Here is a 57,671-nt window from a genome sequence, read left to right as displayed (position 1 = left end):
ATTAACGGATATAACAAAGACCCTAAAGAGTTAGCAGAGATAATAGAGGAACATATGGTTAACTTAGCCAGAAGAAAGGAGATGGCGTTCAATGTCTAATATATTTATATATGCAGGAAGACCGTCATCTTCCTTTTTTACTTTTGTGTCAGATAGTGATGGCTGGAATTCATCGGCAAGGCGATTAGATGCAATCACAGTCCCGGGTAGAAACGGGACATTAACACCGCTCAATAGCAATACGTTTGATAATGTACAAGTGACGTACAAATGTTATATTTCTAAAGAGATGAGCATTAAGTTAGACGAGTTGAGAGCGTATTTAAACGCTTTTAACGGTTATCAAAGATTGGAAGATACAATCAACTCAACCTACTATAGAATGGCACGTTATAATGGTTCTTTTGAGGTGGAGAGCAAAGATAAACTGGCCGCAACATTCGATATTACCTTTGATTGTATGCCTCAAAAATTTTTAAAGAGTGGCGAAGTAGTTACAACACTAACTACATCTGGAACTATTACCAATCCAACTAATTATGTAGCAAAGCCAATTCTAAAAATTTATGGTGTCGGCACTATAAAGATTGGTCAATCCGCAATTAAAATACTGAAATCCGGCAATAAATATATTGAAGTGGATTGTGACTTATTAAATGCGTATGAAGGGGCAGACAATCGCAATAGTTTTGTTGAAATGATTGGTGAACCTGTTCTTAACGCAAACACTGTTAATAGTGTTATCTTTGATGCTGGAATTACTAAAGTTGAACTTATTCCAAGGTGGTATACGATATGAAACCTATTCTCTATGAAACAACAGAAATGCAGTTTAATACTAATGGCATTGGCACTTTGGCTGATGCCATTTCTTGTATTGTTGAAGAAGAGAGAAATGGATTGTATGAATTGGAAATGGAATACCCACTTGGTGGCATTCATTATAATGAAATTCAAAACAATAAAATTATTATGGCTTTGCCAAGTGATGGAAAACGATTACAGCCATTCAGGATTTACAAAGTATCACGCCCTGTTAGTGGCATTGTGACGATATATGCCCAGCATATTAGCTATGATTTAGCAGGAATACCCGTTGCTCCTTTTAAAGCTAGCGATTGCGCTTCCGCTCTGATTGGATTAAAAAACAACTCCATGATTCTTAATCCTTTTGAAGTTTGGACGGATATTAGCGGTACGGGTAAATACAATCAAAAAGTACCAGCAACTTTTAGAAGTCGATTAGCTGGAGTTGAAGGGTCTATCTTGGATTCTTTTGGAAAAGGTGCAGAACTGGAATTCGATAGATTTACAGTTAAAGTTCATCAAAACCGTGGAACTGATAACGGTGTTACAATCCGCTATGGCAAGAATTTGATTGATTTAAAACAAGAAGAATCAATTGATGCAGTTTATACAGGTGTGTTGGCGTATTGGTCTAAAGAAGAAAATGACAAGCACGAAATAGTGATTGGAGACATTCAATACCTGGATAATCATGCTGATTATCTAAAAGAGCGTATCTATGTTTTGGAATGTTCGTCTGACTTTGAAAAAAAGCCAACAAAAGAACAGGTAAACAATAAGTCAAAGCAGTACCTAAAGAATAATAAGCTAGGTGTACCAAAGGTAACACTGGATGTGTCTTTTATTCAGCTTTGGCAGACAGAGGAATACAAAAACATTGTATCTCTTGAAAGAGTGAATTTATGTGATACCGTCCATGTTATCTTTGATAAATTAGGTGTGAATGCAACAGCTAAGGTCATTAAAACGGAATATGATGTTTTAAGTGAACGCTACACGAAAGTTACGCTAGGTGATGCTAAGAGTTCATTTGCGCAGACGGTCAAAGAATCCACTAAGTCATCCATTCAGCCTTTGATTAAATCGGCGGTAGATGTGGCTGTAAATAACGCTACTTCAAATATTACTAATTTAAGTGGCTATGTGACGAAGATCACGGATGCCGATGGAAATTGGACAGAATTGGTGATTTCAGATCACCCTGATTATAAGCAAGCCAAAAATATATGGCGATGGACTCAAGGTGGATTGGGATTTAGCTCTAATGGTTATGCCGGACCGTATGAAACAGCGATTACGGCGGATGGTCAAATCAATGCTAATGCGATTACTACAGGAACATTAGATGCCTCTTTAATTCGAATTGGGAATAAGACTTTTACCGAAACACTGACAGAATTAAGAAGTAATGACTCAGATTTAAAAACTCAATTAGAACAAACAGCTGAGGCAATTAGCCAAACAGTCACTAAAAAAGAGTTTGATGGGACGATGTCTTCCATCACTAATAAATTTGATGATAAAGGTCTCCATATTAAGCGAAAAATCAATGGTGAAGACTCCAAAAAAGAAGCCCTTTTGAACGATGATGAGCTTCGTTTCACTCGTGCCGATGGAACAGACGCAATCCGAATTAACGAACATGAAAGTTATTTTGGCAAATGGGTCACGATTGCTAACCACCGTTTCGAAACCCACCCCATCCACGAGTGGGATATTGAAAGTGTTGGTGGTGTCAATAAAGATAGCCAGACAATCAGCGGCACCGGGCTTTTCTACTCAGGAGATAGTGAGGGTAATTAATTATGACGTATATAACCAGTTCATGGGCTGAAATAGTCAGAAAAGAAACTAGCACCTCATCAAAAGTGATTTGGATAGTTAAAGCTAGACTTTTGAACCAAGATAAGGTTAAAAATCAATCAAGATTCGAAATACAGCTAGGCAGTCAATCCACTTATGGAAATGCAAGGGCAAGCAGTGCTAAAATCAGCGGAGATTTAACAGCCAATCTAGGCTATATCAACATTCCAACGGAATATAAGGTGTGGACGAGTGGTAGTTTTACCATCAACCACGATAGCTTAGGAAACGCTGCTAAGACGGTAGATGTTATCGTCAGCACCACTTATGCACCACTTAACGCTAGTATGCGAGGTAATATCACCTTTCCAACAATTCCTAGAGAAAATGTGATTAATGCTAGCGGTACAGAAATCAATGGCACAAATAAATGTTCTATTAAAATATCTAAAAAACATAGTTCATTTAGTTCAACGGTTTGGGTGGAGTTTGGAAGTATTAAAAAGACTTTAGGAACGAAAAGTGCAAATACAGACTTTAGCTTTTCAATTCCAAAAGAGTGGGCTAAGGAGTTCCCGAACGTTCAATCGAAACGAGCTTATGTATACTGCGAAACCTATTCAGGAGATACAAAGATAGGCTCTAAAACAAGCGACTACATGACACTTTCAGTTGGTCAAGAGTTTGCACCAAAACTCACGAATGCTTTGGTTAAAGAGTTGAACCAAGCCGTTTTGGCTAAGGGTGAAAATATAACCCTTGTCGGCAAGTCTAAGAAACAACTATCCGCTATTGTGGAAGCGCAATTATATAGCAGGATTAAAGAAGTCTATGTGATTAGCGATAGTGTGAGATGTTCTACACTACATAACACTACCGGAAATCAGTATATGGACTATACCACTACCAATCGAAGCGGAAATTTTGGCTTTGTGGCAGTGGATAGTCGAGGATTAACTACTAGAGTTTTAGTGGAAACACAAGCTTATTACTATACAGCCCCAAGTTTAAAAGAACTAATTTTTAGACGAAACACACCAACGGGGGATAGTGGCTATATCAAGTCTAACGGTGAGTACTTCAATCAATTGTCTAATATTTTAAAAGTCGAACCTTTAATTTTTAAGGGTTCAGAACAAGTCACTATCCCGATGGACGCTAAAAAGCTTGAAACTAACGGGATTGACTGGACGTTTAACAAGCAGATTTCACATGGTTTGAATTATGATGAAGCTTTCAGCTTAAAGTTGAAGATTTCTGATGATTTTACAACTTTGATTCGACGAATAGACCTACCGCCTAGCATGCCTACACTTTTGGTTGGTAAAAAGACGGTACAGGTCAACGACTATTTGATTGTGGAAAAAGACGGCTCGGTTGGTGGTAAGCGTATATTGACAGCTAATACTTTGGTAGAAAAGACATTGAAGTATTCCGTTACAGAAGCTATCAAGCCTTCTAATGAAATTTACATGACTTGTGAAGTGGATGTTCCGAGTGGCTACAAACTAATAAGTGGTATGCATGCTTACTATAACAACCACGGCTCCATCATCTGTCAAATACGATGGCATGAGGGAAATAAGATATCCGTTAGTTTGCATAACACCCATCCATCATGGACCTGTCCAGCCGATAACAATTTAATTTTAACCGTATTGTTAGCACGAATTTAGAGAAAGGAAATCAAATGAAAATTAATGAGAAAATTGAAATTCAAGGAACGACTATTAAGCGTGATAGCTTAACAGAATTCAAAGATATATTGGATAGCTTAAGTCCTAAAACAGTGGTCGAAACTGACTTAGGCTATCAATACTTAGACCGTATCGAAATTTCAAAAGAAGATAAGCAATATGTGCTTAAATTGGTGCTGTTTGACGCCACAGAAGAACAGGCATTGAAAGCTACTATCGAAAAAGCCAAGCCTTTAGTTCAAGAGACTTTAGAAAAAATGGATGATGATACCAAGCAGAAGTACTCGGCTTTCTATCCGAACTATCGAGAGGATAAGGACGATTACACATACCGGGTAGGGGATTTAAGAAGTCAATATGGTATCTTGTATCGTTGTTTAAAAGCGCATAAAAAAGACTATCAAGCCCTCCCTCAGCTTTTGGGTGAATATTGGGAGCTAGTCAAAAACAAACCGAATAAACCACCATTTTATGAAGCGGATAAAAGCTATAAGGTGGGTGACTATGTTTTGTTTGGCGATAAAGTTTACAAACGCATTAACAAAAACGGCAACGATGGCTCACCATTTAGTGACCCTAAGAATTGGGAAGAGATAGGCAAGTGGGAAGAATAGAAAAGAGGAATAAAAAATGGAAGAAGAATTAGAAGAATTAGAGGAATTGGAATTAACAGCAGAACAGTTAGAAGAATTATCAAACAATAAGGGAGAAGAAGAATGAGTTATAGTGCATTAACCAATAAAGTAATCTTAAGCCCAAATCATAGTGGAAGAAGAAATCAGCCTGTCTCTAAAATCACCATTCATCACATGGCTGGCAATTTATCTATAGAAACATGCGGTAATGTATTTAAACCAAAAAGCAGAAAGGCAAGCTCGAACTATGGCATTGGTTCAGATGGTCGTATCGCTTGTTATGTTGAAGAGGAAAATAGAGCGTGGACTTCATCTAGCCCGTGGAATGACCATAGAGCTATCACCATTGAAGTAGCAAATAATGAAATTGGCGGGAAATGGAATATTTCAGATAAAGCCTATAGCTCATTGATTAAATTATGTTTTGATATCTGTAAACGCTATAATATTAATCCATATTATGACGGAACAAAAAACGCTACATTAACAGAACATAGAATGTTCGCCGCTACAGCTTGTCCGGGAGAAACAATCCATAACTTATTAGCCGGTCATAAGATAGAAAATGATATCAAGAAATCTTTGGTTGTAGAAAAGCCTAAGCCGGCACCAGCTCAGCCGGCTCAAAAATCATTGAATGAAGTTGCTAGAGAAGTAATTCAAGGTAAATGGGGGAATGGGGCAGAACGCAAGGCTAAGCTTGAAAAGGCCGGCTATAACTACAACACCATCCAAAGCCTAGTCAATGAGCTTGTGCGTGGTAATCGTTCAGCTACACCTAGTAAGTCCATCGATCAAATAGCTAGAGAAGTGATTCAAGGCAAATGGGGAAATGGGGCAGAACGCAAAGAGCGTTTGACAAAAGCCGGTTATGACTATAACGCCGTTCAAAGACGAGTGAATCAACTTTTATAAAAAGGAACACAGAGCATATGCAAGGGGTCGAGAACTGGACGGTGGTTGGCTTGCTTGGTTTTGTAGCGCTTCTATACACTGTATATAGAGCTGTCAAAGAAGTGTCAAAGGATTTCAAAGCGCCATTGAGTGAAGCCAATAGCAAAATTGAAAACCACGAACTAAGGCTTAAAAACTTAGAAAGTGGAGCTAAAAATTTGAATGAGGAAATCGAATCACAAAAAGAGATGATACGTTTGATTTTAGTTCAAATTTCAGCACTTGCGAAAGACGATAAAGAAGCCATCAAGAAAGCAAGTGAAAATATTGATAAATATTTACGGAAACAATTTTAGAAAAGGAGAAAAGAGATGTTGATTAAAAATAATAAGGTTTACGATGTTTTAAAAGAAGTGGCGTTGGTAGTACTTCCAGCGTTAAGTGTACTTTATCTAGCTTTAGCCGGTATTTGGAATTTGCCTTATGCCCAGCAAATAAGCGGAACTATTATGGCAATAGATACCTTTTTAGGCGCATTATTACATGTGTCTACTAAAAAGTACAACGAACAACAAAAAGAAGAAGATTTGAAGTAATTTAAAACCCACCAACACGGTGGGTTATTTTTTGTTTATAATTGCAAGTGTAAAAACTTTGTGTACCTGTCGATTTGTTGCCTAAGGTTTATAAAAGTTGACATGTAATACTTGTTACTATTAAAATGAAAATGCACATAGGGAAGCTTAGGGTGTATACTCGTGTAACTGAATTAACGTTTAAGCGTGCTATTTTGTACGTCAGCCACGAGGGAGGGTGCTACTTAATTTGTGGTGCCCTTTTTGTTTATTTAGAGGTGATTTAGTGAACTTATTTATATATTCTGATGAATCTGGCGTATTTGATAAAGCGACTATAAACTTTATAACTCTTTATAACTCTCGAAAGACAATTAAATCATTGAAAAATATCAAAAAAGTGTCTTAAAACTCTTTACATTTCCGTTATCTATGTTATAATAATATCAGAAAGGAGGAAGTAATGAAAAACAAAATAAAAACCAATGAGTTAAAACAACTTGCACGTGATTTCCTCATTGGCGTACTATCTGGAGTTGTTGCTGGAATCATTACTTGGTTAATAACTAAGTAACCAGTTGGGGCGAAAGCCCCCTCCTTTATTGAATTATAAATTGTTTTTCATGAAATATCAAATATGCCTATTTATATTTTGAGTGCTGTGTTGATTGCTAGCGTTGTAACGGTTTTATTGATTAGAAATAGAAAGGATAAATAATATGTCTAAAAAAAGTGATAGTACTTTTGACCAAATGGCATATATAGCTGATTGGAAAAGAAAAAACATGAAAACAATAAATTCATCTTTTAAATCGGATTTTGTGGATGAATTTAGAGAAGCATGTAAATCATTAAATATCAAACAATCCGATGTAATCCGTAAAGCTATGCAAGAAACAATCGAAAAATGGAAGGGTGGTAAGTAAACCACCCTTTTCATCAAATCAAGTATCAGATGTAGATTAGCAGAATTAAAAATGTTAGCAAAAAGTTAGCACTTTTGTAAAAAGAGAAAATATAGACAAGTACAAAACCCTTATTTTAAGCGGTTTTCAATGCTAAGGTATGTGGCAAAAAACACGTTTTTCGTATCTGCCAAGCGGCATAAACACATAAAGACCCCGGTAAAATGGGGTTTTATAGTTCTATGGCATTATTTTATTTATTTTTGCCATAAAATGAAAGCATGAGAATGTCGCAGATTGTGAATTCTTATCCTTTGTAGACTCTATACCGTCAACTCTACGTCGGAATGATTTACTGATATAGAATTTGATGATTAGGCAGTTTTAAGCAAAGCTATATTAGTAAAATAAGTATATGAAAAGGCAACCCAGCTATTTTTTTAGATAATTCAGGGAAAGCATACATATTTAAAAAAAGTGCTCTTTCCGTTTTTTTAATTTTTATAGCTATCTGGAAGATAATCAAGTCCGTATACAAAAGGATAAAATATCAAACGATATGGGTTAGGTTTTTTTGCTTACTCAAGATATATCATTCCTATTTACTAAAGGTATCCATATAACATCTAAATTATAGATAAAAGAAATGGAGGGATATAGAGATGAAATATGGATATATCAGAGTATCAACCAGGGAACAAAATATAGATAGACAATTGACTGCTATTTTGAAAGAGGGGATAGAGGTGAAACAAATCTATGTAGACAAGGCAAGCGGAAAGGACTTTAATCGCAGAAAATATAAAAAGCTCATCAGAAAATTGAAAGAGGGAGATGAATTGTATATCAAGTCCATAGACAGACTGGGTAGAAATTATGATGAAATCATCAAAGAATGGAATGATATTACCAAAGAGAAAAATGCTGAGATTATTGTCTTAGATTTTCCTTTACTTGATACAAGAAATCAAATTAACAATCTGACCGGGAAATTCCTATCGGATATAGTCTTGCAGATATTGTCTTATGTTGCTCAGATAGAAAGAGAAAATACACACCAAAGACAGATGGAGGGTATATGGGAAGCTAAGAAAAGAGGAGTAAAATTTGGAAGAACTAAAAAAGAAATTCCAAAGGAATTTCACGAAGTAGCACATAGATGGAAAAAGAAAGAAATCAGTATAAGGCAAGGAGCAAAAATTTTGGGAATTAGTCATACCTTGCTGGCAAAATGGCTAAAGGAAGAAAAGCATATATCAACAATAAAAGGATGAATATAACATCTTTTTCAAATAAATTTCACCATAAAGTGGCAATAAAGGTAGACTTTTAAATCCACCTAAATTTAATAAATTCCCATTTATAAAAATCCTGTATTAGAGCCTATATATACTTCTATACACTAGATATAGCATAAACGGATTTAAAAGTCTGAATTACGTGCCAACTTCTATTTTTAAACTTAATGCTCTATAACATTTGAATGTACTAAGCGTACATATTTATGATGATACAGCATTAAGGGGAAGGATGATTTTTGGGAGGCTGTTTACTACTTTAGTTAGTATTTACAACTGACTCTGAGGAAGAGATAGTGATGTAATGCTTAAAAATGGTGGTAAAGAAGATTCTAAATATCATCGCAACACAAATTGAGAATTTTGCATTTTGTTCTTTACAAGGGAGGGAGGGTTATTATGCAAAACAACAACAAATCTCGAAAAAAAAGGAAAGGAGAAAAGAAGCATACCCACAGTCTCGTAAATAAGTTTACGAAAGTATTGATTGGCGTATTTATGATGATTTCTACTTTTCTGCATACCAATTATGCTAAGGTAAATGCGGAAACAGTTACCACGACGGCGCCACCAAAAACTTTGGTTGTAAAATATTTTTATAGTGCTTTGGGTAGTTTGGAAGTAAGGGCTGATTGTACATCGCATAGTATATTCCATTTTGCGCCACCTTATCCAAGTGACACAGTAACCAGTAAGGAATACAACATGGATATGAATATCACATCGGTCGATGCAACCGGTAATGTTTCTGCTGTTAGTGCGACACTGGATGGTGCTCCGATTTCTATTTCACAGGCTAATGCATTGATTGCCGCAAATGGATTTATGCAGCCATCATCTTTAGCCAATATTACGCTTACATCGACGAATTCCTATACAGCGTACCCAAGTTCGGGTGATGGAGTGAGTGTCATAGCAAATGTACCTTTGGATTTTGATCTTCAACTTAATGATGGAACAACGGTATCAGCCACTCGCACGGTGGGCTTTAATGTGAGCCATTCACACTACCCTGTATCTTCTTTTCAACCAACAGTGGAGAAGACTATTTCTCATTCGGATGTAGAAGGTCATCCTCAGCATAATCTTGCAAAAGAATTCACCAAAACTTTTACAATTCCTGCAAGTACGGTGGCAACACCATATCCCCCAATTGTCACAGCGCATCCGGATATTGAAAAGACAATGGAAGATAACAGCGCCGTTGATTGGAACGAAGGAATTACTGCGACTTGGGGTAAGACCACTTCCAAGACAATCCCAAGTGATGGAACCATCACAGACGATAGTTTAGTTAGTGGAAATGATACGAAGCTGTCCAGCACAGGTGCCAATTTTGATGTTGTCGGTTATGCTGATCATAACTATACAATCAAAGATAGTACTGGTGATAATACGCAAACAGGGACAAGCCGTCGTATTACAGTTAAAACTTCAACAGCTCCAAACATTGAAGCCTATTATGCCGGAACAAATGATGTTTATGGTGGTGAATGGCTTTCTCAACATGCCGATGCTGATGCTGATAGACGTAAGGGAGTAGACATTAAAGGGACTACAACTGCTCCTGGTACAACGTATGAGACAACGATTTTCAAGAATGGTACAGAAGTAGGCGGTTCTTCCGGTAATGCGCATACGGTTGCTAACTATACAGCTGATTCTACTACTAATACTGGTGATGAATTTGAAGCACAGTTATTAGGTACGGGTGACCATACAGTGAGATTGTCACCAAAATCGGCAAAGAAGGTGGTGAAGATTGACAGCGTGATTCCGACTGCAAACGCTACAACATCAAATAACTGGGCGACGGTTGAGGATGCAAGTACAGATGCTTTATCGGGTGTTAAAACGACTTATGTTCGTTTTGTGAATGCCGGTTTCCCAGCCCCTACATTTGATGCCTCTGATCCGAATTGGCTTGCCATTCCGGCGGGTGGTACGGTAGATACTGGGGTTAATCCCGGAATCTATGATGTCTATTTCTATGCGATTGATCATGCAACAAATAAATCCGGTGTAACGGCAGGTCCTACGCACCAAGTCGTAACCAGTAGTGCAAGTGCATTAATCAGTGCAAAAACGGATGATGGTGAAGCCTATGTAAGCGGAACATGGACAAATAAAGATGTAACCGTAACGGTTAAAGAGCCAACTGGATGGACAACTTCAGTTCCGTGGTTTGGTGCAGCCTATGAAGGTTCAACACAAGTTGCCAAGGCAACAACACCAGACTCGTCTGTTGACCATACTTATACATCTGAAACAGCCGGTACAACTGTAAATGGTTATATCGTAGATGGAACAGATACGAAGTTGTCAGCCGCTTCTGATGATATGAATGTTCGTATTGATAAGACAAAACCAAATGCGAATGTTACATACAATAAAGGAGCACCTAATCATGGTTTTACAGACACTTCAACGGATGGTGCTTCTGGAATCAAGCCAAATACAACAAAAGTAGCAATTGTTAAGAGTGGAGATCCGGCACCATCAGAAAGCGAATACAAGCCGGTTGACACGACTGAGCTGCCAAATGAGGGTCATTATGATGTATATGTCATTACGGAAGATAATGCCGGTAACAAGTCCGTTCCAAATAAAGCATTAGAAAATATTTCCAGAAGTGGTAAAGACCAGATTATAGCAAATGATTTCTCACGTGGCTTAAATGAAGGCGCATTGACAGCTGAGGATGCAAAAGCATTGGCTGTAGCTTCCGGTAAATACTATGGGGCAGGAAATATTCCATTCGCTGATCTTATTGTTGATCCGGCTGACTTAGCCAATATCAACGCCAAGATTACGGCAGGAGAAAAGGGAACTTATGAGCTTAAGATTTCTACTCCAGCAGTAAACCCACATGTACCATTTGCAACAACTGCTGAAAAGACTATTAAGGTAACATTAATGGATCAAGGTCATGGCAATAGTAATGATCCATCTGATCCGACAGACAACACGGATCGTATATATGGAAATGACTTCCTATATGGTATGAATAATGGTCATATTACCGATGATGCAGCAAAGATTTTAGCCTCTGTAAATGGTTATCGTGCCAATAATGTTGTGCTGAATGCAGGTGATATTACTGTTGATGCTGCACAGCTTGCCGCCATCAATACAGCAATTGACAATAAAGATAAATCAACTAGCCCAATGCCACTCACATTTGTTTCACCTGATGGCACTAGTGTTACGGTAAATGTAACCTTATTTGATAATGGTTCTGAAACACCAACAGCACCAAATACACCATCCATTGGGGCAAACAACTTTAACTATGGTATTGATGAACCGGATTTAACGGAAGCAATCGCTAAACAACTATCTAAAGTTACAGCAAAAGACGGTAGCGGTAACCGTGTATCCTCATCTACCGTTACCGTAAATCCTACAGAACTTGCGGCTATTGTTGATGGACAACACAACAAGAAGAATGGTGAATATCCATTAACTTTCGAATATGGTGGTGTGAAAGCAAAAGTTACAGTGAAACTTGTGGATCATGGTAATTTGAGTCCAACATCGACACATATCACAGCCAATGATTTCAGCTATGGTTTCAATGAAACTCCAATTACAGACGTCATTGCTAAGGTACGTTCGACCGTCAGTGCAATGGATGGTAATAACCAACCAATTCCAGCAAGTAGTATTACTGTAGATCCTACTGAATTAAACGTAATTCAGAAAGCACAGACCGACAAACAAAAGGGTACATACCCATTAACATTTACAACTCCTGATGGCACAAGCCTGAAGGTGAAAGTAACAATGTATGACAACGCTGAATCCGGAACGGGTGGACCAACTGTTAGTGCGGCATATATCGGTGCAAATGACTTCGCATATGGTGCAGATGAGCCTGACTTAACAGATAAAATTGCACGTATTTTGAGTAAGGTTAATGCCCATGATACAAATGGTATACCAATTCCAACTGCAAATATTGATGTGAATGCTAAACAACTTGCAACGATTGTTGATAAACAGCATAGCAATACGCCGGGAGTATATCCATTAACATTTACAGCTAATGGTATGACGACAACAGTAAAAGTACAAATTAAGAGTCATGGTGCCGGTGATTCAGCAACACAACAGCGTATTACAGGAAATGATTTCATTTATGGAATTAATGAAGGATCACTAACTGATACTGAAAGTAAGATACGTAGTATGATTAGTGCAACTGATGTTGATGGAACACCAATTGATTCTTCACTCATTAAAGTTGATCCAAAACAGTTAGCAGATATCAATGATAAGATTACAAATAAGAAATCGGGGGATTATCCATTAACATTTACAACTCCTTCCGGAACTAAGGTGACAGTTACAGTCAATCTACGTGATATGGGGGTACAGCCAAATGTTCCGAATGGTATTGGAAATATCGGAGGTAATAGTTTCACACATGATAACGGTAATGGAGAATTAACAGCAGATAAAGCTAAAGAATTGGCTAAGATTATTGGTAAAGATGTCAATGGAAATCCGATTCCGTTAGATTCAATTAAAGTGAATTCATCTGAATTAACAGCCATCAACGATAAGATTAAACAAAATGAAGGTGGTACATATCCATTAACATTTACAACTCCTGATGGTGCAACAATTACTGTAGTTGTTCAACTAAAACAAAAGCCAATATCCGCTGCAGCTCCTAAACAGAAGCAAAAGCCAATATCTGCTACTGGAGTTCCTAGGACGAGTGATGATAATGCACTGATGTTATATGGTGTAATGGGATTGGCTTCTGTTGTGCTACTGTTCTTCTTACGTAGAAAAGAAGTTTGTAGTAAATAAGTCTTATGAATTTATATAGCGAAAAGCAAGCTATATACCAATTATGAACGTCATAGTAGTCTATTAGGCATGACGTTTACAGAATGGCTTTTTAAATAAAGAGCCTTCATAAAAGCGATAAGCGAATAGCAGCTTGATAACTGTTATTTGCTTTTTTGTGTTAGGTGATAATACATATGTGACAAAAAAATAAAGAATAGAAAATCATCGGATAAAATGAGCTTAACTAGCAAACCATAGTAACAAAGAAAGAGAAATTTATATTGATTAGCGGTGAAGAGTGCTTTTTATGTGTCTAACAGAAAGAAAAAGTGATTGAATAAAAGCTGAATTTCTAATTTCATTCCAAATACAAATTTTAAATTGTATCCATCATTCATTCTTTAATAAACAATCCACTAAAATTAAGAATTGATTCTGTTCTTCCGGAAGGCGAAGAAGACCTTTTGATTCTTGTTGATAACGAATTAAACTTTCCAGACTATCGTTATGACAGATACAATTTCTAATTTGAATAATCTTATCTAATTGTTCATAAAATAACTGATCATCACTTTCTTGAATAAAATTTTGACAATGAAGAAATTCTTTTCGACAATGATTTTTTAAAGCAGTATCTAAAGAATACAATAATGATAAACATTCATGCAAAGTTAATTGTCCCAAGAGGAAATAAGGACTGCGATAATCTTGAATTTCATCTCGCATTTTATCAATGATTTTATACATATGTGATTTGATGGAATCTGTATAAGGTGTATGTTGAGCATTAAAACGAAGAGTTTCAGCTAAATCTTGAAATTGTGTATAACTTTTCAATTGATAAGCATTTAATATTTCATAGGACAAAATAGACTTTAAGCAACATTCCAAAGCCATAATATTTTTATAAAGGATGGGATACTGATTTCTTTCCTGTAAATAAGCATCTAAATATTCCTTAAAATCCGTCGAACGATAAACACCGTTATTTTTAAAAAGATGCTTAAAGGGCGTGATTAGATTAACATAGGAATATTGATATAAATAACGCCGGGCTTGTTTCTCACTGATTTGAACATATGTAACGTTTTTGGTTTCACGCAAATAATTCGTCATTTTTGGTAATGTTAAGGGCTCTTTATAGTGAATGTTCATAGAAAAACCTCTCTTCTTATATGATACGTTTCTAAACCGGAAAATAAAAGTTACCAAAGTGCAGTTAGGAAAACAATAGAAGAAGAAGCGAAAGCTTATCCTTTTTTTGATATAATAAAATGGCTGAAAGGGGGCACTCTTTTGTCTATCTTAAGTTTAACAAACGCATTTCAGGGCGCATGGCGCATTATTGGCTCTGTATTAGATATTTTAATCATTTGGCTTGTGATTTATTATTCCTTAAAAGTCATTCGAACCAACACCAGAACCACGCAGATTTTTAAAGGAATTTTCTTTGTGATTTTCATTGATATTATTGCTAAAATTATTGGTTTAAAAACCATTCAATTTATTGCAGATATGTTTATCAACTGGGGATTTTTGGCTATTATCATTATCTTCCAACCGGAAATTCGCTCTTTACTAGAAAAATTAGGAAAGAGTACTTTCTTTTCGCGCTTTTCGGTAATGTCTAATGATGATAAAAGTGAAGTGGTTGAAGCCATTGTGACGGCTGCGACTCTTTTAAGCAAGGATCAAACGGGTGCTTTAATTACTCTTGGTCAATCGGCCAGTTTAGAAAATTACATTAATACTGGAACGAAACTTGAAGCGAAGATATCAGCTGAATTATTAACCTCCATTTTTGTGACAAGTACACCTTTACACGATGGGGCGGTGATTATTCAGGGTGATAGAGTGGTTTGTGCCAGTGCTTACTTTCCACCAACCAACCGAGTGGTTTCTTCCCGTTTTGGTTCAAGACACAGAGCGGCGATTGGTATTAGTGAAGTAACGGATGCTATTACCATCGTTATCTCAGAAGAAACAGGTTCTATTTCTATTGCAAGAGAAGGTAATATTGAAACCGTTAGTCCGGCGGAATTAAGAAGATTATTGAAGTCAATTGTGTTCAATCAAGTAACAAAGGATAACTCTTCAGCAAAATTAAATCCATTTAACTCTAAGATGACAGTGAATAATAGTGGTGCGATGACTGTTGTTGAAATTCATGATGGTCATGAAGAAATCTATGAACAAAGTCAAAAAGATAATCTCGATTGGGTGGCTAAGTCAGCCGGTATGAAGTTACCACATAAGAAAGAAAAAACGAAAGCGAGTTATCCGGAAAGAATAAAACCAACTCTAAGTCAAGAAGAAGTGGAACGCTTAAGAGATAACGCTATTCAAGAATTAGATAAGAACAAAGGAGGCAAAGTAGATGAATAAAGATAAAAAAACAAGATTCCCTTCTTTAACTTCTCGTTTAAAAGAAAAAAGAAAATCTTTATCCAATCATTCCAATACCTACGAAAAAAAGCTGGCGAGTGTTTTATCGGCTATTTCTTCTGGCTTTGATAAGTTTTTGTTCAATAAGAAATACCCTAAATTAGTGGCTTTTCTGTTGGCTGCTCTTTTGTTTAGCCTGGTGAATTTAAGTGATATATCAAAGCTGTACGCTTCTACTTTAAAGACCTCAAGAACGGTGAATGGGGTAAAGGTGGTCGCTAACTATAATCGTGATAATTTTGAATTATCCGGTTTACCAAGCAGTGCAAACGTTATTTTATCGGGAGATGCAACCAGCTTAAGTGGTACTAATGTAGCGAATGGGAATGTGGTTGCTAATTTAAGTGATTTAAGTGAAGGACAACACACCGTTCGATTAACGACCGAAGGTTATGGAGATAATTTGGATGCGGTTGTTGATCCAACCACAGTTGTTGTGACACTTAAGAAAAAAACAACGCAAGCCTTTAATGTTTCCTATGAATTTATCCATACATCCAAAATGGATCCTAAGTTAAGCTTAGGGACACCGGAGTTATCCAAAAACAAAGTGAATGTGCGTGCTTCTCAAGATACCTTGAATTCTATTGCATTTGTGAAGGCTTTTATTGATGTTTCAGGTAAAAGTGAAACCTTTAGCCAAGAAGCGCATTTGGTGGCTTATAACAGCAAAGGACAGCCCGTGGAAGCCGATATTATTCCCCAAACCGTTTCGGTAAAGGTGCCAGTCACAAATAATCATAAGACAGTTCCAATTAAACTTAAAATTAAGGGTGATATTCCTAATAATAAAGCCATCGAAAGTGTTCAATTAGCCCAAGAAACCGTCACGATTTATGGTAGTGAAGAAGTTTTAAAAACAATTGAACAGGTTGAAGTGGGGGTAAATGGTGAAAACCTAACTGAAGATGCGACCCTTCTTCGTCCTTTGGAATTACCGGCCGGGGTTAGTTCAGCTTCATTAGAACAGGTTTCTATGAATATTAAATTAGGAGATATGGTCACTCGTAAAATTGAGAATGTTCCAATCAATTATCGCAATAATACCAATGGTTATAAAGTCACTCAAGCTAACCACAAAACAACCACAACCGTGATTGTTAAGGGAACAGAGAGTAATGTTAATCAAGAAAAGGCAGAGGATATTTACGTTTATATTGACTTAGCGAATGCGAAGCCCGGCTTGCAAGACTTTGCATTAAAGGTAGATGCCCCTAAAAATAAGCTAGTAACCTATCAATTAACAGAGAATAATTACAACCTCAATGTGATTGGTGATAAATAAATAGAACGGAGTACACATGTATGGGTAAGTATTTTGGAACAGATGGAATTCGCGGTAAAGCGAATATTGGTTTGACAGTGGATCGAGCTTTTCAAGTTGGTCGTTATTTAGGCTATTATTTTAGTCAAGAAAAGAAAAGTAAGATTGTGATTGGAAAGGATACGCGTCTTTCTAGTGATATGTTGGAAAGTGCTTTGGCGGCCGGTATTACATCCCAAGGTTGTGATGTATATTTGTTGGGCTATGGTCCAACACCGGTGACCTGTTATATAGCACACAATGAGGATTTCGCTTGTGGAGCCATGATCAGTGCTTCTCATAATCCTTTCTATGATAATGGAATTAAGATTTTCTCAACGGAAGGTATTAAAATTCCGGCTGATTTGGAAGATAAAATTGAAGCTTTCATTGATGGAGAAGTCGAACTTGAATATGCAACAGATGAAAAAATTGGTAAAGTCTACAACTATAGTGAGGGCTTGGAACATTATAAAAAATGGATTGCCAATCGTTTCTCTTTGGATTTAACAGGCTTGCGTATTGCTATTGATACAGCTAATGGAGCTGCTTCTTATACGGCTAAAGAAGTTTTAGAGGATTTAGGAGCCAAGGTAGATGCTATCCATATGGAACCAAATGGTGTGAACATCAATACCCATTGTGGTTCGACACATCCTGAAGATATGCAAGAAATGATGAAGAAGGGTGACTATGCTATTGGTCTAACTTTTGATGGTGATGCCGACCGACAAATCATTGTGGATAAGAATGGTCATTTGGTCAATGGTGATTTTGTTTTGTATTTATTTGGCAAGTTCTTAAGAGATCAAGCCAAGCTGGTGGATAATACCGTTGTTACGACGGTTATGGCAAACCTCGGTTTACTCAAAGCCTTTGAAAAAGAAGGGATTCAAATGGTTAAGACACAAGTTGGGGATAAATATGTTTATGAAGAAATGTGTAAATATAATTACCAAGTTGGTGGGGAACAATCCGGTCATATTATTTTCAAGGAATATGCGACAACCGGAGATGGTCTATTAACAGCTTTAGCTGTTCTTTATGTGATGCAAGAAACTAAGAAGTCTTTATTAGAATTGGAAGAAGGTTTGATTATTTATCCACAAGTTCTAAAGAATGTGCGTGTGGAAAATAAGGAAACGGTTTTAGAAAGTGCTTCCTTACGCAAAGCCATTCAAGAAAGTGAAAAACGCTTAGCGGGTAATGGTCGTGTTTTAGTTCGTCCTTCGGGAACAGAACCATTATTACGAGTGATGGTGGAAGCTGCTACTTTAGAAATTTGTGAACAAGAGGTTGAAGCTATTATTTCAGCTTTAGATATATAAAGACTTGGATCGTTGTGCCAAAGGATAAAGAGTGTTTAAAAGAAAGCTATTTAGTATAGATGGAATAGTTTTTATAACATTTTAAAGATGAGACATCGCAATAAAGCGGTGTTTTTTATTAGAAAGATACCTTATAAACAAACCATGAAGCATCCTTTTTGTTTATAATAGAAGTATGAAAAAAATAATCGCTGTTGTAGAAGATGAAAAAGATTTAAACGAACTTGTTTCTCGTTATTTAGAGAAAGAAGGTTTTCAAGTTGTTTCGTTCTTGGATTATGACCATGCTTATCAATACCTAGAAAATCATACGGTTCATCTATGGGTATTGGATATTATGTTGAAAGATAAATCAGGCTTTGACTTGATGGATGAAATTCGTAATCGTGATAATAAAACACCGGTCATTTTTATGTCTGCTCGTGATCAAGAGTTTGACCGTATCTTAGGTTTGGAAAAAGGAAGTGATGATTATATTACAAAACCTTTTTCACCAAAAGAATTGGTTTTACGTGTATTGAATGTGATGAAACGCTCTTATCCGGATAGTAAGAGTATTGAAGTGGATGGCTATCAGATTGATGGAGAAAAACGCATTGTTAAGCGTGGTGATGAAGAAATCGAATTAACAACTAAAGAATTTGAATTGTTAATTTTATTTGTGGAACACAAAGGGATTGCGTTCTCGCGTGAACAAATCCTAGCGCAAGTTTGGGATGATAATTACTTTGGTTCGGATCGAGTGGTGGATGATACCTTAAGAAGATTGCGTAAAAAGTGTCCTGATTTAAGTATTCACACCATCTATGGCTATGGGTATCGTCTAGGATGAAACGCTTTCGTCTATGGGCAAAGTATTTTTCTTTAACCCAACAATTTATTTCTCTTTTATTTATATTGAGTTTGATTTTAGTGATTGGCTTAGCAACTTTAGTTTGGCCCAACATCCATTTTAGTGCATCTCATGATTTGCAAAAAACCTTTGCGACAATAGAAGAAGCCATTCAGGAAGCGAAAGTAGACCATCAAAGTACTTTGTATTTACCATGGGGTAGTTATGTCTATGAAAAAGAAGGGACAATGTGGAAAGCGTATTCAAAGAATGAGCCAAATCTCTATCAGCCTGAGCAATATCATCAAAAGTCAGTTCGCATAGATGGTCAAGAATATCGTATTTACATTGATAAAGAAGCTATTCCAGATGTTGAAAAACGAGTGGGGGAGTCTCTCAATATTATCAATATGCTGGTATTGGGGCTTTTCATGATGGCTATGTTGATATGGTTATCTTCTCTTATTTATCGTTTGTATCGCATTCGTGTGCATATTCGCCATGTGAAATTGAATGAGCCATCACCATTAAAAATAACCCACCACGATGAAATAGGTGCCATTTCTCAAGCTTTAGTGGAAATGGAAGAAACCTTATCCAAACAATCACGTGAAAAAGAGGAAATGATTCAAAATATTTCTCATGATTTAAAGACGCCAATTGCGACGATTAAATCTTATGCGGAAGCGATTCAAGATGGTGTATATCCTTATGGAACCTTAGAAGAATCGGTAGCGGTTATTCAAGACCATGCGAACCGTTTGGAAAAGAAAGTGAAGAGTTTGTTATTATTAAATCGATATGGTTATTTGGCAGAGAAAGAAACAGAAGCAATAACGGATTTGGAACCTTTAATTGATAGTGTTGTGATTTCTCTAAAAGCCATCCGTTCGGATATTGAATTTATTGTAGATAGTGAAAATGTAAGCTTCAAAGGAGAGGAAGAACCTTGGCGAAATGTGATTTCTAATCTTTTGGATAATGCTTTACGCTATGCGAAAAGTGAGATTCGTATTTATTTAAGAAAGAATGAACTACGAATTGAAAATGATGGTCCAACTATTCCAAAAGAAAAATTAAGTGATCTTTTTAATCCTTATGTAAAAGGCAAAGATGGTCAATTTGGCTTGGGTCTAGCAATTGTGGATCGCGTCAGTCAAGGCTATGGCTATCATGCTAGGGCATATAATACTTCCAATGGGGTTGGCTTTGAAATAAAAGGAAAAGAAATTAGAACTAGGGTATAATGAGCGTATGGAAAAAATGATTGAGATACAAAACTTACAAGCTCGCTACATAGATGAAGGTCAAGGAGAGGCGATGGTTCTATTACATGGTTGGGGTCAAAACATTGAGATGATGGCTGAAATTCGTAAAGAATTTTGTCGGAAATATCGTGTAATTTCTTTTGATTTCCCTGGTTTTGCGCAAAGTGAGGCACCAAAGGTAGCTTGGTCAACTCAAGACTATGAAAATTGGTTATTGGAATTATTGGATAAACTTGGGGTACGGAAAGCTATTTTCGTTGCTCACTCTTTTGGTGGTCGTGTTGCGATTCGTTTGGCAGGTGATTACCCGGAGAGAGTCGAAAAAATGGTTTTGACAGGAGCGGCCGGTATTCGCCCGAAGGTTAGCTGGAAGGTTAGGCTTCGCACTTGTATGTATAAACTAGGGAAGTGGTATTTGACCAAATCTAATCAATGGGACAAATTGGAGCGCTATCAAAATTCCCGTGGTTCAGCTGATTATCGAGCGGCGAAAGGTATTATGCGTCCAACATTAGTGAAAGTAGTCAACGAAGATTTATCACCCTTATTGAATAAAGTTAATTGTGAAACTTTATTGGTTTGGGGTGAATTTGATACAGCCGCCCCTTTATGGATGGGAGAAAAAATGGAAAAGGAAATGACGAATGCGACTTTAGTCGTGTTTGATAAACAAGACCATTTTGCGTATTGGAATGAAGCTAATCGATTTAATCAAGTATTGTGGGCATTTTTAGGAGGGAAAACAGAATGATTTGGAGATGTATAGAAGCTGTTTTATTCTTTCTTGGTTTTTATGTGGAATTTTTATATGTATTACACATGTTCCAACAAAATCGCTATGAGATAGGCCGCTTTTACCATTGGATGAAAGATCATATATCTGAGATTTATCATGAATTATACTTTCCTTTTGGACTTGTCTTTTTGTCTATCATATGGTCTTTCATACCAGTTACAGCTGTAAAGTGGCCAGGAATGATAGGGATGAGTCTTTTGTTGTCAGTTATGTATCGTTTCCAAAATCAATTTCATATCACTATCAAGCCTTTGGTATTGACATCGAGAGTGAAAAGGCAACTGTTCATTTCTTTTCTGTTAGTAGGGCTAACCATCTTTAGTTTTATTTATTTCCGTTTGGATTTTTTATGGTTGCTTTGTTTGACTTTAAGTCCTTGGCTTTATATGTACCTAGTGGGTTGGTTGACTTATCCATTTGAAAAGGCAATTCAACAGTATTATATTCATTTAGGCAAGAAACGCTTATACGCTCAAACAGATTTAATTAAAATTGGAATTACAGGTAGTTATGGTAAAACCAGTACAAAAAACATTATTCATTCCATCGTTCGGGAAGAATACAATGCTTTAATGACGCCGGCTTCCTATAACACACCAATGGGTATTACGATGACCATTCGTCATTATTTAAAACCAATTCATCAGGTTTTCATTTGCGAAATGGGTGCCGACCATAGGGGAGAAATTAAGCGTTTGATGAAATACGTTCAACCACAAATTGGGGTTGTGACTTCAATTGGTCCCCAGCATTTATTGACCTTTGGTTCTTTAGAAAATATCATTGCTGAAAAAATGCAGATGATAGAATGCTTACCAAAAGAAAATGGCTTAGGGGTTATTAATTTAGATAATCCTTATATTCGTCAATATAAAGTGAAGAATAAGGTTCCTTTAATTAGTTTTGGTATTCAATCGAAGGATGCGGATTATCGCGCTGTGAAAATCAATTATACGGCAACGGGATCCTATTTCACTGTCATTCATGCACAAGAAGAAGTTCGGTTTCATACAAAGCTATTAGGTGAGTTGAATATCATGAATATCTTAAGTGGTATTGTGGTGTCTCGCCATTTAGGTGTTTCTTGGAAATCCTTGCAAAGAGCAGTGGCTAATATGGAACAAGTGGAGCATCGCTTAGAATTAAAAAAGATGAATGGCTATCGGTTTATTGATGATGCCTTTAATGCAAATCCGATTGGTGCGAAGATATCCTTGGAAGTATTATCAATGATGCCGGGGAAGCGTTATATTATCACTCCTGGTATGATTGACTTAGGTAAGAAGCAAGATGAATACAATCGTGAATTTGGCAAACAAATGAAGCATTTTGTGGATGAGGTTATTTTGGTTGGTCCAAAACAAACAAAGGCTATTCAAGAGGGTTTAGCAGAAATGAATTTTGATTCTGAACATATTCATGTGTATCAAACAGTGAAAGAAGCGTTTTCGTATGTATATGAACATGCGAATGAACATGATACGATTTTACTGGAGAATGATTTACCGGAAGCCTTTAGTCGTTAATTTGAAAAGTTTTTTAAAAATATATTGCAATCATTTAGCTGTCATGGTAATATTACAAGGCACTGAATAAAACAGGTATGCACTTGGCAGCTCGTGAGGAAATACTCAAGAGGCCGAAGAGGTGCCCCTGCTAAGGGCATAGGTCGAGAAATCGGCGCGAGGGTTCGAATCCCTCTTTCCTCGCCATGATTGGTTCTGTGGAGTAGTGGCTTATCTCGTCTCCCTGTCACGGAGAAGATCGCGAGTTCGAATCTCGTCAGAACCGCCATTGCGAGTGTAGTTCAATGGTAGAACACCACCTTGCCAAGGTGGATACGGCGGTTCGATCCCGCTCACTCGCTTTTAACTAAAAAACCCCAGTAAAATGGGGCTTTTTTAATAATTGGACGGATTATGGACGGGTTTTTATTTCGTTTTTGCTAATTCATTGATTGTTTCCATCATCTTTTCATCTGTCTTTTGTAATAAATGAGTATATACCCTTAGGGTTGTATTAATGTCGGAGTGTCCTAGTCGTTTGGATACAGCTACAATATTTACCCCATTATTGATTAAAATAGTAGCGTGGCTATGCCTTAAATCATGCAATCTTATTTCTTTTACACCTGACTTTTTAATAGCTTTCTTAAACTGCTTTTGTACTACTGTTATAGATAAAGAACTATTACCGCCAAATAAAAAACCTTTCTTATATTTGCCTTTTAGCTCTTTCAAAATATCTATTGTATTAGTATCTATCTTTATAGTTCTCTTCGAATTAGCATTCTTTAACGGAATAAAGCCGTTTTTGAAGTGTTTTATGCTTTTATTGATATCTAACTCATTCTTTCTAAAATCATCGCACTGTAAGGCTAATATCTCTCCACGACGTGCACCTGTCCAAAATAAAGTATGGAAAAAAGCACGATACAAAGGATTATCAATCGCATTTTCAAATTGTTCAAATTCTTGTATCGTCCAAGTTTCCATTTCTTTTATGTCGTTAGAAGTTTTCTTTTTTAATGTCATTATGCTGGATATGTCTTTAATGTCATATATTTTATCGGCATATCCAAATACAGAACAAACAGAACCTATAATTCTATTTATTGTTAATCTGGACAGTGAACTAGATTTTAGGTTATTTGCCCATTCCATCAAGCTAGCTTTTGTGATTTTTGAAATGGGGGTATCATAGAATTTTTTACAATGATTTATATATACCTTTCTTTTTGTATCCTTAGTGGATTGCAAACCCTCTATTGATTCGATGTATAAATCCACCATTTTTCCGAAAGTATAATCAGTGGACTTGTTATTGGCTACATTATTTATTAGTTCTGTTTCATACTGTTTTGCTTCACGCTTCAAAGCAAACCCACGTTTTTTTCCGGTCTTTCTTTTTCCTGAAACGGGGTCTTTAGTTTCTATTTGAACATAATATGTTTTTCTCTTTTCATCATATCTAATCATCAAAAACCGCCTTTCTAATTATCTATTAACGCTTTTTACCTGTCATCTATGGATGGCTTTTTTTCGTTACGTGTTAATCAAGTTGGTTGCTTGTGTGTTGAATTTTCTAAACATCTGTGTTATAAAATATACGTAACTTCGTTAATCCACATTAGGTGGTATATTTGGAGGACTTCAGAAAGGCGCTACTGTTTATTGGTGGCGCTTTTCTGCGTTTTCTCGCCTTTGACATAATATCTATGTATAAGACTTTTAACTTTGTGCATTTGATATTCGTTGATAAACAAAGGCGTACCGTCCCTTTTGATAAAAGAGCCTTTAATTCGCTTGATACTTATCCGCTGCATGTCATTGATTTTAATGTAGTTATTCTTGCCATCAACTTTTATCCGATAGTTAGACCAATATTTGTTTGCGGAATCCTGCGAGGTAAACGGTATAACTGTGTAGCTCGATAGGTTTGGGTTAGAGGTTGATACATTCTTTCTCAATACCAAAACAGGTCGTAACTTTTCCAACTCTGAACCTAGGTTCCGCCCTAGTTCCGCCCAATATACACCACGTACCATGATACTTGGTTGTTTTTTTAAGTTTATTTGAAATTGCAATTTTGTCTTAAAGTCAAACCAAGATAGATACTTATAGTAATCTTCGGTTAGTATGTAATTCTCTTTCTCAATACTATTGAAACGTAAGTGCGACAGCTTGTTATACGTGTCCGCTGTTTTGTGAAACAACTTTGTCAGAACATACTCGGATATTAGCAGATATTGTGTATAAGGGACTTGCACATTCGCTCCGTGTAATTTTAATGGTTCTTTAATTGCGGAACGGTCAATCTCTTCAAAATCATCCAAAAATACAACCTTTCGCAATGTGTTAATTTTGATTGTGTTTGACTTTCCGTCATCCTCGTCAAGCGGAACAAAACATACTCTATTTTTTAAGTTCGTGTCACACAGATACATACCGATGTCTGCCTCGTTATAGATATATATGTTTCCGTGAAAGAGTTGAACTCGTCTATTCATATCTGTTCACTCCTTTCTCCTTTGTTTTTTAGTAACACTTATCCGCTATATCCTCCGGGTTCATGTGCCAGATGACTTTTCCGATAATAATTAATTGCTGTTCTTGAGTAATAAGGATGGGCATATGGCTTTTATCGGAGCTATCCGGCATGAGCATTATTTGATTTCCACTTGAATATAAACGTTTAACGGTTGCTGTGCCGTCCATGAAGGCGATAATGATTGTTCCGTCGGAATATCGCATAGTGTTGTTGTGCGTGTCTTCTATGACCACAATAGAGCCATCCGGGATAACATTGTTCATGGATGTATCATTTACCTTAAAAGCATGTAAATGTTTTTTACGCCCTTGAAAGATGATAGGAACATAAACTACGCTATCCGGTTCAGCTTCCAGAAGCTCCTCAAAGCTACCGGCAGAAAGCCCCGAATAATAGCGGAGAGGGAAGTAATCATCAAAAACAATATTAGACATTGGTATTTCGGTGAGATAATCTTCTGAATTATAATTTATTAAATCAAGAGGTGATAATTGAAGAATTTCAGATAATTTTGAAATCTGATTCCTTTTCATATTTTTTATAATACCAACTTCCCATTTTCTAACTGTCGATTTTCCAACTCCACAATAATCTCCAACTTCCTCTAAAGTTAGCCCCAATTCCGTTCGTCTTTTCTTTAACATGCTATCCATAAGAGCATTCCCTCCATCAATGATTAAATTATATTAACTAGTAGCAAAAAAGACAATTAAACCATTGAAAAATATTAAAAAAGTGTCTTAAAAGACTTTACAAAGATAGAAAAGCTTGTTATTATAATAGTGTCCTAAAAGACACGAAAGGAGGAAAGATGGAAATAATAAAAGAAACGATTGAACTTATAACCGCCTTGCTAACGCTAATAAGCTCAATCGTAACATTAACCATTGCTCTTAAAAAGAGCAGAGGGAAGAAGTGAAAACTTCTTTCCTTAATGGTTGTTTCCATTATAACACATATGTTTGAAATAATTATTTTGCTTACAAACACATTATTGCTATTTTACTTATGCAGAAAGGAGGATTAAATGAATACTCAAGTGTTAAAAGGATTATTAGTGGTAAAGGGATATACCTATTCAGATATTTCAAATAAGTTAGGTATTTCATTAACAGCGTTCACAAGAAAAATGAATGGCGTAACCCAATTTAAACAGGATGAAATCAAGAATATATCATCTATCTTAAATTTAAGTGATTCTCAAATCATCCTTGTTTTTTTTCAATAATAGTGTCTTAAACGACACTATTTAGAAAGGATTAACAATGAAAACAGAGGTATGGAATGGTCATCAAATAAGGTTTGTTGAGGTAAGCGGTGAATGGTATGCGGTAGCAGTAGACATTTGTAAAGCACTTGGATTGAAACAAATTACTAGAGCTTTATCAACGGTAGACGGGGTTACTAAAAGTAAGGTAGGGGTAGTTACAGGAACAAAAGGAGATGGAACACCAATTACCCAGACAGTAGAAACAAATGTAATTCCAGAATTTGGTATTTACCAGCTTGTATTTAAGTCAAGAAAAGAAGAGGCAACAGATTTTGATTTTGCGCTTGTTCTTCCGTCACGAAGAATACTAGATGCCTTTGAAGCAACTTTAGCAGAAGTAGTTTTACTATTTTTAGCCATTATTATTCACCTCCTTTCCGCTCCGCCATCAGTATATAGCGGAAAAAGGAGAACACAGAAAGGATAGAACATGAAACAATCACTTAAAAACATCTATGAATTTTTAATAGTAACACTCACCATCACTTTTCCAATTTGGGGATTTATTTGGTGGGCACTAACTGAATAGAAAGGAGAAAGGAATTACTATGCAAAGTACCACACACCACATTATGCATTTCCAAGTCAAATTTAGAGAAATAGAAGAATTGGAAGAAAAAATCAATGAATTAAACAAAGCATTAGAAAAGGCTAATTCGATTATTGATGAATTAGCCGCAAAATATAAGGAAATAAATATTGAAGTTAAAGTTTAAAAAACAAGTGATGTGTTTAAAACATCATACAAATTTTAACAAAAAACAGTTCTTTGACAATGAAATAAGAGGTGCTTAGGTATTAAATTATTGAAGATTTAGTTTTTCTTTTAAGGCATCCTGGAGTACTTGTGAAAAGTTAATGCCATGCTTATTTGCTTCATTATTTAGCCATTCCGGGATAGAAAGTGTTTTCTTAACAGGACGTGACTTAGTGTGCTTTGCATAAACAATGGAGTCAAAATCAACGAGCATAACAGTTTCACTTGGATATTCTTTGGCAATATCTTCAAATGAACTAGGTTGTTTGAAATCTTGAGTATAAATATCTTCAGAGGTATCAAGGTAAGTGCCTAAAGCGTCTTTAGCGAAGGAATAAGCCTCTTCTAAAGTAGAACCTTGAGTAAAACAACCTGGTAAATCGGGAAATTCAACCCAATAGCTAGAATTTTCATGATGGAAAACAGCAGGATAAGAAACGTTTAACATGGTGTATACCTCCTAAAGTTAAATGAAATAGGGACAGGCTATTTTTTAAGCCCTGCTTGCTTGAGAATTGCTTGCTCAAGCCCTTTCCCTAAATCTTTACTGTGATAAGGAACGGTTATTGTTTTCTTAGAAACAGGATTTTGAAATTTGCGGTGAGAACCATTCCCACATTTAATTTCTATAAATCCATTCTTTAGAAGAAGTTTAACCATTTCCTTAGACGTCATTGGCATATGGTTACCTCCTTACCACGTCTATATTATATTACGTATTATTACGTATTGCAATAGGAAAATAAATTATTTATTTCTAAAAAGGTATTGACTTAGCACAATACAAAAGTATTGAAGTTAAGGGAAAGGAGGAACGTGCCAAAAGATAAGAAGATGGGCAGACCTATAATAGGTGAACCTAAAAATAGAGTGATTCAATTAAGGCTTGATGAAACGTCTTTAAGAAAGCTAAACACTCTATCTAAAAAAAGGAATTAGCAAATCCCGGTTAATGAGAGAGCTAATTCGGAAGGCAAAATGAAAATGCAAGATACGTTAGTTAAGTTTGGCGACATAGCAACGTACCTCGCATAAGTCACACCGCAAGGGTGCATAGAGATTATACACTATGCTCCTTGTGTTTTCAAAGAACGAAAAAAGAAAGGAGCTTTTTATATGGAGCTAACAAAAGAACAATTTGAAGAACTCAAAAAACAAATCAAAGCAGAACTCATACAAGAGATGGGGAAATCGGAGAAAGAGCAGATTAACCCCGTTAGGAAGGCGCTGAAAGCCGTTCAATATGAGTATGAGAAGAAAGTACAAGAATTAGCCGGAAGCTATCAGTGGACGAATATACAGCGTGTAGCGTGTTTGATGAACGGTTATTCCCAACAACGATGGGTTCAAAATTCGGATGCGGAAAAGGTAGCGAATACTGCTAAAGAATTATGCGAATCCATCATTAATGGATTTTAAATTAGAGAGGAGAACATATGAAACTACAAGTATTCAATTTTAACAATCAACCTGTACGAACAGTACAACTAAACAATCAACCTTATTGGGTATTGAAAGATGTATGCGAGGTATTAGAACTCAGTAATCCAACCGTAGTAGCAAGTCGATTAGAAGATGACGAACGGGCTAAGTTCAACTTAGGTCGTCAAGGCGAGGCAATAGTCATCACAGAAAGTGGCTTGTATGCCGTCATTTTAAGAAGTGATAAACCAAATGCAAAGGAATTTAGAAAGTGGGTAACATCTGAAGTACTACCAGCCATTAGAAAAAACGGTGCATATCTAACGGATGAAAAAGCCTATGACATAACCCACAATCCGCAATCACTAGCTGACTTGCTTTTGCAAGCAGGAGAGCAATTGAAACGAAAAGAGCTCATCATCAAGGAGCTTAAGCCTAAAGCCTTGTTTGCGGACGCTGTGGATTAATCTGATACATCCATCTTAGTTTGTGATTTAGCGAAGCTTATCAAACAGAATGGCGTTAATATTGGCGGTAATCGTTTATGGGAATGGCTAAGAGAAAAAGGCTATATCTTCAAGCATTCATGTGAGCCCACTCAAAAGAGTATGGATTTAAAGCTATTTGAAGTAGTGGAAAGAACAATTCAAAGAAGCGGGCATGCTCCAAAAGTCACTCGAACCACAAGGGTTACAGGAAAAGGTCAGTCGAGAATTAAGAAAAATCGTAGGTGCAAGGGTAAATGATACTGAAATCAAAAAAATAAGTAGACACTTTTACGACCAAGCATATAATCGAAAAATGAATCCATTTGATATTACAGATGCAATCAAACATAGTTTAAAAATTGGTGATATTAAAGTTAATAAAAATGGCAAATCATCATTTCAAATTATTGGTCAAAATGCTACAGTATATTTAAATCCAGATAATGGTACAATAACTACCGTTCATAAGACACATACGAAACTTGTAGAAAAATTAATGAAGAGGAAAGATTATGAAAGTAAAACTTGAACAATCTGAAAAACAGTTACTCTATGATATTGGGATTTCAATTGAAAATAGGGAATATGAGGATGATGAACTTTTACAAATTGCTGATGAAGTCTATTTGGAAGAATCGTGTAATGTCGAAAAGAATGAAAAACCGGCAAATTCCCGACTCATAGGATATAATTTCGGTGCTAACAAGTACCACAGGATTGTAGAAACAGTAAAACTCACAAGTGGTGTAATGGTGGCTATAAGTTCACTATTTTTAATATTTATAGAGTTTTATCCAAAGCTTTTTGTATGCCCCTATACTTCTGATACCAGACTACTTGAGATAACGGGTCATAATATAAGGATATACCTTCTTGGTATAACTTTTGTGGGCATCCATTCTATTGCGACAACCTACTTTCAGTCTATAAGAAGACCTAAAATATCATCTTTATTGTATATACTGAGGTATGGAGGTATCCTAATACCCCTCTTGTATATGGTACCAAAAATAATGGGCATAAATGGAGTATACCTTTCAAACGCCCTGAGTGATACAATATCTGGTGCTGTAGCATTGATATTCTTGTATATAGATATACATAGTTTAAGCAAAAGGCAAAGACTCTTTGAAGACCTTTAATCAAATATACAATAATACATTATAGGAGAATAAATTATGACTAAAGAAGAACGTGCTAAAAAATGGTTTTTTAATATACCTAACAGTCAAGATATCTGTATGGACACAAAAATTGATATATGTAATAAGGTGGCAAAGAAATCAATTATTCTATTTTTCTTATTATTAGTAGTGGAGTGTATTTTATTATTTATCCTAACTAAGGGTGAAATTTTCACCCTTGAAGCAAATTTTATTAATAGTGTTTCCAAAAGCATTTATACGACAAATCGCTATAGACTATTAGGACTTATTGGAGGACTTATATTTTTACCTCTTATAGGACTCCCTTTGATTATAACCTTAATATACAAGAATAAATCTATAAAATCAGAGGTGGCTAATCTTATAAAGGTAATGGAAAATACGGGTATAGATGGCCAATTTTCCAGAGACCCTAATAAGGAAAATAAGGAAGATATTCTTCATTTTGAAAATATAAATTTCAAGTTGGCTATTATTCAAGTTCTAATGTATGACTTGAAGTTATTAAGGCCTTCATTTGATATATATGATTTTGCCAAACAGTACACAAGAGGAGATATTGACACGGATACTTGTACTATAATTGAACCGGCAATCAATTTTTTCAAAGAGCTGGCCATCCCAAAGAGCTTAGCATCACATATAGAAACAATCTATATGGATGGTGGAAATGACATCTATATGAATATTATTCCGGCTTGGGATGGAGAAGATGATTATTTTGATTTGAATGAAGTAAGCTTATCGGAACTAGAGCAATTTCCTAATCTTAAGAAAGCTACTATTATGACTAGTAAATACGATAAAATTAAAGAAATTTTTGATATACTTAATATAGATGTGGAATTACTTTAATATAGCTAAAGAATTTTATTCATCTGTAAGAGGAAGTAAAGGAAAATAACCTATACTTCCTTTTTTATATCATGTCTACTTTATTAGTATAGATCCACTAATCTCAGAGTAGAAAAAATATCCTAAAGTGCTATAATCTTTCGTAGGAAAAGTAGGGCGAAAGGAATCGGGCATGAAAGATATATTTATGGATACCGCAAAAGTTATGGCAAAAGGACAGGTTACCATTCCAAAAAGGATAAGGGAACTTTTAAATTTAGAAAATGGAGACTATGTTACTTTTGTGGTTAATAAAGATAGAGTCGAAATTCAAAATTCCAATGTTTTTATTGAAGAAAAGATTAAGAAATAAAGGTGGTGAAATAAGCAGATGACGATAGATGAAATTAAGAAGTTAATTCAAACCGGAGAAAAGATAGATGTTGAGTTTAAAGAATCTAAGAATGCTTTAACCAAAGATGTCTTTGATACGGTATGCTCTTTCAATAATAGAAATGGCGGACATATTTTACTTGGTGTAAATGATAAAAGAGAGATTGTTGGTGTTAGTGAAGATAAAGTAGATAAAGTGATTAAGGAATTTACTACGGCAATCAACAATCCGCAAAAGATGTATCCACCACTTTATTTACTGCCGGAAACTTTTGAAATTGAGGGAAAACAAGTTATTTATATAAGAGTCCCTGAAGGTTATCAGGTGTGCAGACACAATGGAAGAATTTGGGATAGGTCTTATGAAGGGGACATCAATATCACAGATCATTCTGAACTTGTATATAAGTTATATGCAAGAAAACAAGGAAGCTATTTTGTTAATAAAGTATATCCGAATCTTGATATTGATTTTCTTGATGCTTCTGTCATTGATAAAGCTAAGAAAATGGCTGTTTCTCGAAATAAAAATCATGTTTGGGAAAATATGAGTAATGAGGAGCTTCTTAGAAGTGCCAATTTGATACTGACAGATCCGGAAACAAAGCGTGAAGGAATCACATTAGCTGCTATTTTGCTATTTGGAAAAGATAACTCTATTATGTCCGTTCTTCCGCAGCACAAAACGGATGCGATATTCAGGGTTGAAAATAAGGATAGATATGATGATAGAGATGTTGTCATAACAAATCTGATTGACAGCTATGACAGGCTGATAGAATTTGGACAAAAGCACTTGAATGATTTATTTGTCTTGGACGGAATTGTCAATGTCAATGCAAGAGACAGGATACTCAGAGAAATAGTTTCCAATACACTGGCTCATAGAGATTATTCAAGTGGTTTTCCTGCAAAGATGATTATTGATGATGAAAAGATTACGGTTGAAAACAGCAACTTGGCTCATGGGATGGGAGCTTTAGATTTACAAAAGTTTGAGCCATTTCCTAAGAATCCTGCTATCTCTAAAGTTTTCAGAGAAATAGGTCTTGCGGATGAACTTGGTTCAGGAATGCGAAATACCTACAAGTACACACAGCTTTATTCAGGACAAAACCCGCTATTTGAGGAGGGAGATATATTCAGAACGATTATTCCTCTAAAGAAGATAGCGACACAAAAGGTTGGTGGAGGAAATGTCCCTCACAGTGTCTCTCACGATGTCCCTCACAGTGTCCCTCACGACAGAAATGAGCTTATCGAATTTATAAAAATGCAAGTAAGATTAAATAATAAAATTACAAGACAGGCTATTGCAGAAAGTGCCGGGGTAAGTGTAAAAACAATACAAAGGGCTTTGAAAGAAATAGATAATCTGAAGTATGTAGGTAGTGGTAATAGCGGACATTGGGAGCTAAATGAATAGAATTAAGTTGCAATACACAGAATCGAAAGGTGATTAGAGTAAAATCTAACCACTTTTTTTGTTTGCAAGATATTTAACTCTTTCCCTTATGCATGATAACCCCACCCATCCTATGGAATAATTATATATAAATTATTTTATAGGAGGGATTATATTGAAATATGGATATGTCAGAGTATCGACAAGGGAACAAAATATAGATAGGCAGCTTACTGCCATGAAAAAAGAAAACTTAGAGATGAAGCAAATCTACGTAGACAAAGCCGGCGGAAAGGATTTCAACCGCAAAAAATATCAACTGCTCATAAAAAAAGCTAAAAGAGGGCGACGAGCTATACATCAAGTCCATAGACAGGCTCGGCAGAAACTACGACGAAATCTTAGAGGAGTGGAACAAAATCACAAAAGAGAAAAAAGCAGACATCATCGTCTTAGATTTCCCCTTACTCGACACAAGAGAGAGGATAGAAAACCTGACAGGCAAATTCTTAGCAGACATCGTTTTGCAAGTCTTGTCCTATGTCGCACAAATAGAGCGGGAAAACACCCACCAAAGGCAAATGGAGGGCATAAAAGAAGCCAAAGAAAAAGGCGTCAAGTTTGGCAGACCAAAACAAAAACTTCCCGATAATTTTTACGAAATCGTAACACTATGGCAAAACGACAAAATCAGCCTTAGAGAAGGAGCAAAACGTCTAAAAATAAGCCATTCAACTTTTTCAAGAAAAATAAAAGAACTTAACATAACAAAAACCGATAACTTAAACGAATAAAATTTCACAAAACCGGAACGAAAAGTAGACTTTTAAATCCACCTAAATTTAATAAAAACCTAATCATAAAAATCCCATTTTAAAGCCTAAATATACTTTTTTTAAAGCCTAAATATACTTTGATACGAGTATAGCATAAGTGGACTAAAAAGTCTGAATTAAAATCCGACCCATTCCATACTAGAAATACTGGATAAAACATTGAAAAAGGTGGTGTTTCAAGTTTGAAAAGACCTTAATCAAACCAAAAACCACGGTACTTAAAACAAATAGAAAAAAACAGGAGGTGAACCAAGTGAAAAGACAGATAGATTTCAGAATAAAACGGATCAAAAAACCGCCACTTGAAAAAATCAAGCTACAAATCGATTGTCTACCCTGTAGCCTAAGCTTAGGGCATTTTAACTAGACTGTTTAAACAGTCCATAGTTGTTAATAAATAGATGATACAAGGAGGAAAATATGCAAACAAAGCTAAAACAAAGATTTCAAAAATTCTTTTCCATAATGCTGACAACGCTTATGGTTTTAACATCTTTAGCCCCTACTGTTTTTGCACAAGCGAAACAAAAGTCGATTGAGGTAGGCCCATACGACTTGACCATCATTGACAGTACACACGATGGGAAAACAATTGACTATAAGAAAGAGGGAAATCCTGGATACAACGAGTATCTAACTAACCCTAAAAAATTTACGCAACCTGTCGGAAAAGACCAAAAAGTTTCTAAACTATCTTTAAAACTTGCAGTCAACCTCTCCGCAAAAACAGCGATTAAGGATGGCGAGACGCTTGAAATTCCAGCTTACTTAGGGGATGAATTTAAAAATGCCACCTCTACAGCTAAGCCTATAAGATATGGCACAGGCGACGAAATTGGTACTTATGTTTATAACAAAGGAAAATTTATTTTAAAATTTTCAGGAGACTACATTAAAAATAATGATGTCAAAGACTTATCCACAACACTTCGTACAGATGACGTAACCATTTCAAATACAACTTACGGCACAGGAAAAAATGGTGAAAAATCCACACTCTATGGAAAAGTGGTGGATAAAACCATCGTTGCAGGCTATGAGAAGAAGAACGCCGACGCACCGGCAGGACCCGGACCCCTTAGCCTTGACAATGTAACCATCAAATCTTTTGAAATCATTGATGTCGCAAATGGGAATAAGAAGATTGATTACAGAACAAGTGATAGTTCAGAGTATGAAGCATATAAGAAAGACCCGTCTAAGTTTAGTAATGCTTTTTGTGAGGGACAAAAAAATAGTAACTTTAAGTTGAAATTATCGATGACTTATACGGCTCAAAAACCAATCTTAGTTGGAGATACCCTTACTATTCCGGCATTTGCAGGACATGAAAAGCAAAATTTTGCCAAAAAACCTTTGTTGGATGGAACAAAGCATGAGATAGGCACTTGGGAATATAAAGACGGAAAGATTGAAATTAAGTTCAGTGGCGATTACATTAAAAACCAACAAGTAAAGAGTTTTACTGCCTCTTTTGAAACGGGAGAAATGAAAGCATATCTGATTGATGGTGGAAAAACATTTCATTTAGGAGAAAGAAAAACACAAATCGGTAAACTTGGGAAAGAAGATCTTGTAGTAGGTAGAGAAAAAGAGTATGTAGTATCACAGAATAACAATGAGACATGGCAAACAGTTTATAAGTCTGCACCAGCAGCGAGTGACTCTCATATTGTTTGGCGATTTGGACTAATGTCTGATTACATCAGAAAAAATATTGATGGAAAAGAACACCACTTTTTTAATTCATATTTATTAGAACATAATGGGGAATATTCACCAAAGACACTGACGGATGTATACATGGAAGATACATTTATTGATTGCGTGGAAAGTCCTACTCTGAAATCAGTAAATGTGTGGATTTCAGGTATAGACGATAAAGGGAAAGTAGTTTCTGGTAGCTATCCAGTAAATTTACCGTCTATTTTGAAAAAAATAGAACAAGGAAATAAAACGAAAACGCAAATTAAAACCTCACTTAAAAAGGGTGAATATTGTATCTATGATAATAAAGACGGTACCTATACACTTATGCTTAAATGGTGGGATATGAATGATGGAAATGCTCCTAAATATGATGATATTCCATCAATTAAAGCCGCTGGTGGTGTCGGAAATTATTTAAAGAAAACCCATGATGTGTATAGCAAGCTTAAAGCATCAACTATCAATAAGATTAATAATATATACAAGGGGAAAATCGTTCAGAATCTGTATATGGATTTTCATGCGAGATACGTTCCTGTAAAAGAAAGAACAGAAATTCCAAACACTGCAACAATCAGTACCAAGCAACTTGGTAACAAAGAAGTGAAAGCAACAGGTGTTTTAACCCCACCAGCCGGTATTGCCGACGCACCAGCTGACCCGCTAACTGTAAAACTGGTCAAGTCAGATAGAAAAACAGGTGCAACCCTATCACAAGGCTTTAAGTTTAAACTACAGACCACAAAAGATGGCGGTAAAACTTGGACTAAAGTAGATGTAAAATCGGATATGGTTGAGCAAGGTAAATTAAATACTGATAAGACCTTAACTCCAAATGATAAAGGAACCATTCAGATTAAAAAACTGAATGTCGGAAAATACCGCTTTGTCGAAACAGCCCATCCAAAAGGCTACGAAGATGTAACAATCAATGATGCGAAACCAAACAGTACACAAAACCCTACTTCCGCCAACTCAAAGGTCATCACACTAACCAACCAAGGAAGCGGAGCCTATGTAGCTATGTACAATAATCCAAAGGGAGAAAAGGTAGAAGTTAAGGTAACGAAGCAGTGGGTAGGACCTGAAAAAGACACTGTCACCGTAAAACTATTGGCAGATGGAAAAGATACAGGCAAAACCCTTACTCTTACAAAAGCTGAAAAATGGCAAGGCAGCTTCAAGAACCTAGATAAACACAATATCGACGGGAAAGAAATCGAGTACGATGTCAAAGAAGTCGCCATCCCTAACTATGAAAGTAAAACAACAGGGGACGCAAAGAATGGCTTTACCATTACCAATAAGAATGTAGAGAAAGTAAACATTCCGGTTAAAAAGGTTTGGAATGGTAAAAAAGAGGATAAGGTAAGAGTAGGACTACTTGCGAATGGTAAAGAAGTAGCCTTTAAGGATTTGAATGAATCGAATAAATGGCAGTGGACATTTAGTGGTCGTCCAAAGTATGACGATAAGGGTAAAGTAATCACCTATACCGTTAAAGAAGATAAGTTAAAGGGCTATCAGACTGTCATCACAGGAAACGCAAAGACAGGTTTTACGATTACCAACACCAATGTAGAAAAGGTATCCGTTTCGGTAACGAAGCAGTGGGTAGGACCTGCAAAAGATTCAGTTGTTGTAAAACTAAAGGCAGGAGGTGTAGAAAAAGCTACCGCCACTCTAAGTAAAGCGAATTCTTGGAAACATACCTTTAAAGACCTTCCAAAGTATGATAAGGATGGAAATAAGATTGAGTATGATATTGAAGAAGTAAGTATAGAGGGATATATCTCAGGTAGGAGTGGTACAGCAGAATCAGGCTTTACCATTACCAATACCATTACAGGTAAAGTATCCGTACCGGTTACCAAGAAATGGGTAGGAAAAGAAGGAACTTCAGCAACCGTTCATCTTTTAGCAGACGGTCAGAAAGTAGCCGGTGTTACTCTGAATAAGGCTAACCATTGGCAACATACCTTCACCAACCTTGAAAAGTATAAGAACGGAAATGAGATAAAGTACACCGTAGAAGAAGAAAAGATGCCACTTTATGACATCAGTATGCAAGGAAACGCAAAAGATGGCTTTACCATCACCAATACCCATGTCCCACCTAAGAAAGAAGTATTCACAGGTGGTACAACAACCAACATTGATGGTAAGAAGGTCAACCCCGGACAAGAACTGACTTACGCCATTACCTACAAGAACACAACAGGTAAAGATGTTAAAGCAACCATCACTGACACTATCCCAGCACATACCAGCTTCGTATCAGCAGAGAATGGTGGACAATACGCAAATGGTAAGGTGACATGGACAGCGGATGTTGCTAAAAACAAGAGTGTTACCGTTAAGTTCACCGTCAAAGTGGACAAGGACGTGAACGGAGCCCCTGTCGATAACAAAGCTAAGGTAAACGATGGTGAAAATGAGTATGATACGAATGAAACTCATAATCCAACACCAACTGAACCTAAGAAAGAAGTATTCACAGGTGGAACGACTACCAACATTGACGGTAAGGCAGTGAAACCTGGACAAGAATTGACTTACGCCGTTACCTACAAGAACACAACAGGTAAAGATGTCAAAGCAACCATCACTGATACCATCCCTGCTCATACAAGCTTCGTATCAGCTGATAACAATGGCAAGTATGAAAATGGTAAAGTCACATGGACAGCTGATGTTGCCAAAGACAAGAGTGTTACGGTTAAGTTCACCGTCAAAGTGGACAAGGACGTGAACGGAGCCCCTGTCGATAACAAGGCAAAGGTAAACGATGGTGAAAATGAGTATGATACGAATGAAACTCATAACCCTACACCAACTGAACCTAAGAAAGAAGTATTCACAGGTGGAACAACGACCAACATTGACGGTAAGGCAGTCCAACCTGGACAAGAACTGACTTATGCCGTTACCTACAAGAATACGACGGGAGAAGAGCGTGATGTAACCATCACCGATAAGCTACCAAAGCATACTGAATTCGTATCTGCCGATAACAACGGCAAGTATGAAAACGGAATGGTTAAGTGGACAAAGAAGCTAGCTAATGGTGAAAGCTGGACGGTTAAGTTCACAGTCAAGGTAAATAAGGATGTTAACGGAGCAACGCTTACTAATACAGCAAAAGTCAACGATGGAGTAAATGATTACGATACCAATACGGTGAAGAATCCAACACCAAAGACTCCTCATAATCCTGAACCAAAGAATCCACATTCACCAAGAACAGGAGATAGCAGTAATATTACACTGTTGCTCATGATGTTACTGGCTTCGAGTGCAGGACTAGGTGTGACTTACATGAGAAGAAAAAGAGTGTAAGCAGTAGGCATAATAAAAAGTTCATTAAAAGAAGTAGATAAAGGCAACAGGAGACAACAGCCCAATTCCTGTTGCCTTTTCTTTTGCATAGGAAAGAATAATTTTTGGAGGATGCGAATGAGTGAAGTAAACAAGCAGGAAATAGGACAAGAGGAAGATAGGTATAAGCCAATGAGTATGAAAGAAAAAGTCGCTCTTAAATGAGTGACTTAATTTTCATGGCTACGAATCCATTCTAAAAGATCTTCATAAGTATTTTTGACTGGAAGCGTTACCTAAGATGATGGTGTATAGTTCTTCTTGCGAATAACTTAGATTAATATTGTTGAGTGCAAGAAAAACGAGCATGATATGTGTGCCGGTACGCTTATTGCCATCTACAAAAGGGTGGTTTGAAGGAGTTCAAGTCATAAGCCTACTGCTTTTTGCATGATACTTGGAAATAAGGAAACGTTATCGAATACTTAAAGTGGAGCGTTTAGTGCTGAGTCAAGCATTCCCACATCACGAAGTCCATCTGTTCCATCGCTTCGTTAAAGTCAATGAGAAGGTATTTCGGACGGTTATTTTTTAGAATAATCACAGAGCCATTTTCTTCAACTTTTCTTGCGACTTTAGAGAAGTTTTGATTAGCCTCACTGATAGATACTAAATTATTTGTATTGATGTTCATCCTATCACCTACCTTTCTTTTGGAAGTTGTATAACACAAAATTAGGATAAATTCGACCTAAAATAAAAAAGCCTTTGAAATAAAGACTTTCCATAACTAACAAAGCGGAGAAGAAGGGATTTGAACCCTTGCACGCTTTCACGCCTGCTGGTTTTCGAAACCAGTCCCTTCAGCCTCTTGGGTACTTCTCCATAGCTATAAAATTATAGCATGAAGTTAAGAAAAGTCGAATTGGAATTTTTATTTCGATTTATACAAATGTAGAGATACAGTTGGTGTGAAATCAAGAAAAAAATATATAGAGAGAAGTCCTGTACAATGAAAGTGACAACCAAACAAAGAAAGGATTCTCTCTATGCCAATAAGTATAGCAAAAACACAACGGTATCTGCCACATACTTTGGAAACAAGATTTCACGCAGTTAAAACGTATCGCTCGGGATTTTCTGTGAAATTTGTTGTTCGTCGCCACAAGATCTAAAAAGCCTCACTTATGCGTTGGAATTTTCGTTTTGATGGAACAATGGACTCGCTAAGAAACCGTTCACATCGTCCAAAAACACTACATCCGAATGCCCACACGCAACAGGAAAAAACTTGGATAAAGAACGTCATCCATGCTCTCTTTTTCGTTTCCTTCGAAAACAGGGCTTCTATAAGGGAAAGCCGACGAAAAAGAAGGTCTATGTGCCCAAGCCTTACGATACACCGAGACACAACGTAGCATACAAAAGATTCTTTCTTACTTTTTTGGTCTCACATTATTTACAAATGTACAAAAGCGGAACTGTCAAAACTTACATCTTGGATAAGCTCATTACTTGGAAACTTGCAATCAAAATATGATGAGTATAAACAGACAAGACAAGATGAAATAGATAACAAGGCAGAACTCTTTAATCTCTATGAATACATTTCCATTTATCATGACTTGCAAGGAGAAAAGGCAAGAAAGTTAAATCCCTATGCAAGCAATAAGAAGATAGGAGCAGACCTAAGGTGGTTTTCAAAGGCAAGAATATATCTGAAAGACAATGACCTTAAAACCATAGCCAATTTGCAAGAAAAGATAAGCACACTTCAAGCAAAAAATAAGAATATCAATCAAGATATAAAGGCTAAAACAAAATGAATTGAAAATCTCAATAAGTGCTTTGCCTATGCGGACATCATCAAGGATAACAAACAAATCTTTGAGGAATGGAGCAGTAAATCATTATTCAAAGATAGCTTCTATAATTCTCATAAAGAACAGATAGACAAATACAAAAGAGCAAGGGCAATCATTGAGAAGATAACAGGCTTATCTGCTATTAAGTCTAAAGATTGGCAAAAGGAAATACAAATCCTTGAAGATGAAATTACAAAGTTAAACTATCAAGCTCAATCTATCAAAGGAGAATATGAAAGTATCAATCATATCAAGTATGCAGTTAAGACTGTAAATGATGATTATGGTATAGATTTATCCATTGAGATAGACAAGGCAATTAAGAGAGGAGAAAAGCCAAGCGTTATTGCACAGCTAAAGAAATACCAAGAGCAAGGGGCAAAATATGAGCAGAGAAAAGAAAAAGCAAAAGATTATTATAGGAATGAGGAAAGGTAGTGATTTTTTGAAGAAATAGGGTATAATATCAATAACAAAAGAGTAGCATTTAGGAAATTTGCTGATTTGACATTTCTAAAAATATTTGTTATACTCTCAGTAGATAGAGAGGGTGTCCCACTACCGTTAAAGGTGGAGCATTAAAGAAGGTGTCTCACTACCTATATCCCAAAGGTGAAGCATTAAAGCGAACAGAGAGGATAAAACCTCTCTGTTTTTTTAGGAGAAGGCAATGGCAGAAGCGATTAAATATGGATTTTATACTGTAAATCCTGATTATCTTGAATATCTAAATCAAATAGATTCAGAAGTTTATTACAACCCTTCGTATAGAAATAGTATTAAACCATTTGTTGGAATTATTGTTGGGATAGAAAACTATAATTATTTTATTCCAATATCTTCTGCAAAGGAAAAACACAAAAGATGGAAGAATGTTTCTGATGAGCATTTTTTGATTTATGAAGTAATTGACAATAACATTACTATAACTGGAGATATATACAAATATTACTCTGATGAAGAAAAAATGCACATATTATCTATATTGGATATTAAGAAAATGATACCTGTACCGACCGACTGCTATGAAAGAATTGAATTTGATGATCTTGAGGACATCAGATACAAAGACTTATTTGAAAAAGAATATGCTTTTTGCCTTAAGATAAAAACAAAGGTCTTGAAAAAGGTAGAAAAGTTATACCAAAAGCAAAAGGAAACAGGAATTATCAGAAGAGCAAATTGTAATTTTTCAGAGTTAGAAAGAGCAATGCTGGACTGGAAGTAAAAAAACTAAATTCTTTATGAATGATTGGAGAAGCGGAGTAATATCTGCTTCTCTTTCTTATAAGAGGAAGATTTATAAGCGTGATACAAGACAGTGGAAAGGTGTTTTTAGAGCATTACAGATAAAAGAGGCATTAAGATATGCCCAAGATAAAAACAAGCCTTAAAACGCCTTCCATTACTTAACATAACGCTGAAAACACATTTAGTAAAAAATTGGAAAAACAAACTATAAAGTTACAGTGCATTTCAGTGAAACCAGTGATGAAACAATTACAGATAAAATAAATAGACTTATTCAGAAAGAATGTGAAGATATGAGTTACAAAAAAGATAAATAAATTTCTTAACTACCCTTGACAAAAGCTATCAGAAGATACGCTCTTAAAGTCTATGGAGAATGCAGGAAATGAAGCCTTAGAAAAAGGTGTAGAAGTGAAATACCCTCATCTCAATTCGTCAGCAACTCATTCTTCGTGGGACGAAATGGACTAGGGCAGACCTAGGAAAGGACTTGGAACTCCGGCAACAAGGGCAGGGATTATTGAAAATTTAATTTTTAAAGGTTTTATTGGAAGAGATAAAAAGAATCTTATTGCCACACATAAAGGAATAAGCCTTGTAACGATTGTAGCGGATACTTTTAAATCAGCAGAAACAACCGCAAAGTGGGAAATGGAGTTATCGGATATTGCACAGGGAAAATCCTCAAAGGAAAAATTTTTAGAAGCGATGGAAAATGGGATAAAAGAAGTGGTTTTAACTTATAACAAGTAAGATGACACTAATTTCAAGCTGGAAAAATGCCCTAAAAATGCTACAATCTTTCGTAGGAAAAGTAGGTAGAAAGACAAACGAGTATGAAAGATACATTTATGGATACTGCAAAAGTTATGTCAAAGGGGCAAGTTACCATTCCAAAAAGGATAAGAGAACTTTTGGACTTACAAAATGGAGATTATGTTACTTTTATAGTCAATAAAGATAAAGTGCAAATTCAAAACTCCAAGACTTTCATTGAAGAAAATATGGATAAATAACATATTTATAGAGGTAAATAAATAATGAATAAAGATAAGATGGTATTGCAGAATACAGATGTGGTAAAAGATAATCATCAATTTGATGATATTGTTAAGATTATTGAAGGTGCAAAGGATCGTGCTTATAGAAGAGTCAATGAAGAACTGATTTTGATGTATCAGGAAGTGGGAAAGTATATAAGTGAGAAAAGTAAAGAAGCAAGTTATGGATCAAATTTTGTGGAAAATGTTGCTGACTTTTTCTCTGAAAATTATCCTGATTTAAAAGGGTTTACCCGTAGAGGACTTTACAGAATGAAGCAATTCTATGAGCTATACAAAGATGATGAAAAAGTGTCACCACCGGTGACACAATTGAGCTGGACTAATCACTTGAAAATAATGTCAGCTTCTAAAAGTCAAGAAGAGAGAAGATTTTATATTGAATTGGCAGTAAAAGAAAGATATTCAAAGCGTGAATTGGAAAGACAGATGGATAGTGGCTACTATGAACGCTATATGCTCTCAAATGGTAATAATTTGCCTGTTATACAAAGAGCAAAACAAGAAACACATAATCTATTTATGGATAGCTATGTGTTGGAATTTCTTGATGCACCAAAGATTGGAAGTGAAAGAGATTTTCAAAAATCAATTCTTGAAAATCTAAAGAATTTCATATTGGAAATTGATAAAGATTTCTCATTCATAGGAAATGAATACAGGGTACAGGTTGGTAATCATGATTACTATATAGATTTGTTATTCTATCATAGAGGGTTATCTTGCTTAGTTGCATTTGAACTAAAGATAGGGGAGTTTAAACCGGAATATATCGGAAAAATGAACCTGTATTTAGAAGCATTGGATAGAGAAGTAAAGAAACAAGCTGAAAATCCAAGTGCAGGAGTAATCCTTTGTGCTTCAAAAGATGATGAGGTAGTAGAATTTGCGTTAAGTAGGAGCCTTTCACCTACAATGGTATCTGAATATAGATTAAAATTGATAGATAAGAATTTGTTGCAACGAAAATTAAAAGAATATATAGATATTGCGGAAGAAACAAATGAATAAAATTATATTATTATGGGACAGAGGTATAGAAATTTCGATAATAGTAATAGTGAAAAACCACCATGAAATCTACTACTAAAATTACGATGAAAACCTGTTATTTGAGGAAGGGGACACATTCAGAGCGATTATTTCTCTGAAGAAGATAGCTGCGCAGAAGGTTGTGAGCGACAATGTCGTTCGCAATGTCTCTTAAGATGTCCCTCGAAGAAAATGAAAATATAATCAGAGTTCATGGTAGCACTACTCAAGAAACTACCAAAGAAAAAAGTAGTATCCAAGAACAAATAGTTCTTCTTATGAAAAGTAATCCAAGTATTACTGTGCAACAGATAGCCGTCCTCTCTTTTCATTTGTTGTGTGTTGACCACTACCGCAACTCCTATGACAGTATTATTTGTAATTCATCATGAAAAAATAATTAGCACTAAAATACATAAAAAACAAATGCTTGCTTCTAGTAAATAACAATAAATGAAAAAATTTTCTGAAAATTATTTCATATAAATGAAATGAATTTGAAAAAATATCGAGAAAATTCTTGCAAATGATAGACAAAAGAATGAAAAAAAATTACTATAATCAATGTGAGGCACAATAGCCTTAGGAGGGATTATGAAAACAGGTTTTAAAAAAGGCTTGGCTATTTTAGTTACTGCTACAACTCTTGTTGGTTGTAGTGGTGGAAAAGGTGGCACAGCTCTGACAACATCTGAAGATTTTAATTATGTGTATGCGACTGATCCGATAACTTTCGACTATACAGCATCACAACGAGGCGAGGATACAAAGCACTTAGTTAATTTTGTGGATGGTTTGGTTGAAAATGACCGCTATGGTAACTATGTAGGCGCTTTAGCTGAAAAGATTGAGCACAGTGCTGATTATAAGACATGGACATTTAAACTACGCAAAGGTGTTAAATGGTACACAAATGAACAAGAAGAATACGCTGAAACAACAGCCCATGACTTTGTGACCGGTTTACAGCATGCAATAGATGCGGATTCCGGTTCGAAGTTTTTAGTAAACAGATTAATTAAGAATCTTGCAGAATATGAACAAGGTAAAGTACCATTTAATCAAGTTGGTGTTAAGGCTTTAGATGATTATACAGTTCAATACGAACTTACTAAGCCGGTAACTTATTTTAATTCCTTAGCTTCTTATGCTATTCTTTATCCGGTCAATAAAAAATTCTTAGAATCCAAGGGAGAAGGCTGTAAGTTAGGTGCTTATAAGGCAACGAAGTGTAGCTTTGGTAAGACTGATCCAAGCTCTATTCTTTACAATGGCGCTTACTTCTTAACAAACTTCACAACGAAATCCAAGATTGAATACACCAAGAACCCTAACTACTGGGATAAAGATCATGTTTACATCAATAAAGTAAATTTAATTTATGATGATGGACAAGATAGTCACTCGGTTATGAATGGTTTTGAAAAGGGAAACTATGTTCAGGGCGGTATCTCCGGTGCATGGGATCCAAGTGAACAAAAATCTTACAAAGATAAATACGCCGGTAAGGTGACTTATGGTTTACCTGATACAACCACATTCAATTTGGCTTTCAACTTGAACCGTAAGGCTTATAAATATTCTAATAAAACAGAAGAACAAAAGAAGAATACGCAATTTGCACTTCGTAATGTAAACTTCCGTAAAGCTTTCCGTGCCGCTTTTGATCGTGTGGCTTTTGCGACACAAAGAACGGGTTCCGAAGACTTAGCTAAGAAGATGATTCGTAATACAATGACAAAGGGTGACTTTGTGAGTGTTAATAAGAAGACTTTTGCGGAAACGGTGGCCGCTAATGTGAAGGATAAGAACCAGATTCGTGGTGATTTCAACGATGGTAACGATGCTTTCTTCAATCCGAAAATGGTGCAAAAGTACATCGATGCCGCTAAGGCTGAAGGTGTTAAATTCCCTGTAACGTTGGACTTAGTGAATTATGATGCGGCTATTTTTAATGCCCAAGCCGCTTCCATGAAGGCTTCGATTGAAAAGAACTCAAATAAACAAATTTTAATTAACGTTCATTCCGAAAAGAACCAAAATAAGTATCTGGCTGTTACTTATGATGTTAACAATGCGAAGGACTTTGACTGGGATATTTCGACGGCTACAGGTTGGTCCCCGGACTATTTAGATCCTAAGTCTTACTTAAGCGTCTATTCGCCAAACAATGGAGATATGATTAAGACCGCAGGTATCAATTCTAAATCTAATTCTTCGTTCTATAACGATAGTGATAAGGTTGCCGCTGAAGCTGTTAAGTTGAGTGAGTATGAGTCCCTATTAGAAAAAGCGGATGCGATTTCTGATGATATGAATAAACGTTATGAAGCTTATGCGAAAGCGGAAGCTTGGCTAACCGATAATGCTTTAGAAATTCCAATATCTTGTACACCAATTGGTTATCGTGTTTCCAGAGTGAAGCCATTTACAGCAGCATACTCCGATGCTGGTCCGGGTGGCGAAAAGTACAAACACTGGGTTATCCAAAAGGAAATCGTGACAGCTGAAGAGTACAACAAGGCTAAAGAAGAATGGATGAATAAGCGTACTGCTAAATAAAAGTCGTTTGATAAGGGAGGTTCGTGAAAACTTCCCTTTTTCTATTTTTGTAAGATAAATGAAAAAGTTTTCATAAATTGTTTTGAAAAAAATGTCATAAATGACGTGAAAATGACTTAAGGTTATGATAAACTATAACAGATATAAGAAAGGGTGAGATTATGAGCCGTTATGTTATAGGAAGATTGATTCGCTCGGTATTCTCCATTGTTGCGGTTGTGATTATCGCACTAACACTGGTGTATACCCAAATCGATCGCTCGAAGATCTTCCAACAAGATCCAACATGGGTGAAGTTAAATGATGAAGATTCCAAAACCCGCTATATGAATAGCGTGTATCAACGTTTGGGTTATTTAGATTTCAAGGAACAAGGTGATATTTGTCGAGGTAAGGGAGATGGCTGTATGGTCACAAACTCGAAAGAAGCCAAAGTTGCGTTTGATGAATTAAAAAATAAGGGTTATACCGTTAAGACTTATCGTACAGGACTATACTATGCAACAAAGGAGTATAGTATTTTAGACTTGGTTAAAAATTGGTTTGGGCATTTAATTGAAGTGGATCATCCATGGCGTGTTTCGGATGATCAAAATCCGAATTTAGAAAGAAAATTTTATATTGAAAATGACTATAATGGCTTACCGGCCATTAAAGGATCGGGAACGGTTCATAAATATCTTCTTTATTTCGATGATAAATTCCCTTTCATTCATCAAAACTTTATTGGTTTGAACTTTGGGGTTTCTTATCCGACTTTTGGTGGTGTGGATGTCAAAGATGTATTGACGCAAACACAGGGCTCTAGTAAGCCATTACCAATTACTTTTGAAACAGGTAAGAAAGCCAATAGTGCTTTACAGTTGCATGCTTGTAAATATAAAGCAACGAGTACGATGGATGATTTAGATAAAGGTCGTTTCTTGGATAACTATGCGAATTGTGACAATTTACATGCGGATCCTTCTATGATTGCAACTTCCATGATGATGGGTATTATTGCCTTAATTATTACCTATCTCATTGGTATTCCGGCGGGTATGACTATGGCTTCGCATAAGGATAAATGGCAAGATAAATTAGGCACCGTTTATATCAATGTTATGTCGGCAGTACCATCTCTTGCCTTCATTTACTTTGTTCAATTCATTGGTTTGAAGATTGGTTTGCCAGATAAATTTCCAACTTTGGGTGCCCATAATATTCGTTCGTATATTATACCGGTCTTAATTTTAGGCTTGATGTCTACGGGTGGTATTATGATGTGGATGCGCAGATTTATGTTGGATCAGGCAAGTTCTGATTATGTTAAGTTCGCAAGAGCGAAGGGTTTATCGCAAAGAGAAATCTTCCGTAAACATATTTTACGCAATGCTTCAATTCCCCTAGTGAATGGTATTCCGGCTGCAGTTATTTTAACAATTTCCGGGGCGGTGATTACAGAAACTGTCTTTGCGATTCCGGGCATGGGTAAGATGCTGCCGGATGCGATTAAGGCATACAATAACCCAATGGTTATTGCGATTACCTTTATCTTGACAACATTATCGATTATCTCATTATTGTTAGGTGACTTATTGGTAACGGTTGTTGACCCTCGTATTCAATTAACCTCGAAAGGAGAAAGCCGATAATGAATGATGAATTATTTACATTTGTGGATATTGATTCAGAAGCATCCGAACATATTGCTAGTCCTCATTACTCTTATTGGAAATCAGTTTCCCGTAAATTCTTTTCTAGTAAGACTGCTATTTTCTTCTTAGTGTTGTCCTTAATTGTTATATTAATGGCAATTATTTATCCATCTATTTCAGGCTTTAATCCAGCGTTGAAGCCACATGTTAATGACTTTTCCAGACGTTTTATTAAACCGAATGCGACTTTCTGGTTTGGAACGGATACCGTTGGCGATTCCTTATTTGATTCCGTTTGGTTAGGAACAAGGACATCTTTAAACTTAGCGATTATTGCGACCATTATCACAAACGTTGTTGGTGTTGTGGTTGGTGCTTTTTGGGGATATTCCAAGAAATTAGATGTCTTCATGTTAGAGCTTTATAATGTTATTGCTAATGTTCCATTCACGTTAGTGGTTATGGTCTTGATGTATGTTATCGGGCAAGGTTTCTGGCAATTGATTTTTGCTTTAACCGTTACTTCTTGGTTAGGAACGGCGTACTCTATCCGTATTCAAGTTATGATGATTCGTGACCGTGAATACAACTTGGCTTCCCGCTGTTTAGGAACATCAACCCCAAAGATTATTCGTCATAATATTTTACCTTATTTGGTATCGGTTATTGTGACACAAGTTTCTCGTGATGTGCCAAACTATATTTCCTATGAGGTGTTCTTATCTTTCTTAGGCATTGGTTTAAGTGCAAACGACGTTTCTTTAGGACAATTGATTTCAAAATATTCGACTTTTATGACATCAGCAGCGTATCTATTCTGGATTCCTGTCTTCATGTCGGCGATTATTTCCGTATCGCTTTATATCGTTGGACAGACTTTAGCGGATGCTTCTGATCCAAGAACCCATATGTAAGGAGGGAAATCATGTCAGAGATGAAAATGAATTTAGACGCTTCTTTAGATAAAAATGGGAGTAAGGAAGCGGTCTTAAGTGCTCGGGATATTATCGTTAAGTTTCATGTTCGTGAACGTATCTTAACCGCCATTCGTAATGTTTCGATTGATTTATACGATGGTGAAACTTTAGCGATTGTGGGTGAATCCGGCTCCGGTAAGTCGGTTTTCACAAAGACGTTTACAGGTATGTTAGAAGCTAATGGTTTTATTCCTCAAGGACGCATTGTGTTTGAGGGAAAAAATCTATTGGATAATAAGAATGATAAGGAATGGGAAGCCATTCGTGGTAAAAAGATTGCGACTATTTTCCAAGATCCGATGACCTCTTTAAATCCTATTCGTTCCATTGGTTCCCAAATTACGGAAGTCATCATGAGGCACCAAGGTAAATCCATCAGTGAGGCGCGTGTTGAAGCGGTTAGCTTGATGAAGAAAGTTGGTATTAATAATGCCGAGAAACGCTTTGATGAATATCCTTTCCAATATTCCGGGGGGATGCGTCAGCGTATCGTTATTGCGATTGCCTTGGCTTGTCATCCCAAGATTTTAATCTGTGATGAGCCAACAACGGCTTTGGATGTTACAATTCAAGCTCAAATCATTAAATTGATTAAGGATTTATCGGCTGAATACCACTTCACAACAGTTTATATTACCCACGACTTAGGGGTGGTGGCGAATGTAGCGGATAAGGTTGCCGTTATGTATGCTGGTCAAATTGTGGAATATGGTACGGTAGAAGAAATCTTCTATGATCCAAAACATCCATATACGTGGGCATTATTAAGCTCTTTACCTCAGTTAGGGATTAAAGGTCAAGATTTATACGCCATTACCGGAACCCCTCCAAGTCTATTTGAAGAGATTAAAGGGGATGCCTTTGCGCCACGTAATCCATATGCGATGAAGATTGATTTTGAACAAGAACCACCCATGTTTGCGGTAACGAATACCCATTTGGCGAAGACTTGGTTAATGGATCCGCGAGCACCAAAGGTGGAAAAACCGGAAGCGATTCGCAACTTGCATGAACGTTTATTAAATACATTAGGAGAAGGAGGTATCTATCATGGCTAAGACAGATAAAGAAGTATTGATTTCAGCCAAGAATTTAGAAGTTACCTTTGGTTCTGGACATAATAAGTTTGTGGCGGTTAAGGATGTGAACTTTGATGTTTATCGAGGTGAAACCTTTTCGCTTGTGGGTGAATCGGGTTCCGGTAAGACAACCGTTGCCCGTGCTTTAATTCGTATTAATCCATTAAGCGATGGTGAAGTTATTTTTGAAGGTAAGAAAATTTCCGGTAAAATTTCAAAAGAATTGGATCGTGAAGTTGTTAAGAAAATCCAAATGGTTTTCCAAGATCCGGCCGCTTCTTTAAATGAAAGGGCAACGGTAGATTATATTGTTTCTGAAGGACTATCGAATTTCCATCTATACAAAGATGAGGAAGAACGTCGTAAGAAAGTGATCGATGCTCTTATGGAAGTGGGTCTTTTAGAGGAACATTTATCTCGTTATCCACATGAATTCTCAGGTGGTCAACGTCAACGTATTGGTATTGCACGTGCTATTATTATGGAACCGGAATTGTTAATAGCCGATGAGCCTATTTCAGCGTTGGATGTGTCCATTCGTGCCCAAGTTTTAAATTTATTGAAGAGGCTTCAAAAGGAAAGAAACTTAACAACCGTCTTTATTGCCCATGACTTATCGGTGGTTCGCTTTATCTCCGATCGTATTGGGGTTATTCATTTAGGTCGTATTGTTGAATTGGCGGAAACGAATGAATTGTTCCGTAATCCATTGCATCCATATACGCAATCATTACTGGCGGCTGTACCAATTCCCGATCCGCAAATTGAAAAGAACAAGATGGTTCCTTCTTATTCCATTGATGCCCACCATTATGATACGGATAAACCAAGTTTCCAAGAAATCAAGCCCGGTCATTTTATTTGGGCAAATGAAGCGGAAATGAAAGCGTATCGTAAGGAATTAAAATAAGACTTAAGCGAGCTTAAGTCTTTTCTTCCATCCAATCAATAAAAAATGGTTCTAGGAACCGGTATCAGTAAAATAAATGCAAGACTACACAAAGAACTAATACAACAAAAGAAGCGTAAAAAATGGTATTGGGAATATCTTTTCTTCTTTCGATGATATTTTCTCGGTAGGTTTTAAAATCATGGTGTTTGAGCTTTCGATAACTTAGAAAGGCATAATCCCCTTTAATCCAAGAAAGACGGAAAATTCCAATCGCAAAGTAAATGAAGCCAACCATGGCTAGGGTATTGATAAAATGCAGGAGTGTTTTTTGAAAGAAAAGGGAAATGAAAGCTACTAAAATAGCTAGACCAACCCAGATCCAAGTATTTAAGTTGCGATAGGCTTTTAACATGTTAGTGGTATTATAAAAGAAAAAAACAAGAATGAAAAGTGTATTCAGAAAGAAAAACTGATATAATTTGAAAAGAGATAAAAGAGGTATAGATATGGGTTTTGATAAATTAAAGAACTGGATTGCTCCAATTGATGAAGAAGACGAAGATGCTTTAGAAGTCAATACACAAGAAATGGAAACCATTTCGCCGGTGAGCAGTTATGAAACAACGAAGTCGAATATAAAGAAAGTAGCAGGTGATACGCAAGTGGTATTATTTGAACCCCGTGATTTTAGCCAAGCGGAAGAGGTTGGCAAACATTTGAAAGAACGTCGTGCAGCGGTTGTTAATTTACATAAGTTACCAAGGGATGCAGCGCAACGCATGATTGATTTCTTAACCGGTGTTGTTTATGCTGTGGATGGCTCTATTCAAAAAATTGGGCATAATGTGATTTTATGCACACCAAAGAATGTTCCGGTAGAAGGCGCTATCAATTTAAACAGTGATGAAGACTAGGGATTTTGATACCTTAGTAGCTCATTTGCGTGACTTACAGTTAAAAAGTGAATTATGGAATACTTGTATCTGTTCAAACTTTTTAGAGGAAGCTGAACAAACAAAGCTATTACCTTTATTTCCTGAGAGTAGTTGTCTTTATTACTTTGGTGGATACAAAGGTGCCATGAAGAAAAAAGTCATCTTCTCACCAATGGGAGAGGATGGCTTTTCTGATATTGTTTGCCTAAAAGCAAAGATTGACCAAAGATTTCGTAAGATTGGTCATAAGGATGTTTTAGGAGCACTGATGAGCTTACAAGTGGAAAGAAGTTCCTTTGGTGATTTCTGGATAGAAAACGATGCGATTTATCTTTACACAAGTGAAGACATGGTTTCCTTTTTTGAGCAACATCTCACGCAAGTGAATCAGTTGCGTATTCATTGGGAAAGACTAACGGATTATCCTGTTTATGAAAGAGCTTTTCGTGAGTTTGAAGTGATTGTGGCTAGTTATCGAATTGATGCGATGGTATCTGCATTGATGAAAACATCACGGGAAAAAGCGAAGCACCAAATTCAAGCCGGACAAGTATCGGTAAATCATGAAATGATTGAAGATGCCGGTAAATTGTGCCATAATGGGACTACGATTTCTATACGTGGCTGTGGAAGATTTCAATTTATTGAGATAATTCGGCGGACGAAAAGCGGTCGTCTGGTTGCGCATATGAAGCAATATATCTGAAAGGAGAATCCATGGTTCAGCGAGCAAGATTTCGAAAAACCAAAAATGGTTATGATCGTTTTGCGGTTGACGCAAAAATGGAAGAAATGGAAGCTAGTTTATCTGTGCTGACACGAAAATTGGAGTTGTACCAAAATAGTATGGTTGAACTTCAAATGGAGAATGATCGATTGCGTCAAGAATTAGCACTTCTACAAAATAAAAATCAAGAAGCGGAAGTTCAAGCCAACCAAATTAAGTCGTTAGCCCTCAATGAAGCAACGAAGATTATCAATACCGCTCATGAAAATGCGGACATGATGATTCAAGAAACGCTGGCGAATGCTCATTCTGTTCTAAGACAATTAACCGTTCTATACGAAGATGCGGGCATTGTGAAGAAGGAAATGAAAGAACAATTAGCGCAAATCAATAAGGAATTGGATGCGTTTAAGCTTCCTGATTTACCGGATCAAGAATGGCTAAAGTATTTTGAATAAGTGATTACGATGAACAGGACAAGCCAACTTGTCGGAAATATAGAGAGCCTTTGCTTGCTGGAAAAAGGCAAGAAGACAAGAAATGGATATCACCCGGGAGTAAACGTGATTCTGCGTTAAGGAAAAATGAAGGGTATGGTCTTTGACTATAAACTAAGGTGGTACCGCGTTTTATAACGTCCTTAGAAGATAAGGACGTTTTCTTTTGTAAAGGAGGTCACAATGGATTACAAAGAAACTCTAAATATGCCAAAAACAGATTTTGAAATGAGAGGAAATTTGGCGAAGAAGGAACCAGCTATTTTAAAGAATTGGGAAGATAAGAAGCATTATGAAAGTATCCTAAAGCAACATGAAGGACAGCCATCTTTTGTATTGCATGATGGTCCTCCTTATGCGAATGGTAACTTACACGCCGGAACAGCGATGAATCGTTCCATCAAGGATTTTATTGTGAGAAGTCATGCGATGCTTGGTTATTACACACCATTCTTTCCGGGTTGGGATACCCATGGTTTACCAATCGAAAATGCGATTCAGAAATTGGGTGTGGATCGTAAGTCAATTTCAGCCACTGAATTCCGTCGTAAGTGCGAAGAGTTTGCCCATGGTCAAATGGCAAGCCAAATGGAAACGGAAAAGCGTTTGGGACAAATTGCCGATTATGATCACCCATATATTAGCTTACAAAAAGAATTTGAAGGTCGCCAAATTCGCAGCTTTGCGAATATGGCTTTAAAGGGAATGATTTTCCAAGGCTTAAAGCCGGTGTATTGGTCGCCTTTTAATGAAACAGCCGTAGCGGATTCGGAAATTATCTATAAAGATGTCAAAGACACGACGATTTATTTGAAGTTTCCAATTGCGGATGGGAAAGGTGTTTTAGATGAAGAGGATAACTTCGTTATCTGGACAACAACCCCCTGGACCATTCCTTCTAATGAAGCCGTAGCGGTGCATCCTGATTTAGTGTATGCACAGGTATTAACCGATGCTGGTAAACTAGTGCTTTTAGAAAAGTTTGTTGAGAAATTATTAGCCAAATTTCAATTAGAAAATAAAGGTATTTTAAGAACCTTTAAAGGTCGTGAATTAGAAAATATTACCTATCATCATGTGGTCTTAGAGAAAGATTGTCCTTGTTTGTTAGGAAACCATGTGACCGATGAAGATGGTACAGGGGTTGTTCATACCGCAGGCGGTCATGGTTTGGATGACTATTTGGTTTGTCAAAAGTATGGTATTGCGCCAATTTGTTCGGTCAATGCACGTGGATACATGAATGAAGAAGCAGGTAAATATGAAGGCATGTTCTTTGAAGATTGCTCGAAGGCTATTCTTCATGATATGAATGAAAAAAAATTCTTATTGGCTGTAGAAAATATCACCCACTCGTATCCGCACGATGACCGTTTAAAGAAGAAAGTCATTTTTAGAGCTGTCAAGCAGTGGTTCTGTTCGATTGATAAAGTTCGCACACAAGCTTTAAAAGAAATTGATGAAGAAATTAAATGGCACAATTCCTTTGGTCAAAAGCGAATGCATAATATGATTGCTGACCGTGGAGATTGGTGTATTTCGCGTCAACGTCTATGGGGAGTTCCCATTCCCATCCTCTACAATGAAGATGGTAGTCCAATTATGGAAAAAGAAGTTTTTGAGCATATCGCTCATTTAGTAGATGAGTTTGGATCGAATATTTGGTTTGAAAAACAAGCACAAGATTTATTGCCGGAAGGATATACGAATCCAGCTTCACCAAATGGTTTGTTTAGTAAAGAAAAAGATATTATGGACGTTTGGTTTGACTCGGGTTCTTCTTGGAATGAACTAAGTGCACGTGGCTATGATTATCCATGTGACTTGTATTTTGAGGGTTCAGATCAATACCGCGGTTGGTTTAACTCATCCTTGATTGTTTCAACAGCTGTAAATGGTAGAGCCCCTTATAAAGAAGTGTTAAGCCATGGCTATGTGGTGGATTCAAAAGGTGAAAAGATGTCAAAATCACTTGGTAATGTTGTCAATCCATTGGATATTATTAAGGTGAATGGAGCCGACGTATTTCGTCTTTGGGCAATGACTTCCGACTTTAAAGAAGATTTGAAGTTAGGGGATAGTAATATCAAACAAACTTCTGAACAATATCGTAAAATTCGTAATACTTTCCGTTTCTTGTTAGGAAATATTTCGCGTGATGATTTTAATCCAAGCAAAGATTTAGTCGCTTTTGAGCAACTAGAAAAGGTTGATCAACAAGTTCTTGTGTTGCTAAATGATCTTGTGAAGCAAGTCCGTAAGGATGTCGAAGAATACAATTACTTAGCTGTGAATAAGGAATTAATGTATTTCATGGTGAATGTGCTTTCTTCTTATTATTGTGATTTCACAAAAGATATTCTGTATGTGTCCGCAAAAGAAGATAAACGCCGTCGCCAAGTTCAAACGGTATACTGGACTTGTGTGGATGCTTTAGTGAAGTTATGGGCACCATTCTTAGTCTATACGACGGAAGAAATTTGGATCCATTTCTCCCATTTAGGAAAAGAATCGGTTCATTATGAAGAATTCCCAAAGGTTCAAAATTATGGGCAAGAAATAGAATTACGAGAAGAAATCAATCGTTTATTCGATTTGCGTTCATTAGTCACCAAAGCAATTGAAGAAGCTCGTCATGAAAAAATAGTGGCTTCTTCACAAGAAGCGAAGCTTGTTTTAACTCTTAGCAAAGAAAACAAGAGCTTATTGGAAAGGAATTTAGGCTCTTCTTTAGCCCAATGGCTGATTGTCAGCCAAGTGGAATTGAATGTGGGAGAACAAAGGGTTGAAGTTCTAAAGGCAAGTGGTCAAAAATGCCCTCGTTGTTGGAATTATGATGAACAGGTGGATGAGAATGGTTTATGTCCCCGTTGTCATCAAGTGATGGAAACTTTTAAAATCATTCGATAGGATAAAATCGCTAGTGTTTCACTAGTGATTTTTCTTTATATAGACCATTAGTTTAATAGGTTTCTATGGTATGATAGTACTGCTGATAAGGGGGATAAATAATGAAAAAGTTTTTGTCAGTTATCTTGTTAGCTTTTACTTTGGTTTTGAGTGCTTGTTCACCAAAGTCTAGTTTAAGTTTTAAAGCCGGTACTTATACAGGTAGTGCTAAGGGCAGAAATGGTGATGTGGCAGTTGAAGTGACTTTAAGCGAAAAGAAGATTGAAACTGTTAAGATTACCAAGCAAGAAGAAACAAAGGAGATTGCATCGACTGCTTTGAAGAAGATTCCCGAAGAAATCGTGAAGAATCAATCTTTGGCTGTCGATAGTGTTTCGGGTGCTACTTTAACAAGTAAAGCTATTTTATCGGCTACGGAAGCGGCGATTAAGTCTTCCGGTGCTGATGTAAATGCTTTAAAGAAAGCTATTAAGAAGGAAAAAAAGAAAGAAGAAACATTAAACACGGATGTGGTCGTTGTTGGTGCCGGCGGGGCCGGGTTAACCGCCGCTATTACAGCGAAACAAGCCGGAAAGAACGTGGTTGTTTTAGAAAAGAAAGCCATTGCGGGTGGTAACAGTACTTTATCTACAGGTGGTATGAACGCAGCCAAAACAAAACTTCAAGATAAAAATAAGTTTGTTGAAGGTTCCGGTATTGAAAAGACATTGAAGAATGCTGAAAAGTATCCGGAATTAAAACCTTTGGCAGATAAAGTGAAAACACAATACACGGAATACAAAAAGAATCCAAGCGGTTATTTTGACTCTGTCGATTTATTCGTCTTAGATACTATGATTGGTGGTAAGAATTTGAATAATCGTACTTTAGTAGAAACATTGACTAAAAATAGTGCTTCAGCCATTGATTGGTTAAAAGAAAATGGGGCTGATTTATCGCAAGTTGGCTCTTTCGGTGGTGCTAGTGTTAAGAGAATCCATAAGCCGGTGAATGCGGAAGGTAAGACAATTGCGGTTGGTTCTTATTTAGTTCCAATTCTGCAAAAGAAAGCGGAAGAACTGGGTGTGAAGATTATTTATGAAGCGGCAGTAAAGGAAATATTAGTGAAGGATGGCAAGGCTGTTGGGGTTAAAGCGGATGGTTATACAGTCAATGCGAAATCGGTTGTTTTAACAACGGGAGGTTTTGCGGGTAACGCAGAAATGGTT

At 36.4% G+C, this 57,671-nt stretch carries 53 protein-coding genes, 4 tRNA genes and 5 pseudogenes (2 of these 62 running past the window's edge); 52 read left to right on the top strand and 10 right to left on the bottom strand.

Annotation, left to right across the window (positions count from 1 at the left end):
- From JOS54_RS05815 to JOS54_RS05765, 11 genes are all read left to right on the top strand, one after another.
- A protein-coding gene (locus JOS54_RS05815) for a phage tail tape measure protein (protein ID WP_203244673.1) crosses the window boundary here: on the top strand, positions 1-99 show its end. The gene continues 1,866 nt to the left of window position 1, outside the view; only the last 99 of its 1,965 coding nucleotides appear in the window; the start codon falls outside the window, past its left edge; its stop codon occupies positions 97-99.
- Between the two features lie 46 nt (positions 100-145).
- On the top strand, positions 146-799 hold the full coding sequence (locus tag JOS54_RS05810; protein ID WP_203244672.1) for a hypothetical protein: 654 nt from the start codon (positions 146-148) through the stop codon (positions 797-799).
- A complete protein-coding gene (locus JOS54_RS05805) occupies positions 796-2,610 on the top strand; it encodes a phage tail spike protein (protein WP_203244671.1) in 1,815 nt (604 codons plus the stop codon). The genes JOS54_RS05810 and JOS54_RS05805 overlap by 4 nt, the downstream gene beginning before the upstream one ends.
- Positions 2,611-2,612: 2 nt before the next feature.
- Positions 2,613-4,286 carry a DUF859 family phage minor structural protein gene (locus JOS54_RS05800; RefSeq protein ID WP_203244670.1) on the top strand — a complete coding sequence of 558 codons (1,674 nt, stop codon included), beginning with the start codon at positions 2,613-2,615 and terminating at the stop codon, positions 4,284-4,286.
- A 14-nt stretch (positions 4,287-4,300) separates the two neighbouring features.
- Positions 4,301-4,921 (top strand): hypothetical protein, encoded by a 621-nt coding sequence (locus JOS54_RS05795; RefSeq protein WP_203244669.1) that lies wholly within the window; start codon positions 4,301-4,303, stop codon positions 4,919-4,921.
- Positions 4,922-5,023: 102 nt separating this feature from the next.
- A complete protein-coding gene (locus tag JOS54_RS05790) occupies positions 5,024-5,857 on the top strand; it encodes an N-acetylmuramoyl-L-alanine amidase (RefSeq protein ID WP_203244668.1) in 834 nt (277 codons plus the stop codon).
- A gap of 17 nt (positions 5,858-5,874) precedes the next feature.
- Entirely contained in the window at positions 5,875-6,192 is a 318-nt protein-coding gene (locus JOS54_RS05785; protein ID WP_203244667.1) for a hypothetical protein, read from the top strand.
- A gap of 15 nt (positions 6,193-6,207) precedes the next feature.
- Complete coding sequence (locus tag JOS54_RS05780) at positions 6,208-6,432, top strand: phage holin (RefSeq protein ID WP_203244666.1); 225 nt, start codon at positions 6,208-6,210, stop codon at positions 6,430-6,432.
- 698 nt (positions 6,433-7,130) lie between these two features.
- Positions 7,131-7,337, top strand: coding sequence for a hypothetical protein (locus JOS54_RS05775; RefSeq protein WP_203244665.1), 207 nt, complete (start codon positions 7,131-7,133; stop codon positions 7,335-7,337).
- A gap of 641 nt (positions 7,338-7,978) precedes the next feature.
- Positions 7,979-8,590, top strand: coding sequence for a recombinase family protein (locus JOS54_RS05770; RefSeq protein WP_203244664.1), 612 nt, complete (start codon positions 7,979-7,981; stop codon positions 8,588-8,590).
- Positions 8,591-9,013: 423 nt separating this feature from the next.
- Positions 9,014-13,435, top strand: a complete 4,422-nt coding sequence (locus tag JOS54_RS05765; RefSeq protein ID WP_203244663.1) for a hypothetical protein — start codon at positions 9,014-9,016, stop codon at positions 13,433-13,435.
- A gap of 372 nt (positions 13,436-13,807) precedes the next feature.
- Here JOS54_RS05765 and JOS54_RS05760 read toward each other — a convergent pair whose 3' ends face one another.
- On the bottom strand, positions 13,808-14,572 hold the full coding sequence (locus JOS54_RS05760) for an Abi family protein (protein ID WP_203244662.1): 765 nt from the start codon (positions 14,570-14,572) through the stop codon (positions 13,808-13,810).
- 141 nt (positions 14,573-14,713) lie between these two features.
- On the opposite strand from JOS54_RS05760, the gene cdaA reads away from it, so the two are divergent.
- The 10 genes from cdaA to JOS54_RS05710 all read left to right on the top strand — a co-directional run bounded on the left by cdaA (position 14,714) and on the right by JOS54_RS05710 (position 23,256).
- Entirely contained in the window at positions 14,714-15,802 is a 1,089-nt protein-coding gene (gene cdaA / locus JOS54_RS05755; protein WP_203244661.1) for a diadenylate cyclase CdaA, read from the top strand.
- Positions 15,795-17,147, top strand: a complete 1,353-nt coding sequence (locus JOS54_RS05750) for a YbbR-like domain-containing protein (protein WP_203244660.1) — start codon at positions 15,795-15,797, stop codon at positions 17,145-17,147. Before cdaA ends, JOS54_RS05750 begins: the two co-directional genes overlap by 8 nt.
- Before the next feature lie 20 nt (positions 17,148-17,167).
- The gene (gene glmM / locus JOS54_RS05745; RefSeq protein WP_203244659.1) at positions 17,168-18,493 is read left to right on the top strand and encodes a phosphoglucosamine mutase; all 1,326 of its coding nucleotides are present in this window, start codon (positions 17,168-17,170) and stop codon (positions 18,491-18,493) included.
- Positions 18,494-18,668: 175 nt separating this feature from the next.
- Positions 18,669-19,325, top strand: coding sequence for a response regulator transcription factor (locus JOS54_RS05740; RefSeq protein ID WP_203244658.1), 657 nt, complete (start codon positions 18,669-18,671; stop codon positions 19,323-19,325).
- Positions 19,322-20,572, top strand: coding sequence for a sensor histidine kinase KdpD (locus tag JOS54_RS05735; protein ID WP_203244657.1), 1,251 nt, complete (start codon positions 19,322-19,324; stop codon positions 20,570-20,572). The genes JOS54_RS05740 and JOS54_RS05735 overlap by 4 nt, the downstream gene beginning before the upstream one ends.
- A 7-nt stretch (positions 20,573-20,579) precedes the next feature.
- Complete coding sequence (locus JOS54_RS05730; protein ID WP_203244656.1) at positions 20,580-21,344, top strand: alpha/beta fold hydrolase; 765 nt, start codon at positions 20,580-20,582, stop codon at positions 21,342-21,344.
- 224 nt (positions 21,345-21,568) lie between these two features.
- On the top strand, positions 21,569-22,915 hold the full coding sequence (gene murF, locus JOS54_RS05725; RefSeq protein ID WP_238928332.1) for a UDP-N-acetylmuramoyl-tripeptide--D-alanyl-D-alanine ligase: 1,347 nt from the start codon (positions 21,569-21,571) through the stop codon (positions 22,913-22,915).
- A 95-nt stretch (positions 22,916-23,010) separates the two neighbouring features.
- Positions 23,011-23,101 (top strand) — tRNA-Ser (locus JOS54_RS05720).
- A gap of 5 nt (positions 23,102-23,106) precedes the next feature.
- A tRNA-Asp gene (locus JOS54_RS05715) sits at positions 23,107-23,183 on the top strand.
- Positions 23,184-23,185: 2 nt separating this feature from the next.
- Positions 23,186-23,256 (top strand) — tRNA-Gly (locus JOS54_RS05710).
- A gap of 64 nt (positions 23,257-23,320) precedes the next feature.
- Here the strand turns inward: JOS54_RS05710 and JOS54_RS05705 are convergent.
- The 3 genes from JOS54_RS05705 to JOS54_RS05695 all read right to left on the bottom strand — a co-directional run bounded on the left by JOS54_RS05705 (position 23,321) and on the right by JOS54_RS05695 (position 26,092).
- Positions 23,321-24,367, bottom strand: coding sequence for a site-specific integrase (locus tag JOS54_RS05705; protein WP_203244654.1), 1,047 nt, complete (start codon positions 24,365-24,367; stop codon positions 23,321-23,323).
- A 185-nt stretch (positions 24,368-24,552) separates the two neighbouring features.
- Complete coding sequence (locus JOS54_RS05700; RefSeq protein WP_203244653.1) at positions 24,553-25,398, bottom strand: type II toxin-antitoxin system PemK/MazF family toxin; 846 nt, start codon at positions 25,396-25,398, stop codon at positions 24,553-24,555.
- Between the two features lie 28 nt (positions 25,399-25,426).
- Positions 25,427-26,092 carry a LexA family transcriptional regulator gene (locus JOS54_RS05695; RefSeq protein WP_203244652.1) on the bottom strand — a complete coding sequence of 222 codons (666 nt, stop codon included), beginning with the start codon at positions 26,090-26,092 and terminating at the stop codon, positions 25,427-25,429.
- A gap of 374 nt (positions 26,093-26,466) precedes the next feature.
- Between JOS54_RS05695 and JOS54_RS05690 the strand changes: the two genes are divergently transcribed.
- The 3 genes from JOS54_RS05690 to JOS54_RS05680 all read left to right on the top strand — a co-directional run bounded on the left by JOS54_RS05690 (position 26,467) and on the right by JOS54_RS05680 (position 27,425).
- Positions 26,467-26,667, top strand: coding sequence for a helix-turn-helix domain-containing protein (locus JOS54_RS05690; RefSeq protein ID WP_203244651.1), 201 nt, complete (start codon positions 26,467-26,469; stop codon positions 26,665-26,667).
- 37 nt (positions 26,668-26,704) lie between these two features.
- The gene (locus tag JOS54_RS05685; protein ID WP_203244650.1) at positions 26,705-27,136 is read left to right on the top strand and encodes a BRO family protein; all 432 of its coding nucleotides are present in this window, start codon (positions 26,705-26,707) and stop codon (positions 27,134-27,136) included.
- Between the two features lie 121 nt (positions 27,137-27,257).
- Positions 27,258-27,425: a hypothetical protein gene (locus JOS54_RS05680; protein WP_203244649.1), complete on the top strand. Its 168-nt coding sequence runs from the start codon at positions 27,258-27,260 to the stop codon at positions 27,423-27,425.
- An 87-nt stretch (positions 27,426-27,512) separates the two neighbouring features.
- On the opposite strand, the gene JOS54_RS05675 is transcribed toward JOS54_RS05680, so the two are convergent.
- Positions 27,513-27,914, bottom strand: a complete 402-nt coding sequence (locus JOS54_RS05675; protein ID WP_203244648.1) for a type II toxin-antitoxin system HicB family antitoxin — start codon at positions 27,912-27,914, stop codon at positions 27,513-27,515.
- 38 nt (positions 27,915-27,952) lie between these two features.
- Complete coding sequence (locus tag JOS54_RS05670; protein ID WP_203244647.1) at positions 27,953-28,147, bottom strand: type II toxin-antitoxin system HicA family toxin; 195 nt, start codon at positions 28,145-28,147, stop codon at positions 27,953-27,955.
- A 135-nt stretch (positions 28,148-28,282) separates the two neighbouring features.
- Between JOS54_RS05670 and JOS54_RS07940 the strand changes: the two genes are divergently transcribed.
- The 11 genes and pseudogenes from JOS54_RS07940 to JOS54_RS05620 all read left to right on the top strand — a co-directional run bounded on the left by JOS54_RS07940 (position 28,283) and on the right by JOS54_RS05620 (position 39,059).
- The gene (locus tag JOS54_RS07940) at positions 28,283-28,405 is read left to right on the top strand and encodes a hypothetical protein (protein WP_255520657.1); all 123 of its coding nucleotides are present in this window, start codon (positions 28,283-28,285) and stop codon (positions 28,403-28,405) included.
- Positions 28,406-28,582: 177 nt separating this feature from the next.
- Positions 28,583-28,885 (top strand): hypothetical protein, encoded by a 303-nt coding sequence (locus tag JOS54_RS05665; RefSeq protein ID WP_203244646.1) that lies wholly within the window; start codon positions 28,583-28,585, stop codon positions 28,883-28,885.
- A 17-nt stretch (positions 28,886-28,902) separates the two neighbouring features.
- The gene (locus JOS54_RS05660) at positions 28,903-29,355 is read left to right on the top strand and encodes a BRO family protein (protein ID WP_203244645.1); all 453 of its coding nucleotides are present in this window, start codon (positions 28,903-28,905) and stop codon (positions 29,353-29,355) included.
- 12 nt (positions 29,356-29,367) lie between these two features.
- On the top strand, positions 29,368-29,634 hold the full coding sequence (locus tag JOS54_RS08015; RefSeq protein WP_203245791.1) for a phage antirepressor KilAC domain-containing protein: 267 nt from the start codon (positions 29,368-29,370) through the stop codon (positions 29,632-29,634).
- Complete coding sequence (locus JOS54_RS05650) at positions 29,549-29,905, top strand: hypothetical protein (RefSeq protein WP_203244644.1); 357 nt, start codon at positions 29,549-29,551, stop codon at positions 29,903-29,905. The genes JOS54_RS08015 and JOS54_RS05650 overlap by 86 nt, the downstream gene beginning before the upstream one ends.
- Positions 29,889-30,518: an MATE family efflux transporter gene (locus tag JOS54_RS05645; RefSeq protein WP_203244643.1), complete on the top strand. Its 630-nt coding sequence runs from the start codon at positions 29,889-29,891 to the stop codon at positions 30,516-30,518. The genes JOS54_RS05650 and JOS54_RS05645 overlap by 17 nt, the downstream gene beginning before the upstream one ends.
- 36 nt (positions 30,519-30,554) lie before the next feature.
- Positions 30,555-31,397 (top strand): hypothetical protein, encoded by an 843-nt coding sequence (locus JOS54_RS05640; protein WP_203244642.1) that lies wholly within the window; start codon positions 30,555-30,557, stop codon positions 31,395-31,397.
- 172 nt (positions 31,398-31,569) lie between these two features.
- Positions 31,570-31,749 carry an AbrB/MazE/SpoVT family DNA-binding domain-containing protein gene (locus JOS54_RS05635; RefSeq protein ID WP_203244641.1) on the top strand — a complete coding sequence of 60 codons (180 nt, stop codon included), beginning with the start codon at positions 31,570-31,572 and terminating at the stop codon, positions 31,747-31,749.
- A gap of 18 nt (positions 31,750-31,767) precedes the next feature.
- The gene (locus JOS54_RS05630) at positions 31,768-33,195 is read left to right on the top strand and encodes a helix-turn-helix domain-containing protein (protein WP_203244640.1); all 1,428 of its coding nucleotides are present in this window, start codon (positions 31,768-31,770) and stop codon (positions 33,193-33,195) included.
- 217 nt (positions 33,196-33,412) lie between these two features.
- Positions 33,413-33,968, top strand: a pseudogene (locus JOS54_RS05625) (recombinase family protein).
- Positions 33,969-34,430: 462 nt separating this feature from the next.
- Complete coding sequence (locus tag JOS54_RS05620; RefSeq protein WP_203244639.1) at positions 34,431-39,059, top strand: Cna B-type domain-containing protein; 4,629 nt, start codon at positions 34,431-34,433, stop codon at positions 39,057-39,059.
- Positions 39,060-39,305: 246 nt separating this feature from the next.
- Here JOS54_RS05620 and JOS54_RS08010 read toward each other — a convergent pair.
- The 3 genes and pseudogenes from JOS54_RS08010 to JOS54_RS05605 all read right to left on the bottom strand — a co-directional run.
- A pseudogene (locus JOS54_RS08010) lies at positions 39,306-39,452 on the bottom strand (type II toxin-antitoxin system death-on-curing family toxin); the annotation flags it as partial.
- A gap of 85 nt (positions 39,453-39,537) precedes the next feature.
- Positions 39,538-39,732, bottom strand: coding sequence for a type II toxin-antitoxin system Phd/YefM family antitoxin (locus JOS54_RS05610; RefSeq protein WP_203244638.1), 195 nt, complete (start codon positions 39,730-39,732; stop codon positions 39,538-39,540).
- 105 nt (positions 39,733-39,837) lie between these two features.
- Positions 39,838-39,923 (bottom strand) — tRNA-Ser (locus tag JOS54_RS05605).
- A gap of 164 nt (positions 39,924-40,087) precedes the next feature.
- On the opposite strand from JOS54_RS05605, the pseudogene JOS54_RS05600 reads away from it, so the two are divergent.
- The 12 genes and pseudogenes from JOS54_RS05600 to JOS54_RS05545 all read left to right on the top strand — a co-directional run.
- Positions 40,088-40,443 (top strand): annotated as a pseudogene (locus JOS54_RS05600) (IS481 family transposase); the annotation flags it as partial.
- A gap of 67 nt (positions 40,444-40,510) precedes the next feature.
- Positions 40,511-41,341 (top strand): annotated as a pseudogene (locus tag JOS54_RS08005) (MobA/MobL protein); the annotation flags it as partial.
- A gap of 232 nt (positions 41,342-41,573) precedes the next feature.
- A complete protein-coding gene (locus JOS54_RS05590) occupies positions 41,574-42,131 on the top strand; it encodes a type III toxin-antitoxin system ToxN/AbiQ family toxin (RefSeq protein ID WP_203244636.1) in 558 nt (185 codons plus the stop codon).
- A 214-nt stretch (positions 42,132-42,345) separates the two neighbouring features.
- Positions 42,346-42,471 (top strand): transposon-encoded TnpW family protein, encoded by a 126-nt coding sequence (locus JOS54_RS07935; RefSeq protein ID WP_203245789.1) that lies wholly within the window; start codon positions 42,346-42,348, stop codon positions 42,469-42,471.
- A 28-nt stretch (positions 42,472-42,499) separates the two neighbouring features.
- A pseudogene (locus JOS54_RS05580) lies at positions 42,500-42,907 on the top strand (DNA topoisomerase); the annotation flags it as partial.
- 83 nt (positions 42,908-42,990) lie between these two features.
- Positions 42,991-43,170 carry an AbrB/MazE/SpoVT family DNA-binding domain-containing protein gene (locus JOS54_RS05575; protein WP_203244635.1) on the top strand — a complete coding sequence of 60 codons (180 nt, stop codon included), beginning with the start codon at positions 42,991-42,993 and terminating at the stop codon, positions 43,168-43,170.
- Positions 43,171-43,194: 24 nt separating this feature from the next.
- Positions 43,195-44,226, top strand: a complete 1,032-nt coding sequence (locus JOS54_RS05570) for a YhcG family protein (RefSeq protein ID WP_203244634.1) — start codon at positions 43,195-43,197, stop codon at positions 44,224-44,226.
- Between the two features lie 615 nt (positions 44,227-44,841).
- Positions 44,842-46,809, top strand: coding sequence for a peptide ABC transporter substrate-binding protein (locus JOS54_RS05565; RefSeq protein WP_203244633.1), 1,968 nt, complete (start codon positions 44,842-44,844; stop codon positions 46,807-46,809).
- A gap of 161 nt (positions 46,810-46,970) precedes the next feature.
- Positions 46,971-48,443: an ABC transporter permease gene (locus tag JOS54_RS05560; protein ID WP_203244632.1), complete on the top strand. Its 1,473-nt coding sequence runs from the start codon at positions 46,971-46,973 to the stop codon at positions 48,441-48,443.
- Complete coding sequence (gene oppC, locus JOS54_RS05555; RefSeq protein ID WP_203244631.1) at positions 48,443-49,360, top strand: oligopeptide ABC transporter permease OppC; 918 nt, start codon at positions 48,443-48,445, stop codon at positions 49,358-49,360. Before JOS54_RS05560 ends, oppC begins: the two co-directional genes overlap by 1 nt.
- A gap of 11 nt (positions 49,361-49,371) precedes the next feature.
- On the top strand, positions 49,372-50,481 hold the full coding sequence (locus JOS54_RS05550; RefSeq protein ID WP_203244630.1) for an ABC transporter ATP-binding protein: 1,110 nt from the start codon (positions 49,372-49,374) through the stop codon (positions 50,479-50,481).
- Positions 50,474-51,412, top strand: coding sequence for an ATP-binding cassette domain-containing protein (locus tag JOS54_RS05545; RefSeq protein ID WP_203244629.1), 939 nt, complete (start codon positions 50,474-50,476; stop codon positions 51,410-51,412). The genes JOS54_RS05550 and JOS54_RS05545 overlap by 8 nt, the downstream gene beginning before the upstream one ends.
- Positions 51,413-51,476: 64 nt before the next feature.
- On the opposite strand, the gene JOS54_RS05540 is transcribed toward JOS54_RS05545, so the two are convergent.
- The gene (locus tag JOS54_RS05540; protein ID WP_203244628.1) at positions 51,477-51,806 is read right to left on the bottom strand and encodes a hypothetical protein; all 330 of its coding nucleotides are present in this window, start codon (positions 51,804-51,806) and stop codon (positions 51,477-51,479) included.
- A 94-nt stretch (positions 51,807-51,900) separates the two neighbouring features.
- Between JOS54_RS05540 and JOS54_RS05535 the strand changes: the two genes are divergently transcribed.
- The 5 genes from JOS54_RS05535 to JOS54_RS05515 all read left to right on the top strand — a co-directional run.
- Positions 51,901-52,308 carry a cell division protein SepF gene (locus JOS54_RS05535; RefSeq protein ID WP_203244627.1) on the top strand — a complete coding sequence of 136 codons (408 nt, stop codon included), beginning with the start codon at positions 51,901-51,903 and terminating at the stop codon, positions 52,306-52,308.
- Entirely contained in the window at positions 52,298-53,035 is a 738-nt protein-coding gene (locus JOS54_RS05530; RefSeq protein ID WP_238928384.1) for a YlmH/Sll1252 family protein, read from the top strand. The genes JOS54_RS05535 and JOS54_RS05530 overlap by 11 nt, the downstream gene beginning before the upstream one ends.
- An 11-nt stretch (positions 53,036-53,046) precedes the next feature.
- Positions 53,047-53,514, top strand: coding sequence for a hypothetical protein (locus JOS54_RS05525; protein WP_203244625.1), 468 nt, complete (start codon positions 53,047-53,049; stop codon positions 53,512-53,514).
- Between the two features lie 222 nt (positions 53,515-53,736).
- A complete protein-coding gene (ileS, locus tag JOS54_RS05520; protein ID WP_203244624.1) occupies positions 53,737-56,463 on the top strand; it encodes an isoleucine--tRNA ligase in 2,727 nt (908 codons plus the stop codon).
- A 101-nt stretch (positions 56,464-56,564) separates the two neighbouring features.
- Positions 56,565-57,671 carry the 5' portion of a flavocytochrome c gene (locus JOS54_RS05515; protein WP_203244623.1) on the top strand. The gene runs 741 nt beyond the window's last position, so 1,107 of the gene's 1,848 nt are visible here — the first part of the coding sequence; it begins with the start codon at positions 56,565-56,567; its stop codon lies beyond the right edge, outside the window.

Origin of the sequence: Bulleidia sp. zg-1006, assembly GCF_016812035.1 — a bacterium.
Taxonomy (GTDB): Bacteria; Bacillota_I; Bacilli_A; order Erysipelotrichales; family Erysipelotrichaceae; genus Bulleidia.
This window is presented reverse-complemented; position numbering and strand designations above follow the sequence as displayed.

What these genes read in the sequence shown, in the direction of transcription:
- JOS54_RS05630 (WP_203244640.1), top strand. Translation starts at nt 31,768, where the DNA reads ATGACGATAGATGAAATTAAGAAGTTAATTCAAACCGGAGAAAAGATA.
- JOS54_RS05665 (WP_203244646.1), top strand. Translation starts at nt 28,583, where the DNA reads ATGGAGCTAACAAAAGAACAATTTGAAGAACTCAAAAAACAAATCAAA.
- JOS54_RS05775 (WP_203244665.1), top strand. Translation starts at nt 7,131, where the DNA reads ATGTCTAAAAAAAGTGATAGTACTTTTGACCAAATGGCATATATAGCT.
- JOS54_RS05750 (WP_203244660.1), top strand. Translation starts at nt 15,795, where the DNA reads ATGAATAAAGATAAAAAAACAAGATTCCCTTCTTTAACTTCTCGTTTA.
- ileS (WP_203244624.1), top strand. Translation starts at nt 53,737, where the DNA reads ATGGATTACAAAGAAACTCTAAATATGCCAAAAACAGATTTTGAAATG.
- JOS54_RS05650 (WP_203244644.1), top strand. Translation starts at nt 29,549, where the DNA reads ATGCTCCAAAAGTCACTCGAACCACAAGGGTTACAGGAAAAGGTCAGT.
- JOS54_RS05800 (WP_203244670.1), top strand. Translation starts at nt 2,613, where the DNA reads ATGACGTATATAACCAGTTCATGGGCTGAAATAGTCAGAAAAGAAACT.
- JOS54_RS05675 (WP_203244648.1), bottom strand. Translation starts at nt 27,914, where the DNA reads ATGTTAAACGTTTCTTATCCTGCTGTTTTCCATCATGAAAATTCTAGC.
- JOS54_RS05640 (WP_203244642.1), top strand. Translation starts at nt 30,555, where the DNA reads ATGACTAAAGAAGAACGTGCTAAAAAATGGTTTTTTAATATACCTAAC.
- JOS54_RS05765 (WP_203244663.1), top strand. Translation starts at nt 9,014, where the DNA reads ATGCAAAACAACAACAAATCTCGAAAAAAAAGGAAAGGAGAAAAGAAG.
- JOS54_RS05645 (WP_203244643.1), top strand. Translation starts at nt 29,889, where the DNA reads ATGAAAGTAAAACTTGAACAATCTGAAAAACAGTTACTCTATGATATT.
- JOS54_RS05700 (WP_203244653.1), bottom strand. Translation starts at nt 25,398, where the DNA reads ATGAATAGACGAGTTCAACTCTTTCACGGAAACATATATATCTATAAC.
- JOS54_RS05705 (WP_203244654.1), bottom strand. Translation starts at nt 24,367, where the DNA reads ATGATTAGATATGATGAAAAGAGAAAAACATATTATGTTCAAATAGAA.
- JOS54_RS05760 (WP_203244662.1), bottom strand. Translation starts at nt 14,572, where the DNA reads ATGAACATTCACTATAAAGAGCCCTTAACATTACCAAAAATGACGAAT.
- JOS54_RS05730 (WP_203244656.1), top strand. Translation starts at nt 20,580, where the DNA reads ATGGAAAAAATGATTGAGATACAAAACTTACAAGCTCGCTACATAGAT.
- glmM (WP_203244659.1), top strand. Translation starts at nt 17,168, where the DNA reads ATGGGTAAGTATTTTGGAACAGATGGAATTCGCGGTAAAGCGAATATT.
- JOS54_RS05805 (WP_203244671.1), top strand. Translation starts at nt 796, where the DNA reads ATGAAACCTATTCTCTATGAAACAACAGAAATGCAGTTTAATACTAAT.
- JOS54_RS05560 (WP_203244632.1), top strand. Translation starts at nt 46,971, where the DNA reads ATGAGCCGTTATGTTATAGGAAGATTGATTCGCTCGGTATTCTCCATT.
- JOS54_RS05570 (WP_203244634.1), top strand. Translation starts at nt 43,195, where the DNA reads ATGAATAAAGATAAGATGGTATTGCAGAATACAGATGTGGTAAAAGAT.
- JOS54_RS05635 (WP_203244641.1), top strand. Translation starts at nt 31,570, where the DNA reads ATGAAAGATATATTTATGGATACCGCAAAAGTTATGGCAAAAGGACAG.
- JOS54_RS05680 (WP_203244649.1), top strand. Translation starts at nt 27,258, where the DNA reads ATGCAAAGTACCACACACCACATTATGCATTTCCAAGTCAAATTTAGA.
- JOS54_RS05685 (WP_203244650.1), top strand. Translation starts at nt 26,705, where the DNA reads ATGAAAACAGAGGTATGGAATGGTCATCAAATAAGGTTTGTTGAGGTA.
- murF (WP_238928332.1), top strand. Translation starts at nt 21,569, where the DNA reads ATGATAGGGATGAGTCTTTTGTTGTCAGTTATGTATCGTTTCCAAAAT.
- JOS54_RS05790 (WP_203244668.1), top strand. Translation starts at nt 5,024, where the DNA reads ATGAGTTATAGTGCATTAACCAATAAAGTAATCTTAAGCCCAAATCAT.
- JOS54_RS05525 (WP_203244625.1), top strand. Translation starts at nt 53,047, where the DNA reads ATGGTTCAGCGAGCAAGATTTCGAAAAACCAAAAATGGTTATGATCGT.
- JOS54_RS05660 (WP_203244645.1), top strand. Translation starts at nt 28,903, where the DNA reads ATGAAACTACAAGTATTCAATTTTAACAATCAACCTGTACGAACAGTA.
- JOS54_RS05590 (WP_203244636.1), top strand. Translation starts at nt 41,574, where the DNA reads ATGGCAGAAGCGATTAAATATGGATTTTATACTGTAAATCCTGATTAT.
- JOS54_RS05610 (WP_203244638.1), bottom strand. Translation starts at nt 39,732, where the DNA reads ATGAACATCAATACAAATAATTTAGTATCTATCAGTGAGGCTAATCAA.
- JOS54_RS05695 (WP_203244652.1), bottom strand. Translation starts at nt 26,092, where the DNA reads ATGGATAGCATGTTAAAGAAAAGACGAACGGAATTGGGGCTAACTTTA.
- JOS54_RS05575 (WP_203244635.1), top strand. Translation starts at nt 42,991, where the DNA reads ATGAAAGATACATTTATGGATACTGCAAAAGTTATGTCAAAGGGGCAA.
- JOS54_RS05535 (WP_203244627.1), top strand. Translation starts at nt 51,901, where the DNA reads ATGGGTTTTGATAAATTAAAGAACTGGATTGCTCCAATTGATGAAGAA.
- JOS54_RS05530 (WP_238928384.1), top strand. Translation starts at nt 52,298, where the DNA reads ATGAAGACTAGGGATTTTGATACCTTAGTAGCTCATTTGCGTGACTTA.
- JOS54_RS05795 (WP_203244669.1), top strand. Translation starts at nt 4,301, where the DNA reads ATGAAAATTAATGAGAAAATTGAAATTCAAGGAACGACTATTAAGCGT.
- JOS54_RS05620 (WP_203244639.1), top strand. Translation starts at nt 34,431, where the DNA reads ATGCAAACAAAGCTAAAACAAAGATTTCAAAAATTCTTTTCCATAATG.
- JOS54_RS05565 (WP_203244633.1), top strand. Translation starts at nt 44,842, where the DNA reads ATGAAAACAGGTTTTAAAAAAGGCTTGGCTATTTTAGTTACTGCTACA.
- JOS54_RS05770 (WP_203244664.1), top strand. Translation starts at nt 7,979, where the DNA reads ATGAAATATGGATATATCAGAGTATCAACCAGGGAACAAAATATAGAT.
- oppC (WP_203244631.1), top strand. Translation starts at nt 48,443, where the DNA reads ATGAATGATGAATTATTTACATTTGTGGATATTGATTCAGAAGCATCC.
- JOS54_RS05735 (WP_203244657.1), top strand. Translation starts at nt 19,322, where the DNA reads ATGAAACGCTTTCGTCTATGGGCAAAGTATTTTTCTTTAACCCAACAA.
- JOS54_RS05540 (WP_203244628.1), bottom strand. Translation starts at nt 51,806, where the DNA reads ATGTTAAAAGCCTATCGCAACTTAAATACTTGGATCTGGGTTGGTCTA.
- JOS54_RS05545 (WP_203244629.1), top strand. Translation starts at nt 50,474, where the DNA reads ATGGCTAAGACAGATAAAGAAGTATTGATTTCAGCCAAGAATTTAGAA.
- JOS54_RS05670 (WP_203244647.1), bottom strand. Translation starts at nt 28,147, where the DNA reads ATGCCAATGACGTCTAAGGAAATGGTTAAACTTCTTCTAAAGAATGGA.
- JOS54_RS05690 (WP_203244651.1), top strand. Translation starts at nt 26,467, where the DNA reads ATGAATACTCAAGTGTTAAAAGGATTATTAGTGGTAAAGGGATATACC.
- JOS54_RS05785 (WP_203244667.1), top strand. Translation starts at nt 5,875, where the DNA reads ATGCAAGGGGTCGAGAACTGGACGGTGGTTGGCTTGCTTGGTTTTGTA.
- JOS54_RS05740 (WP_203244658.1), top strand. Translation starts at nt 18,669, where the DNA reads ATGAAAAAAATAATCGCTGTTGTAGAAGATGAAAAAGATTTAAACGAA.
- JOS54_RS05550 (WP_203244630.1), top strand. Translation starts at nt 49,372, where the DNA reads ATGTCAGAGATGAAAATGAATTTAGACGCTTCTTTAGATAAAAATGGG.
- JOS54_RS05780 (WP_203244666.1), top strand. Translation starts at nt 6,208, where the DNA reads ATGTTGATTAAAAATAATAAGGTTTACGATGTTTTAAAAGAAGTGGCG.